The sequence below is a fragment of the Vibrio sp. B7 genome (genome assembly GCF_963888765.1).
GTDB classification, from domain to species: domain Bacteria; phylum Pseudomonadota; class Gammaproteobacteria; order Enterobacterales; family Vibrionaceae; genus Vibrio; species Vibrio anguillarum.
Genome location: NZ_CAWPKR010000005.1, coordinates 1 through 57,671, shown reverse-complemented (window position 1 = coordinate 57,671; position 57,671 = coordinate 1). Strand labels below are relative to the sequence as shown.

The 57,671-nt window shown below is 42.6% G+C and carries 26 protein-coding genes and 8 pseudogenes (1 of these 34 running past the window's edge); 12 read left to right on the top strand and 22 right to left on the bottom strand.

From position 1 onward, the window contains the following. The 6 genes from AACV32_RS03200 to AACV32_RS03175 form a co-directional block, all read left to right on the top strand. Positions 1–6,038, top strand: the 3' portion of a protein-coding gene (locus AACV32_RS03200; protein WP_017048947.1) for a non-ribosomal peptide synthetase. The gene continues 151 nt to the left of window position 1, outside the view; 6,038 of the gene's 6,189 nt are visible here — the last part of the coding sequence; the start codon falls outside the window, past its left edge; it ends in the stop codon at positions 6,036–6,038. A gap of 74 nt (positions 6,039–6,112) precedes the next feature. Beyond that, complete coding sequence (locus AACV32_RS03195; protein ID WP_170895650.1) at positions 6,113–18,007, top strand: non-ribosomal peptide synthetase/type I polyketide synthase; 11,895 nt, start codon at positions 6,113–6,115, stop codon at positions 18,005–18,007. Next, entirely contained in the window at positions 17,994–19,094 is a 1,101-nt protein-coding gene (locus AACV32_RS03190) for a thiazolinyl imide reductase (protein ID WP_000842273.1), read from the top strand. The genes AACV32_RS03195 and AACV32_RS03190 overlap by 14 nt, the downstream gene beginning before the upstream one ends. Then, positions 19,091–19,963, top strand: a complete 873-nt coding sequence (locus tag AACV32_RS03185) for a thioesterase II family protein (protein ID WP_017050345.1) — start codon at positions 19,091–19,093, stop codon at positions 19,961–19,963. The genes AACV32_RS03190 and AACV32_RS03185 overlap by 4 nt, the downstream gene beginning before the upstream one ends. Further along, the gene (locus AACV32_RS03180) at positions 19,956–21,350 is read left to right on the top strand and encodes a salicylate synthase (RefSeq protein ID WP_017050344.1); all 1,395 of its coding nucleotides are present in this window, start codon (positions 19,956–19,958) and stop codon (positions 21,348–21,350) included. The genes AACV32_RS03185 and AACV32_RS03180 overlap by 8 nt, the downstream gene beginning before the upstream one ends. Then, positions 21,347–23,005 (top strand): (2,3-dihydroxybenzoyl)adenylate synthase, encoded by a 1,659-nt coding sequence (locus tag AACV32_RS03175; RefSeq protein WP_017050343.1) that lies wholly within the window; start codon positions 21,347–21,349, stop codon positions 23,003–23,005. The genes AACV32_RS03180 and AACV32_RS03175 overlap by 4 nt, the downstream gene beginning before the upstream one ends. Positions 23,006–23,353: 348 nt before the next feature. Here the strand turns inward: AACV32_RS03175 and AACV32_RS03170 are convergent, their stop codons facing one another. From AACV32_RS03170 to AACV32_RS03155, 4 genes and pseudogenes are all read right to left on the bottom strand, one after another. Then, a complete protein-coding gene (locus AACV32_RS03170) occupies positions 23,354–25,051 on the bottom strand; it encodes an ABC transporter ATP-binding protein (protein ID WP_017050342.1) in 1,698 nt (565 codons plus the stop codon). After that, positions 25,044–26,699 carry an ABC transporter ATP-binding protein gene (locus tag AACV32_RS03165; protein ID WP_017050341.1) on the bottom strand — a complete coding sequence of 552 codons (1,656 nt, stop codon included), beginning with the start codon at positions 26,697–26,699 and terminating at the stop codon, positions 25,044–25,046. Before AACV32_RS03165 ends, AACV32_RS03170 begins: the two co-directional genes overlap by 8 nt. Before the next feature lie 865 nt (positions 26,700–27,564). Next, a complete protein-coding gene (locus tag AACV32_RS03160) occupies positions 27,565–28,926 on the bottom strand; it encodes an L-serine ammonia-lyase (protein ID WP_170895649.1) in 1,362 nt (453 codons plus the stop codon). An 11-nt stretch (positions 28,927–28,937) separates the two neighbouring features. Beyond that, a pseudogene (locus tag AACV32_RS03155) lies at positions 28,938–29,342 on the bottom strand (sodium:solute symporter); the annotation flags it as partial. A gap of 3 nt (positions 29,343–29,345) precedes the next feature. On the opposite strand from AACV32_RS03155, the pseudogene AACV32_RS03150 reads away from it, so the two are divergent. Then, positions 29,346–29,732, top strand: a pseudogene (locus AACV32_RS03150) (transposase); the annotation flags it as partial. Between the two features lie 163 nt (positions 29,733–29,895). Here the strand turns inward: AACV32_RS03150 and AACV32_RS03145 are convergent. From AACV32_RS03145 to AACV32_RS03135, 3 genes are all read right to left on the bottom strand, one after another. Beyond that, on the bottom strand, positions 29,896–33,429 hold the full coding sequence (locus tag AACV32_RS03145; RefSeq protein ID WP_170895648.1) for an ATP-binding protein: 3,534 nt from the start codon (positions 33,427–33,429) through the stop codon (positions 29,896–29,898). After that, a complete protein-coding gene (locus tag AACV32_RS03140) occupies positions 33,426–34,049 on the bottom strand; it encodes a response regulator transcription factor (protein ID WP_170895647.1) in 624 nt (207 codons plus the stop codon). The genes AACV32_RS03145 and AACV32_RS03140 overlap by 4 nt, the downstream gene beginning before the upstream one ends. 673 nt (positions 34,050–34,722) lie before the next feature. After that, a complete protein-coding gene (locus AACV32_RS03135) occupies positions 34,723–35,046 on the bottom strand; it encodes a hypothetical protein (RefSeq protein WP_170895646.1) in 324 nt (107 codons plus the stop codon). A gap of 314 nt (positions 35,047–35,360) precedes the next feature. On the opposite strand from AACV32_RS03135, the gene AACV32_RS03130 reads away from it, so the two are divergent. Next, complete coding sequence (locus tag AACV32_RS03130; RefSeq protein ID WP_170895645.1) at positions 35,361–36,116, top strand: GMC family oxidoreductase; 756 nt, start codon at positions 35,361–35,363, stop codon at positions 36,114–36,116. Between the two features lie 10 nt (positions 36,117–36,126). Further along, a pseudogene (locus AACV32_RS03125) lies at positions 36,127–36,481 on the top strand (ISAs1 family transposase); the annotation flags it as partial. Positions 36,482–36,492: 11 nt separating this feature from the next. Here AACV32_RS03125 and AACV32_RS03120 read toward each other — a convergent pair. From AACV32_RS03120 to AACV32_RS03050, 15 genes and pseudogenes are all read right to left on the bottom strand, one after another. Further along, positions 36,493–36,666, bottom strand: a pseudogene (locus AACV32_RS03120) (transposase); the annotation flags it as partial. Positions 36,667–36,834: 168 nt separating this feature from the next. Beyond that, a complete protein-coding gene (locus AACV32_RS03115) occupies positions 36,835–37,791 on the bottom strand; it encodes an OmpA family protein (protein WP_170895644.1) in 957 nt (318 codons plus the stop codon). Between the two features lie 32 nt (positions 37,792–37,823). Next, a complete protein-coding gene (locus AACV32_RS03110; protein ID WP_170895643.1) occupies positions 37,824–38,315 on the bottom strand; it encodes an outer membrane beta-barrel protein in 492 nt (163 codons plus the stop codon). Then, positions 38,312–39,328, bottom strand: coding sequence for a hypothetical protein (locus AACV32_RS03105; protein WP_170895642.1), 1,017 nt, complete (start codon positions 39,326–39,328; stop codon positions 38,312–38,314). Before AACV32_RS03105 ends, AACV32_RS03110 begins: the two co-directional genes overlap by 4 nt. A 22-nt stretch (positions 39,329–39,350) precedes the next feature. Beyond that, a complete protein-coding gene (locus AACV32_RS03100) occupies positions 39,351–40,061 on the bottom strand; it encodes a hypothetical protein (RefSeq protein WP_170895641.1) in 711 nt (236 codons plus the stop codon). Further along, complete coding sequence (locus AACV32_RS03095; protein ID WP_170895640.1) at positions 40,061–42,820, bottom strand: TcfC E-set like domain-containing protein; 2,760 nt, start codon at positions 42,818–42,820, stop codon at positions 40,061–40,063. Before AACV32_RS03095 ends, AACV32_RS03100 begins: the two co-directional genes overlap by 1 nt. Then, positions 42,817–43,371, bottom strand: coding sequence for a hypothetical protein (locus tag AACV32_RS03090; RefSeq protein WP_170895639.1), 555 nt, complete (start codon positions 43,369–43,371; stop codon positions 42,817–42,819). The genes AACV32_RS03095 and AACV32_RS03090 overlap by 4 nt, the downstream gene beginning before the upstream one ends. A 58-nt stretch (positions 43,372–43,429) precedes the next feature. Further along, the gene (locus AACV32_RS03085) at positions 43,430–43,894 is read right to left on the bottom strand and encodes a hypothetical protein (RefSeq protein WP_170895638.1); all 465 of its coding nucleotides are present in this window, start codon (positions 43,892–43,894) and stop codon (positions 43,430–43,432) included. 246 nt (positions 43,895–44,140) lie between these two features. After that, positions 44,141–44,260, bottom strand: a pseudogene (locus tag AACV32_RS03080) (IS630 family transposase); the annotation flags it as partial. Positions 44,261–44,314: 54 nt separating this feature from the next. Next, a pseudogene (locus AACV32_RS03075) lies at positions 44,315–45,171 on the bottom strand (IS5 family transposase). Between the two features lie 489 nt (positions 45,172–45,660). Beyond that, complete coding sequence (locus AACV32_RS03070) at positions 45,661–46,950, bottom strand: RHS repeat-associated core domain-containing protein (protein ID WP_170895637.1); 1,290 nt, start codon at positions 46,948–46,950, stop codon at positions 45,661–45,663. A 4-nt stretch (positions 46,951–46,954) separates the two neighbouring features. Then, positions 46,955–50,761, bottom strand: a complete 3,807-nt coding sequence (locus AACV32_RS03065; RefSeq protein ID WP_249339522.1) for an RHS repeat protein — start codon at positions 50,759–50,761, stop codon at positions 46,955–46,957. Between the two features lie 108 nt (positions 50,762–50,869). Further along, complete coding sequence (locus AACV32_RS03060; protein WP_170895636.1) at positions 50,870–52,021, bottom strand: hypothetical protein; 1,152 nt, start codon at positions 52,019–52,021, stop codon at positions 50,870–50,872. A 344-nt stretch (positions 52,022–52,365) separates the two neighbouring features. Further along, the gene (locus AACV32_RS03055) at positions 52,366–53,103 is read right to left on the bottom strand and encodes a scabin-related ADP-ribosyltransferase (RefSeq protein WP_170895635.1); all 738 of its coding nucleotides are present in this window, start codon (positions 53,101–53,103) and stop codon (positions 52,366–52,368) included. Between the two features lie 17 nt (positions 53,104–53,120). Next, a complete protein-coding gene (locus AACV32_RS03050; protein ID WP_017050325.1) occupies positions 53,121–53,480 on the bottom strand; it encodes a hypothetical protein in 360 nt (119 codons plus the stop codon). A gap of 441 nt (positions 53,481–53,921) precedes the next feature. On the opposite strand from AACV32_RS03050, the pseudogene AACV32_RS03045 reads away from it, so the two are divergent. The 3 genes and pseudogenes from AACV32_RS03045 to AACV32_RS03035 form a co-directional block, all read left to right on the top strand. Continuing rightward, a pseudogene (locus tag AACV32_RS03045) lies at positions 53,922–54,148 on the top strand (transposase); the annotation flags it as partial. 226 nt (positions 54,149–54,374) lie between these two features. Further along, positions 54,375–54,978, top strand: a pseudogene (locus tag AACV32_RS03040) (transposase); the annotation flags it as partial. 486 nt (positions 54,979–55,464) lie between these two features. Beyond that, positions 55,465–57,096: a methyl-accepting chemotaxis protein gene (locus AACV32_RS03035; RefSeq protein ID WP_170895634.1), complete on the top strand. Its 1,632-nt coding sequence runs from the start codon at positions 55,465–55,467 to the stop codon at positions 57,094–57,096. Positions 57,097–57,671: the final 575 nt, after the last annotated feature.

Genomic DNA, 57,671 nt, shown 5'->3' with positions numbered 1-57,671 from the left:
GAGCCGGATGTAAGCTCACTCTAAAAGAGATATACCAGAATCCAACATTGGCACAAATTGGTGAGCTTATTCAAAGCAAGCTCGCGGGTAATCTCACAGGTAATACTGACGCGGTCAGTGAACAACGCCAACCTGACTTGCTACCCACCATGAAAGAGGGCATACCCTTTGCCATGACCCCGGTACAACTGGCTTATTATGTCGGCCGTGATCCGCAGCAAGCCTTAGGTGGCAATGGTTGTCATCTGTATCAGGAGTTTAATGGTCTCGGTCTTGAAATCTCCGCGCTTGAACAGGCACTGAATCAATTACGTCTGCGCCATCCCATGCTCTGTGTGCATTTCCAAAATGATGGTACTCAATGCTGGAAAGCGCCTAGCGCCCCATACCATATTACGGTGCTCGACTTACGTCATTTAACCGATGATGACGCTGAACAAGCCATGATGACGCTTCGTGAACAATTGAGTCATCAAGTGTTGGATGTAGAACATGGGCAAACCTTCGATTTTCAGATTGCCTTACTCTCTCATGAGCGGCGGCGTCTGTATGTCAGCATTGATCTGCTGGTGATGGATGCTTCCAGCTTTAGCTTGTTTTTCAATGAGCTCTCGCTACTCTTACAAAACAAAACCTTGCCTACTCATACTTCCGATTATGATTTTTGCAGTTATTTGCAGCAGGAACAGCAAGAGTTTGCGGCGCAAAAGAAGGCGGCTAATGATTTTTGGCAAACGCAATCCCCCCTGCTGCCCCCTGCGCCCAACTTACCCTTAGTGCAGGACCCATCCTTAGTTAAAAAACCGACTTTCCATCGGCGTAAACATTGGTTAAATCCAACTCAGTGGCAACAACTGCAAACGCTCTGCGCCGCCAATCAGGTCACACCGACCATGACTCTTGCCACTTTGTTTGCAGCAGTATTGTCACGTTGGAGTGGGCAAAGCCAGTTGTTGCTTAACCTAACCTTATTTGACTGTCACCCATTTAACCAGCATGTCCAGCAGATGCTCGCGGACTTTACTAACATTCTGCTCTTACCGACCGAGATTAACCAAGCCAGTCTGGCTGAGCTTTGCCAAACCCAGCAACAACGTTTTGCTGAGATTTATGAACACCGTTTTGTGTCTGGCGTTGAGGTGTTGCGTGAGTTAAAACGCCATGGTAGCCATCCTTACGGAGCCCCTATCGTATTCACTAGTAATCTTAACCATTCACTATTTGGTGATGATACCCATAGCCCACTGGGTGAACTCGGTTGGGGAATTTCACAAACTCCACAAGTGTGGCTCGATTTTGTTGCATCTAAGCAAGGTGATGGTATTGCACTGCAATGGGATGGTGTGGATGAACTGTTTGCGCAAGACCTACTGGATACGCTGTTTAGCGCCTTTATTCAGTTGGTTGAGCATACGCTACAAGGACAAGCAGCATGGCAGTCACCGTTACCAGACTTGCTTCCGACCAGCCAACGCCAAATCCGGGCTGAACGTAATCAGACCTCTAGTGAGCCGCCTCAGGGTTTACTGCATCAGCGAATTTTTGAGCAAGCGCAAGCCAACCCAAGCGACACCGCCCTTATCACTGCGGAACAAATCCTAAGTTATAACGATCTGGTAAGCCAAGCCAAACGGCTAGCCCAGACACTGCTCAACGCTGGAATGCAAAGTGGTGAGCATGTCGCCATCAGTATGGAAAAAGGGGTTGGACAAATCGTTGCCGTTTTGGCTATTTTGCACGCCGGTGGTGTTTATGTCCCTATTGCCCCTAATCAGCCTCTTAGCCGTCGTCAAGCGATTGAAGAGAGTGCTAATGTACGCATTGTGCTGCGCTGTGAGACCTGCGCGCAAAAGTTTGCATGGAGCTCTGCCACTCACATTGATTGGCAAACCCATGGCGATATTGCTCTTGAGACATCGCCATACTCACGTCAACCCGAGCAAGCGGCTTATATTATCTACACTTCCGGCTCAACCGGGACACCAAAAGGGGTGGTAGTCTCCCACCAATCTGCGCTCAATACTTGTCTTGATATCAACCAACGTCATCGTGTTTGCCATACCGATCGAATATTCGCCGTTGCTGCACTGCATTTTGACCTCTCGGTTTATGACATTTTCGGCGTGTTATCGGCCGGCGGAGCCTTAGTGCTACCTAAAGAGCAGCAAACTCGTGATCCTATGGCTTGGAATTCACTGGTCACGCAGCATAGTGTCACGCTTTGGAATAGTGTGCCTGCGCTGTTCGACATGTTCCTCACTTTTTGCGAGGGGATGAAATTCAACACACCGCAACAACTGAGAACAGTGATGCTCTCTGGTGATTGGATTGATCTCTCGCTACCCGGCCGCTACCGCTCTTTCCGTCCGCTCGGTACCTTCAGTGCCATGGGCGGCGCAACGGAGGCGGCGATTTGGTCAAACGAATATCTGGTTAATCACGTTGAACCGCACTGGCGATCCATCCCTTATGGCTACCCATTGACCAATCAAGCTTATCGAGTGGTGGATGAGGCTGGCCGAGACTGCCCTGATTGGGTGCAAGGTGAACTTTGGATTGGGGGTCTTGGGGTTGCTCAAGGTTACTGGAATGATGAACCGCGAACAGCAACACAATTTGTTCATGCTGTTTGTCCAGATAGCCATCAAATCCAACGTTGGTATCGTACAGGAGATATGGGCTGTTATTGGCCTGACGGCACTCTTGAGTTCCTTGGCCGCAAGGATAACCAAGTCAAAGTGGGCGGCCATCGCATTGAGCTAGGAGAGATTGATGCAGCCTTGAATCGTATTCAAGGTGTGCGTCATGGCGTCACTCTGGCCACTGAGCTCGCCGGCAGCCGAGATAAACAACTGGAATGTGTGGTGGTGCTCGAAGGAACCACGCTCTGCTCGCAATTAAAATCCGACCCACGGCTGCCACAAGATTATGCAACGCTTTTCGAAATAGAGCCTAATGCCGACATTGAGGACACCGGATCTCAGGTTGCGGATTTCTTATCTTGGCATTTACTACAGACGCTGCCTAATAGCCTGCAAGCTCAACCTTTAGCCAAACTCGCCCAATCTTATGGTGTCTGTGCACCCTATTTAGAACTCTTTAAGCAGTGGTGGCAACTGCTGTGCTCTAGAGGTTACGCCACCACCGAGCAACAAGGCGCTGAACACTACTATCAACTCGTTTCTCAATCTAGTGCACAACCAAAGACCAGCGCACTTTGCACAAATTTTTCTCAAGTCAGCCCACTGCTGCAACAAATCATCACCGGCCAAGCAGACCCTTCTGTGATACTGGAGACAGATCTTGCGCCTGAGGTGATGCTCTTCAAAACACCAGCGTTTCAAGCCTTGCTGTCAAACACAATCAAGGCGATATCGAGCTTGGCAGAGCAACTGTGCAGACCAATCGTCTTGATTGAAACCGAAGCGCGCAGTGGCTTGTTGGCACAGCATATCTGCTCTGCGCTCGGTCCTGAAAAGGTGTATTACTATGCCTTAGACTCTTCATTAAGCTTCACCCAACGTGCCGCACAACGTTTACAACGTTTTAGCCATGTCACAATCCAGCATGGCTCACTGACTCATCTGGATACACTGGCTGGTCAAGCTGACGTAGTGCTACTCAATAATGTGTTGCACCGCCAAACCAACCCTATTGACTATTTGCAACACATCACCGGATTACTTAAGCCGGAAGCCATGCTGTTGGTCAATGAGATGGCAAGCTTACCTGAGGCCAGTTTGATCAGTGCTCAGGTTTTACAGCAGGCCCCGACTCTTTTATCGGCCCAACAGCTCGCTACCCACTTTGCGCTCGCCAAACTGCATGTACAACACAGTCTGTTGGCGGCAGAGCAACGCCTTTATGTGCTCAGAAATCAGCATGTCTTGCTCAGCCCGGATAGCAGCCAATTATCTGCCAAACTCAGTTCACTCATACCAGCTTATATGGTGCCTAAACGCTTCACCTTTGTTGAATCTCTGCCACTCACTACAAATGGCAAAGTCGATAGAAAAGCGTTAATGGAATCCACTCGTGATACCCACCGTCAGGAAGAACAATCTCAACCCATTCGGACCACCAAAGAGCAAATCGTCGCCCAAGTCTGGCAGGCGTTATTTCATCGATCGGACTTACAAGCCGACAGTGATTTCTTCCTGATCGGAGGGGATAGTTTACTGGCAACGCGTTGTATGGGGGAATTACGCAAACAGGGTTATCAAGCGGATTTAACCGCTCTGTTTAGCCATTCCACTTTGTCACAATTCGCCGCCAGCCTAATTGAAATGACGGCTGATGAATCAAGTCCACTTGCTCCTTTAATCGCACAGCCCAGCCGGCGCTTTCTTCCTTTCCCAATGACGGAAGTGCAGCAAGCCTATTGGGTTGGCCGTCAGTCTGGTTTTGCTCTTGGAGAAATAAGCTCTCAATTCTTTATTGAGTTTCGAGTTGAACAACTGGATGTTGAGCGCTTTAACCAAGCGATGAATCGCTTAATCCAGCGCCACGATATGCTCCGTGCCGTAGTACGTGATCATCAACAGCAAGTTTTGATTCAGGTTCCTGCTTTTACGCTGACTTGTCATTTATTGGATGATATTGATGGTTTTCAAGCCAATGCCCTGCGTGATGCATTAGCCCATCAGGTAAAAAATAGTGCGCTATGGCCGCTGTTTACGGTTGAGGCGGTTAGCGCTTCCCACGGCGAGGCGCGGATTTTTGTCAATCTCGATAATATGATGCTCGATGGCTTGAGCATGCAGATCTTCTTTTCTGAGCTGCAAGCGCTCTACCACAATCCCGACCTTGCTTTACCAGAGCTTGCGATCACCTTTAGAGATTATGTTGAATGGCAGCAACAAGCGGTCACCGAGCAAACACGTTCAACGGCGAAAAAATATTGGCTGCAGCGCTTGGCCGATCTGCCTGCGCACCCGGCTTTGCCTCTTCAAAGTGATCCAAACCAGATTCACAAGCCTAAGTTTATTCGTGCCGCAGGCTCACTGTCTCCACAAGAGTGGCAAGCTTTGAAAAAGCTGGCCGCCAGACACCAAGTCACACCATCGGCTCTCTTGATCAATGCATACGCCAGTGTCCTCTCCGCTTGGAGCGATCAGCAAGCACTCACTCTCAACCTCACTTTATTTGATAGACCTGATGTCCATCCAAATATTGGGCAGATCATGGGCGATTTCACCACCCTACTGCTGCTCGCATGGCATCCTGATCAGCATTGGCTCGCGAGCCTGCAGCGCCTACAACACCAACTGGTCAACGATCTCAAACACAGCCAAGTTTCTGCGGTGTGGGTGATGCGTGAATTGGCTCGTCAACAGCAGCGTACCAGCGCCACTATGCCTGTGGTGTTTACCAGCGCCTTGGGCACTTCTGAGCGCGATTTCCTCTCTGATTCGGGTTGGCTTAAACCGGTAGGAGGTCTATCACAAACCCCTCAGGTATGGTTGGATCACCAAGTCTATGAGTCTTCAGGACAACTCTGCCTCAACTGGGATGCCGTCGGGGAATTATTGCCTCAGCCCTTACTGGAAAAGATGTTCAGCCAGTACCTCACTCTGTTGCAAACGCTGGCGACTCAACCAGAGTCTTGGTCACAGCCATTAAACCTGCTGCTTCCCGCACCGCAAGGGGTAAGTCGATTGATTCCCAGCCCAAGCAAGCTTGACAACTACGAAGCGATCTTGCCCCCAGTCGGCGGCGACCCGGTAACCATTTTGACCATTCGCGAACAGTTTCAGCAGATTGTGAATGTACCGATCAGCGAAAGAGAAAACTTCTTTGATGCGGGGGCTAACTCTTTGCAACTGGTTCAACTACACGCCGCCTTACATTCACTGGCGATGCCGCTATCGGTTACCGACCTTTTTGCCTACCCCTCTCCAGCTTTACTCGCTGCTTGGTTATCGAAGGCGGAAAAGGTCGATAGCTCAAACGAAGCATTGAAAAGTAGGCAACAAAGAGTGAGCGACCGAAAAGCCAACCGTCGTCAACGAGCCACGTCATCCCCCCATATCGCTTGACGTGAACAGAATCTATCAAATGCACAACAGGGTGGCGAAACTGACCACCCTGCAACTGAATTACGAGGATAACCATGAACACTCTCGACCCTTGCTTTGGCAACAGTGACCCAATCGCCGTCATCGGACTGGCTTGCCGCTTTCCGAAAGCACCGAATGCGGAGCAATTTTGGCACAACTTAGTGAATGGTATTTCTGGGCAAAGCTATTTTTCGGAACAAGAGCTACAAGCGGCTGGAATAACCACTTCGCTCTCCGCGCAAGAGAACTTCGTGCCAAGCGGTGCCATTATTGATAATCCAGACTACTTTGATGCAAGCTTGTTTGGTTATTCGCCCACTGAAGCCCTCTCTATTGATCCCCAACAGCGGCTATTTTTACAGATAGTTTGGCATGCGCTTGAAGATGCAGGGTATGCCCCAAACGCCATTCAATCGAAAACTGGAGTTTTCGGCTCGATTCGTACCAGTACCTACCCTTCTTTTGCCGATTTTGATGTCGCTCAAGTTGGCCAAGTCAAGGGGCTGCAAGCCTTATTGGGTAACGATAAAGATTATCTTGCCACGCGAGTCGCCCATAAATTTAACTTAACGGGTCCTGCGTTTACTGTTCAAACGGCTTGTTCTAGCTCTTTGGTCGCCTGCCACCTCGCCTGTGAAAGTCTGCGTTCGGGGGAATGCGATATGGCGATTGCGGGCGGTGTCGCTGTGTCATTTCCTCAAAGCTCAGGCTACTTGTACCAACCCGGTATGATCTTTTCTCCAGATGGGCTGTGTCGCCCCTTTGATATCGGTGCCAATGGTACTTTTGGTGGCCACGGGCTAGGCTGTGTGGTGCTCAAACGCTGGGAGGATGCGCGACGCGATGGTGATACTATTCTGGCGTTGTTACGCGGTAGTGCTATCAACAACGATGGTCAGGATAAAGTGGGGTTTACCGCGCCCTCGGTAAAAGGCCAAGCACAAGTGCTATCCGATGCCCTGCATTTGGCTGATGTATTACCCGATGAAGTGGAGATGATCGAGGCTCATGGTACAGGCACTAAACTCGGTGACCCCATCGAAGTTCGAGCCATCAAACAAGCTTATCAACGCAGCATTGAAGCTAAACCCTGCTTTTTGGGTTCAGTAAAAAGCGGATTCGGGCATCTGGACACAGCGGCAGGTATCGCCTCTTTAATCAAGACGGTGTTATCGGTATCGCGCCGCAAAATCCCGGCCTCACTCAATGTTTCTCAAGCTAACCCGGCTCTAGAGCTTACAGGTTCTGGTTTCCAGCTTGCGACTACTACCATTGATTGGCCGAGCGAAACTCGCACTGCGGCGGTCTCTTCCTTTGGTATCGGTGGTACCAACTGCCATATGATTGTGCAATCGACCCCTGAGCTGACGGATCCTACGCCCCTCAATCCTCGATCCGAAAATGCAAAACTACTGATCTCCGCCAATAGTGAAACCTCGCTACGTAAACTGGCCGGTGAATATGCCACACGCTTAGAACAGCCAACACACCACAGTGATATTGCTTACTCCGCCATGTTAAAGCGAGTATTAGATCTCCCCTATCGACTGGCAATTGATTGCAATTCTGCGGCAATTCAGGCCCTACGTGATTTCGCGCTAACAGGGCAAGCTGGCCGTGATTTACATGTTGGCCAGCCTTCAGCAACAGGCAAGGTGGTGTGGTGCTTTACTGGCCAAGGCAGCCAATGGGCCAATATGGGACAAGAGTTATATCACCGCAGCGCCGCATTTCGTGACAGCATCGAACTGAGCCAACAATATGCGCTCGGCAGCTTAGAAATACGGCTTACTGATGCGTTATTCGGTCACCGCACAGAATTACTCCAACGTACCGACTACGCACAATTAGCGATTGTCGCTTTTGAAATCGCGATGGCAGCTCACTGGCAAAGTAAAGGGTTTAGGCCAGATATGGTGATGGGCCATTCGGTAGGTGAATTTGCTGCTTGTGTGGTGTCAGGATACCTCACTCACCAACAAGCGATTGCGCTTGTCAGCGAACGAGGACGGCTGATGCACTTATGTGCGCAACGCCAAGCGGGCTCTATGTTAGCGATTTTCGCTAAGCCAAACAGATTAGAGACGATACCGGCTTTGCGCGAACTCGATCTGGCCGCGCATAATGGCGCGCAGCATTGGGTATATTCCGGCCATCAACGGGCTGTCGACAACGCGATACTGGAACTTGATAAGCATGCCATTCGTTATAAAAAGTTAGACGTATCCTGCGCCGCACATTCACGCCTATTGGATGAAATGCTAGCGTCGTTTCATGAGTTTGCGGCTCCCATAACCGCAAAGCAAGGTACTATACTTCTCATTTCTAGTGTCACAGGACAGGTCGCCGATGATGCGGCATCGTTCAACGCTGAGTATTGGACCCGTCATGTCCGTGATACTGTACAATTCCAGCGTGCAATAGAGTCAGCCTTAGCCAAGCAGGCTAAGCTGTTGGTCGAAATGGGGCCAAGTGCACACCTCACAGCCATGGGGCAACGTGAAACATGGTCAACAGATTGTGTATGGCTAGGTACCTCTCACCCTAGCATCCCTACACAGCGTTTAGAAACTGAACTCTTAGCCGCTCTTTTTGTCGCGGGCTGCAATAATAAGTGGTCCGCGCTATTCGCGCTGCAGGGTCGACCTTGTCGATTGCCTCTGTATGTGTTCGATGAACAGAGATATTGGTATCCAACCTCCGATGTCAAAACAATCGAAACTGCACTGCCTAAGCAAACCTTGAGCGTACCGCCACCCACCACAATCGCGGCTCTCTATCCGATGCTGCGCTGTTGTGTGATCCGCGATTTGATTCACTCTTGTACGGCTCAGCCTCGTTTTACTCTACGCGATCTGATCCGTGGGGGGCGTTTGCTACCAAAACACCGAGATCTGATCACAACACTTTTAGACTCTTTACTTGAACACGGCTACTTGCAACAAGAGCATCAGTGTTATCAATTCACCGCCGTGCCTTTGCCAGCCACAGACGTGGTTGCGCAATGGCTGCGTGATGCTTTGGCCACCAATCAAGAGCCAGCGACAGTGCCATTGAGCGATATCCGAGCCTTGTGCGAGGCTCCGGCGCGTATTAAGCAAGTATTACGTTGTTATCACACTTCACCACTGCAACTTAAAAAACAAGTGGCAGAAATAAAACAGCGTTTGCTCAGTCCACTGACTCCTTCTATTCAGCCAAACCTAGCAATACCATTCAGCAATCAAACGCAGTTGCTCTATGTAGATTGGGTAATGACACCAACAGAATCAGACTGGCATCAACTCATCACCCTGCATATGCCGAGTTTCGTACAAGAAGAGCGTAGTGACTGGTTGATTGTTGCAGCGCCATCTCTTGACCCTAAAACAATAACGCAACTGGTTGTACACAGAACGACTCAACTCTGGGGACAAATCCAATATCAATTAAGAGGATGCTTAACTTCAGGAGAATGGGCTTGGATAGGTCAGGTTCAAACCCCAAACTTTGATGATTCTCAACCACACGCGCTGTTACCAAGCCCCCATCAGCGCTATGAGTGGCAGTGGCTGCCAGTCGCCGTGAGCCAAGCTAGGCTCAACGTTAGTGAGTCTGATCTCCAACAAGCCCTACAGCGTCAAGGGGAGATTTACCGTGTCAATGAGACGGTCAGCCTGTTCGTATTGCCTGATGGTGAGCTTGTCGAGTGCGCTGAAAAAGTCATCCAATCACTAAGCGCTGATTTTACAACGCTGTATGTTTTGACCTCACAAGCCATGGCGACAGATGCAACGCAAAGTGTTACTGCCGAGAAAGTGGCACTGATGTCTCTGCTGCGAGTTGCTCGTGCTGAACACAAACATCAAGGTATCTATCTACTTGATACTGAACCGTCCTTTGGGAATCATCACCATCAAGCCCTGATTCTGAGTCAGGCTTTAAACTCTGCTCCTTTCCATCTAGCGACTGAGATAGCTTATCGCAACAACAGCTACTGGATACCTCAATTGGTGCACGCCAAAACCGTGCCTGACCTCATCCCTTCCTCTTGGTTTACGACTTCAGGTTGGCATCTTGTCACTGGAGGTATGGGGGGCATAGGCCGACACATCATTAAATGGCTAGCACAATCCGGTGCCCGCCATATTGCGGTGATTGGGCGACAAGAACCCAGCGATTGGCCTGAGTTTTGCCAAACCATAGCCAGATTCGGCTGTCAGGTGATGACCTTGCTTTGCGATGTGAGCCAAGAAGGGGAGCTGCAACGAATGCTTAATGATTGGCCGCGGACTTTGCCTATCATAGGTGCGTTTCATGCTGCGGGGACATCGCTAACAGGCCTCATCAATCAATGGGATCCTCAGCAATCTGGCCTACTTATTCAAACCAAATGCCGCGCTTTTGTCGCACTACACCAATGGCTTGAAGCACAAGAAGCCCAATATTTACTGGGTTTATCCTCCGCAGCTTCACTGGGTGCGGTTGGACAAAGTGCTTATGCGTTAGCCAATGCCTTCTTAGATGGCTATGCTCTCGCCCAACAGGACAGCAGCCGTTGCCGCGTGATGAGTATTGGATGGGGAGCTTGGGATAGCATCGGAATGACCGCCGATTCAGCGCTTCTCGATACACTGGCCAAAGAAGGTATGCATACCTTAAACGTACAAGAAGGTTTGTGGCAGATCAGTCAAAGTCTGCTCAGTGGCGCTCCTTTCGTGCTGGCAATGAATATCGAACCTCAGCATGCTAATTTCCAGCCTTATCTTAACCCAATAAACACGGCGATAGATGCAGTGGATTGCTTGGCATCAACCGAGCCGCTAACGCACCCCACAGTGAGCGATGTAGGTCAATGGTTAACGGAACGACTTCGTTACCAATTGGGTATGAGTGATGATACACCAATTCGAGTCGATCAAGATTTACTGCAATTAGGCTTAGACTCTCTGCAATTTCTTGAGCTTAGTGCGGTTATTCAAAAACAGTTCGCAGTCAAGATCGGTGCAGAACAAGCCTATCAAAACTTAACCATTTCAGGCTTGGTGGAAGCGATCGCCCGAATCCCTGCTGCACCGGAATCGGATTCAATGCTCAAACACTTTGTGAGCGATCCTCACAACCGCTATACCCCCTTCCCACTGACGCCTATTCAACACGCGTATTGGATTGGTCGTGAACCCTGGGTTCAATATGGCGGTATTGCCTGTCACGTCGTCTTTGAGTGGGATAAGGATCTTGCCGAGTTTAACACACAACAATTTGCAGCCGCTTGGAATGCCTTAATCAAGCGTCACGACATGCTGCGCATGACAGTCAATCATGCAGGAGAACAAGTTGTTCACGCCGAGGTTGATTATTTTCCGATTGTAGAGAGAGACTTACGTTCACTCTCAGAAAAAGCACAACACATTGAGCTTGAACAAATACGCCAACAAATGCGTCATCAGGTGCGGGCTGCGGATGTCTGGCCACTCTTTGATGTCAAACTCAGCCGCTTATCTGAGCAAAAGGTGCGTTTGCACCTAAACCTCGACTTACTGCAGTTTGATGTACAAAGCTTCAAAATCATGATGGATGATTTAGCCACCGCCTATCAAGGCCAAGACTTAGAGCCTCTGCCGATCACTTTCCGTGACTACGTGATGCATGAGCAAACGTTACGCCATACTGCCGAGTGGCAAAACTCATGGCACTACTGGCAACAAACGATCCCAACTCTGCCTAAAGCGCCTCAGTTGCCACTGAACTCGGATTATCAACACCATGCTCCGGAATTTATTACCTTAGAAGGCCGCCTTAGCGACTCTGAATGGCAAACGCTAAAATCGGTTTGGCAACAATGGGGGGTAACCCCTTCAGCTGGCCTACTGACCCTATTTGCGCATACCTTGGCCAATTGGACTGCAAGCCCTGATTTTACGTTGAACATGACGTTCTTTAATCGTCAGCCTTTTCATGAGGCCGTCCAAGATCTGATTGGTGACTTCACCTCAGTCCTTCTAATGGATTTCCAACACGACTCAAGCACCGATTTGAAACAGCGTATCTTACAAACCCAAAGCAAACTTTGGCAACGCTTAAGTCATAGTCAAGTCAATGGGGTTGAGGTGATCCGCGAACTAGCCAAACACTGGAAATCCTCCGGTCAGCTCAGTGAGCAAGAAGCGGCACTGCCGTTAACTCCGGTGGTATTTACTAGCATGCTGGGAATGTCGATGGATGGCATGGATATCGAACAAGCCATGACCCATTTACTAGGAGATCCGGTTTATGTTCTGAGTCAAACCCCACAAGTCTGGCTTGATCATCAAATCATGGAAATTGAAGGTGATTTGGCGTTCAACTGGTATTGCATGGCCGGAGTACTGGCGCCAGATCTGTTGGAAAACTTATTCAACCAATATCTAGGCTTGCTGCAGCAGTGTGCGGCAGACCCGCAGTTTTTCGAGCGTTCATTGACTCAACCAGAGCCTCAGCACCCCCTTCTGCCGCCTGATCACGTCATCGCCGAATCCACCCTTGATTGGCACAACATGTCTCTCCCCGAAATTTCACCACAGATTGTACAAGAGGTGACACAAGCGTGGGCGCAGCTTGAGTATCGAGCACTGTGTGGGATCTGGACAACCTTACGCAATCACCAGTTATTTACCTCGCCGGAGCAAGCTTATCGCGCACCACAAATTATTCAACAACTTAAAGTGACTGATAAACATCATAAGCTTATCCAACTTTGGTTAGATCAGTTATGTCGAGAGGGCGTGCTGACAGAGAAGGAAGGAGAGTATCGCTTCCAAAACGATTTCCCCAAAGCACCGGGGTTACCTTTGCCTCAACAAGCTTGGTGTCAGCGTTTGGATACCTATCTTGAGGATTGCCTCAAGCAACACCCGGCTTTGTTGAATGGTCGCCACTCTGCACTCGAGTTGCTATTTTCTGATCCGGCGATCACCGATAGCCTCTACCGCTGCAATCCATCACTGCAAATATTGAATTTAAGTGCCGCGCGTGCCATTTATGCCCTTGGCCAACAGCAGGCGCAAGGTTTGAATATACTTGAAGTCGGGGCTGGCACTGCAGCCACCACTCGAGAGGTATTAAGCCTCGCCTCTTCAACGATTCGCCACTATCAGTTTACCGATGTGTCTCGTCTGTTCCTTCATGAAGCGCGCGAACTATTGTCTGAGTACCCACAGGTAAGCTATGGGCTATTTGATATTAATCAACCCATTGATGAAGCACTAAAAATGGATGGTGGATATCAGGTTATTTTGGCCGTCAATGTTCTGCACGATGCCATCGATCTTGCAAAATGTTTGCAAGGTCTACGCGCTCTTCTGGCCGATGATGGCTATTTGATTTTGATTGAGGCGACCGATCAACACAGCCCAATGCAGTTGGCGACGGTTGGGTTTATTGAAGGAATCAACGCATTCAACGATTTTCGCCAATCCACTGGAAGTGGCATGCTCACACAACCTGCTTGGCTTACCCTGCTGGCGGAACAAGGTTTAGATCCACAGTTGAGCTATCCCAACAGTGATGCATCGGCATTACGTCAGCATCTGATAGTAACCCAAAAACGTCCGCAACATAGTCCGCAGACCTTAGGTCAGTCTGAGTCCTATCAGCAACAAATAGAACAGATAAAAAGTATATGGCAAACGTTTTTACATGGTGAGATTAACCACGACACCGATTTTTTCCTTGCCGGTGGTGACAGTTTAATGGCAACAAAGATGATCGTGGCACTACAACATGCAGGAATCAAACAAGCGAGCTTACAGTCCTTGTTTGAGCATCCGAAATTCCAAGACTTCTGTTGCCAATTTGAGAGTGCCCTGCCTACTACAACGACAACCGTTGAAACGGACATTATTGAGCCAAACACCACTCTTGAATCCCAAGATAATACAACACAACAGAAAAATGGCGTTTGCGTTCGACATTACCCACTCACGCCGCTACAAAATGCCTACTGGCTTGGTGAAAATACCCTGTTTTCCTTGGGAAATGGTGTGGCCCATTTCTATGCAGAGCTTGAAATTAAGCATCTTGATCGTCTGAGACTCACCCAAGCATGGAATCGACTGGTGCAATTACACGACCAATTACGCGGTGAAATCAATGCTGGTCAATATCATATTCATCGCCAAGTGCCAGAGTATCAACCACAGTTTATCGACTTAAGCTCATGGGATGAACCACAAAAAACACGCTGGATTGATGAAGCAAGGACGCAGATCGCCGCCCAAGGTGTAGCGACACATCAATGGCCTCTGTTTGATATCAGCATCCTGCAGGTAGACGGCGAAACCTCTTTGGTACATTTGGTACTCGATTTGGTCGTGGCTGATGGCAAAAGCCTCAATACTCTATTTCAACAATGGTTTGCACTGTATGACGATCTGAGTATCGAATTAGCATTGCCAACGATGAGTATCGACAACTATCTCCTTGAGCTTGAACAGCTCAAACAGTCTGAGCCTTACCAACAAGCTCAAGCTTACTGGCTTGACCGAGTACCGACACTACCAGAAGCTCCAACACTGCCGTTAGCGGATAAACGCTCAGAGCATTTAGCACAAAGTGTACTTACTCACCACCTCAGTGCTGAACAATGGAGTCAGATCCAAGCCGTCTCATTTGCCCATAATTTATTGCCGTCAATGAGTATGCTGTCCACATTTTGCCTTGTGATCAGCCATTGGAGTGCCCAGAAGCATTTTGCGATCAATATACTGCACAGTAACCGTCCGGCTATGCTGCCTCAATCCGTCGACGTCATTGGTAATCTTTCAACCACATCCATGCTTGAAGTAAGAACCCAACCCGGTTCATTGCTCGCGTTTGTTGAGCAAATTCAACAGCAGATGGCCGATGATATGGCACATTCCTTATTTGATGGTCAATCGGTGTTAACTGAAAAAAACCGCCATAATCATAATCTCAATGCGGGCATGCCAGTGGTGTTTAACGACACCTTATCGGTTGGGCAACATAGACCATTACCTTATTGCAAGCTCAATGCCTTTGGTGCACAAACCCCCCATGTTTACCTTGACAGTATGTTGATTCCGTCACCATGCGGCGGCGTTATCATCAAATGGACGATTCAAGAAAACTACTTAAAAAGCGGTGTTTTTGAAGCCATGTTTGCCACTTATACCCACACGTTAGAAACGCTTACAAGCCGAGACTGGCAACAGCCTCTCGCCCTAGCACTCCCCCCAACACAACAGCAGAAGCGTGATCAAGTCAATGCGACACAAGGTGAACTCAAATTGGTTTTAGACAACCAAACTACGGCTTGCGTGGCCACATTGTGCGATTTAGTAAGGCTCGGTGTGGAACAGCACCCACAGCGAATTGCGATTGAGCAAGGCGAACTAGAACTGACTTATCAAACACTTTGGTTTTCTGCTCAGCACTTAGCTGCGCAGCTTATCGAACAACAAGATGATGCACCATTAGTGGCGGTTGTGATGAACAAAGGATGGCAACAGGTAGTCGCTGTTCTCGCCATTCTGTTGGCAGGGAAAGCTTATATGCCCATTGATGGCGCTTATCCTGAACCTCGTATCCAAGCTCTGCTTAAACAAGGAGCAGTCTCAACCATTATCAGCGATAGCTCTGAGCCTTGCCGCACCGATGACTATCGAGTTCTAATCCCTGCGTTAATGACAGAAGCCAAAGTACATTTTATCCCCGTGGCAAACCAACCAACCGATCTGGCTTACGTCATTTTCACCTCCGGCTCCACTGGCCAACCTAAAGGGGTAATGATGGAGCATGGTGCCGTAATCAATACCCTGCTCGATATTAACCAGCGTATTGCACTCGATCATCGTGACCGAGTATTGGCGATTTCCTCTCTCAATTTTGATCTCTCTGTGTTTGATATTTTCTCCACCCTAAGCTGTGGGGCAAGATTGGTAATACCACAGACATCGCCAAGTCAAGATCCTGAAGCACTGCTGCATTTAGCTCAGCAGTCAGCGATTACGGTGTGGAATAGTGTGCCAGCCTTCGCACAGTTATTGGTAGATTTACTAGAAAATCGCTCAAATCCGCTGCCCCATTTACGTCAAATCATGATGAGTGGCGACTGGATACCCGTCAACTTACCAGACCGACTGAATACCCTTATGCCTCAGGCTAAATTGCTCAGCTTAGGTGGTGCTACCGAGGCCGCCATTTGGTCTATCTGCTATCCGATTGAGAAAAGCTATGCCACACACACCAGTATTCCCTATGGAAAACCGCTCACTCATCAACAATTTTATGTGCTCGATGAACAGCTCAATCCTTGTGCAGATTGGGTTACAGGAGAGCTGTACATTGGTGGATTTGGTCTCGCTCGCGGCTATTGGCATGATCAAGAAAAAACCGACCTCGCTTTTATCGAACATCCAACTCTTGGCCAGCGTTTGTATAAAACGGGGGATTTAGGCCGCTATTTACCGGATGGTAACATTGAGTTTCTGGGCAGAAACGATCAACAAGTCAAAATTAACGGTTATCGTATTGAGCTTGGTGAAGTGGAAAATGCTCTACGTCAGTGTGCACTCAACGCGAGCGGAATAGACATCCTAGATGCCATCGTTCAGCCAGACAGAACGGCGCAAAATGGTGCACGTTTAGTGGCTTATATTCAGTACGCCCCCCACAGTCGACGTGATAATCAGGCTTTACTGGATCATGCTCGCCGACTGTTGCCCCAGTACTTATGTCCAAGCCAGATCATAACCTTAGAGCACCTTCCATTGACGGCTAACGGTAAGGTGGATCGTTCTGCACTACCGCGCCCAGATGCCCATCTTGCCGCAGAACAATTACGCATGCCGCACTCACAGCAGGAACAACTTCTGGCTCAGATCTGGTCTGAATGCCTTAATTTCGCCCCTATTCCGGCCAATCAGAGCTTTTTCGACCTAGGCGGAAATTCATTGATCGCCGTGCGCTTACTTAACCAAATCAATCACCGTTTAAACCTTGCTCTCACCGCAGGGCAGTTACAAACCCATGATACGGTTGAGCGCCTCGCCACCTTGCTGACAGAGCAAACTCAACCGCTCCATCATGCACCAGTAAAACTCTCATCAAATGGCAGGAACCGAAACCGTACACTCTTTATTGTGCATCCGATTGGCGGACACTTATTGAGCTATCAGGCATTAGCTAAAGAGCTCAACCAGATCACTTTGTATGGACTTGCCTACCCAGATCGACACGATAAATCTGCGCCAAAAACCGACATTGTGGCTTTAGCCGCACACTATCTATCTATGATTCGCCACGTACAGCCAACTGGCCCTTACCAGCTGGCAGGTTGGTCATTTGGGGGAGTAGTGGCTTTTGAAATGGCTCGACAACTCATGGAACAGGGCGAAGAGGTCAGCCACTGCATCTTGATTGATAGTTATAAACCAAGCCAAAACCCAAATCAGCGATTAACCGAGGCGTCGATCCGCCAATACTTCTACGCGGATTGTATTGGCCGATTCCCGGCGCTGAAAGAGCATGTGATTTCGAACTTCGAATCAGAGACGCAATTTTGCGCAGAGCTTGCCAAGGCATTTTTAGAGACGGGATCAGGCTTATTAGACAGTGCAAGTTTTGCTGATTTGCTAGCAATCTATCAGCAAAACTTGCGTGCCATGCTCGACTATCAGCCACCTTATTTGGAGACGCTCCCCGTCACACTTTATAGCGCACAAAACCATTCACAGCTTGATTTTATGCGCTACCAACATCCTGAGATGGTAGAACGCCGCTGCCATGGTTGGAGTGATTGCTGTCATCCCATCATTCATCGCATGCAGGGAGATCACTACACCCTACTACAACAACCTCATGTGAAAACACTGGCGCACGAGATCTCTACTCTGCTCGGCCACCCTTCACATTCAATAAATTCGTTCCACCAACAAAACGTAAAAGAGCTAGAAAATGAAGAGTCGTAAGAAAGTCATTATCGTTGGGGCTAAATTTGGCGAACTGTACCTAAATGCCTTTATCGAATCTCATCCAGATCTCGAACTGGCAGGGATTCTGTCCCAAGGTAGCCTGCGTTCAAAGAATCTGGCCACTGCCTTTGGTATACCACTGTATGAAAAGGTGTCACAGTTGCCTCAGGATATTGCTATTGCCTGCGTGGTTGTTCGCGCCTCCGTTATCGGTGGGGGCGGTAACGTATTGGTCGAAGAGCTGCTCAAACGTCATATTCATGTTTTGCAAGAGCATCCCGTGTCAGCGAAAGAATTACAACGGCATCATGCGCTTGCAGAGCAATGTGGAGTCCAATACCGAGTCAACAGTTTCTATAGTTCGTCTCAAGCAGGGCAAACCATGATTTCAAGCGCACAGCAAGTCTCATTGCAAATGCGCCAGCCCGCCAGCTACGGCAATATTACGACAAGTCGGCAGTTGCTTTACTCAACATTGGATTTACTGCTGTTGGCATTAGGCCACGATGGCAAAATTCAACCTATAAAATTAGGCAAACAACACCGTTTTGATCTGATTAGTCTTCAATCTCCTCACGGTGATTATCTGTTGCAGTTACAAAACTATCTGGATCCACAAGATCCAGATATGCACAGCCTCGCCATGCATCGTCTTATGTTAGGGTGGGAATCTGGCTATCTTTCGATGGTTGATAGCTATGGCCCGATACATTGGACACCAGCGCTTCATGCCGAAAAGCACCAGAATAACCAGCAAAGCCTGTATCAGGTAGTCAGCCTCGCTGAAGGAGACTATCTCAATCAACCGACTACGCAAACACTTTACGACCACCCCTGCCTCGTTAAAGATCTGTTTGAAGAATTCGGACCGGAAGGGGTATGCAACACTTTAGAGCAGTTTTGCCGTTTAATTGATGGGCAAGACACCGCGCCATTGTTGCTTATCTGTCACCAACTCAAGGTTGCTAAACTGTGGGAAGACATTCTCACATTATGTGGACAACCCCAAGAAAGGACCATGACTCCACCACCACGAATTTCATTTCGATTCAATCGCGCAGTGACCAAAGAGGTGGAGATATGAATCAGGTGTTCAAAACACTTTATCAGAATGGTGCCCAACCTCGTGAAATATGGATTATTTGTCCTTTTGCTGGAGGCAGTTTAAGTGCATTTAAAACATGGATGTCACTTGACTGCAATGCACTAGCAAAAGAAACGCTGGTACTGCTGGCCACTTACCCCGGCAGAGATCATCGAATGCGAGAGCGCCCCCTTACGAGTATTGAAGCAATAGCAGAGGATGTTGCTGAGGGATTGAAGACTTGGATAGCGGATCAAACCTTCACTAAAGAGACTCGAATAATACTCTGTGGACATAGCATGGGGGCACAAGTGGCCTATGAAGTATGTCATCGATTTGAGAGCAGTTTTGGAGCCCTATCACCGATCAAAAATCTGATCCTTTCTGCCTGCCATGCCCCGCATTTAAGCAGTCGAAGACGATTGAGCCAACTCAATGATGATGACTTTATTGACCAACTGATCGCGATTGGCAGCGGCAGTCCGATACTCAAGCAGCACCCTGAACTACTCCCGCTGTTTCTACCCATGTTGAGAGCGGATTTTTTAGCCACAGAGTGCTACCACCAACAAGTTAACTACCACCAAAAAGTTACAGCATCGAAATGTCTACAGTACACCCCATGCACACTCGTGTTTGGCGAACATGACCCTGAAGCTTGGGAGTCCGAAGTCGCTGCATGGCAACCATGGTTGATGCCAATCGATGACAAACCAACACTGATAGCCATATCAGGTGACCACTTTTACATCACAGCAACCCCTGAACACTTTCTCAGCAAGATTAGCGAACCAACAGTAACAAGGTCGGAGCATCGACCAACAACATTAATGAATTACTCTAACGTTTCTGGAGAACAACATGGCTAACATTCATACGGCATATTTACATTCTTTGGTATTGCAACATCAATGTCATCCACTCCAACTCGTTGCTGAACTGACCTCGGCCTCTTTCTGTCATGAATATCTGGTCTATGAGCATGAGAATGAATGGGCGATCGGCATCAATAAACGACTGCAATTAACCGTCAACCATAGAAGCGAAGTTTGTGACTTTGAAGGAAAGGTCGCACAGGTAAACCCTCATCATCTGTGTCAATATATTCATCGTGCAACCCAAACTCTGAGTGGAGAGGACTGGCGACTCTTCGGCCGCGCTGATTTTGAATTCAGTCGCTTCGCTCACGATTTACCACAACAAGAGTGTGAACATCCACTTCTGGAATTGTTTGTAGCCGAAACCGAATTACGCGTTACGACCACTCACGTTATCGTTCGTACCTTTGAAAGCTCACTACTTGCGCAAATTCAAGCCATCATTACTCGAGTATCACACTTACCGTCGCCATTGCCTCTGCAAAGTAAATCCTGCTCTCAACAGGATATTGTTGGTGGCATTGAAGTGAAACATCACTATCAGCAGGCAGTCGATTTAGCCATCAATGAAATCAAAGCCAACCAATACAAGAAAGTGATTTTATCTCGGCCAGCCATACTGCCGTTCAATATCGACATAACCAAAAGCTTTATTAACGGTAGAATGAACAACACGCCAGCTCGCTCTTTCATGCTCAAGCTAAATAACATGCAAGCATTTGGTTTCTCACCAGAAACAGTCTTAGAAGTCGATGAGCGGGGGACCTTGAGCACCCAACCTTTGGCCGGAACACGCTTACTACCCCAAGATAAAACCGACGCAGCAAGGCTAAAGAACGAACTGCTTAACGATCCTAAAGAAATTGCCGAACATGCCGCTTCCGTCAAGCTGGCTATCGAAGAGCTCGAACAGGTTTGTGATCCCTCAAGCGTTCATGTGTCTGAATTTATGACCGTATCAGAAAGAGGTAGCGTGCAACATTTAGCATCGCGAGTAAAAGGTCAGCTCGCCACAGACAAATCCGCATGGGATGCATTCCGAGTCCTCTTTCCTTCCATCACTGCCTCTGGCATTCCTAAACGTGAGGCGGTTGCCGCGATTGCTCGTTTTGAGAAACAACCCAGAAAACTGTACAGCGGTAGCGTATTCATTACAGACCGCAATGGATTTTTCGATGCGGCTTTGGTGTTAAGGGCGGGATACAAAACGGGTTCTGTTTCTCTGCTTCAAGCCGGAGCTGGCATTATCAGTTTGTCTAATCCTCAACGAGAATGGGAAGAAACTTGTGAAAAAATGGCCTGTGTACTCAATCATTTAGTCCTTGAAACCAGCGATGCACAGAACTCATCTTCCTTAATCAGTGAGGCAGTCGCATGAAAAACCGGCCAATGACAGCAGATTTACTCCGAGGCTTTATCGGCTACCAAACCGCACAAGCGATGCGTTATCAGCAAGCAGGACTTTGGGAAGACGCACCGCTTTGGTGCCTATTAACTCAAGGTGTTGAACAATACGGTGAGCAGATTGCCGTGCTAGATGAGCATCATCAGCTAACTTATCAAGCACTGCTAAACGCTGCGGATGGTATCGCGCATCGTTTGATAACCGATGGAATGCAAGTGGGTGAGCGCGTGGTGATCCAACTCTCAAATACTTGCCGTTTGCCAATCGCTCTTTTTGCCACTCTACGAGCTGGTTTAGTACCTATTTTGGCGCTGCCTGCTCATGGGCTTTCTGAAATCAAACACTTGGCTCAGCTCGGCGATGCCAAAGCGTATATTAGTGAAGAAATTCAAGGTGCGGCGTTGGCAAATAACTTAATAGCCAACTGCCAAGGCTTACAGCAGGTTTATCTGTTTGGTGAGCACGGTAACCACCATTCTCTTAATAATATTCAGCTTCACTCACCACTGATAGCTCCTACCATAAATCCAGGCCACCCTGCCCTATTTCTGGTATCTGGTGGCACGACAGGACTACCCAAGCTTATCCCTCGCACCCACAACGATTACCTGTTCAATATTCGTTGTTGCTGTCAGGCAAGTGAGATAAATGAGCGGGATGTTTATCTTGCCGTGCTGCCAGCTGCACACAATTTCACACTCGGCTGCCCGGGCTTTTTAGGGGTGCTCGCCAAAGGTGGAAAGGTCGTGTTTACCCAACACGCGGGGCCAGACCACTGTTTTGAGTTAATTGAACAGCACCAAATCAGCGCCACCGCTTTGGTGCCATCCTTAGCTCAATTATGGACAGAAGCCACACAATGGGAAGAAAGCGATCTTTCAAGCCTACGCTTGATACAAGTTGGAGGCTCGAAACTGGCCTACACTGATGCTTTAGCCATTCAAAAAGCCTTCCCTAATGCTCTACAACAAGTATTTGGTATGGCGGAAGGCCTTATCTGTTGCACTCGCTTGGGCGATCATCCTGAAATTATTGCGTCTCGACAAGGTCGTCCAGTCTGTGCACTCGATGAAATTCGAGTAGTCGACCCTCAAGGTTATCCCGTTGGCGAGGGAAAAGAAGGCGAATTGCTGACGCGAGGCCCCTATACCTTGCGTGGTTACTACCGAGCGAATGAACACAATCAAAAGGCTTTCACTCCAGATGGTTTTTATTGCAGTGGTGATAAAGTGCGCATGGATAGCGACCAATATCTCACCGTGACCGGGCGGATTAAAGATGTGGTCAATCGAGCTGGGGAATGTATTGCTACGGATGAAATTGAAGAGCATTTATTAGCTCATCCTCAAGTAGCGCAGGTCGCAGTGGTTGCAGTACCCGACTCTTATTTAGGCGAGCGGATCGGTGTCGCACTCATCTCCAAAGACTCTAGATTGACATTACAAGCACTCCGTCAGTTTTTAAAAGAGCGTAATCTCGCCTCATTTAAGCTTCCTGATGAACTGCACATCGTCAGCCATCTACCCAAAACCGCCGTCGGAAAAATAGATAAAAAAGCGATTTTAGGCCCCAGTGGGAAACCGTGGATGCTGGATATTCAGACTGGCTATAATACCATTCCGACCTGAAGCTGAAGCAGTGTTGGCTACGTTCGTTCACCCCAATCATCGAGTCGGTCGAGACTCATGGGGATGCATTCATTCGCCAACACGCAGAAACAGCCTTTCATCCTTCTTGCTCTTGTTAAATAGGCGAGGATGACATGGTAGTCGTCGATGGAGAAGACAGTAAAGCAGCTAATTGTTGATATAGCCAAACAACTTGAAATCGCAGGCTAGCGGTAAATGAGTGAGTCCCCAATCACAGCAATAGACCATGTGATTGGGGCGAAAAAACTCAGCCAAGATGGCGGTAGCTTCACATCGTTAAGGATAAACCGAGCACATATCTTGGCTCGATTTAAGAACCATTTTCCATTAAGCCATTTCGCTCTTTTTACAGAGTTGTGGTTTATAGAGTTGTGAGTTGGCTGTTGTAACCTCCTGTTGATACTGCTCAACCTTGCGCAATTGCCCTGCCTCCATCAAATAAACAGTATCAGCTTGCTGAATAGTCTCCAGGCGATGCGCTACGGAAATCACCGTTTTCCCTTGGCAAAGAATCTCAAGCGCTTGCAACACTTGGGCCTGAGTTTGGCTATCCAGTGCGGAGGTAAATTCATCAAGCAGTAAGATAGGCGCATCATGCAATAGCGCTCGCGCAATCGACAAACGCTGCCGCTCCCCGCCAGAGATTTGGTTACCATTTTCACCAATCCGCGAATCTAGTCCGTGCGGCAACTTAGCCACTAACTCACTCAAACCCGCCGCCTCTACTGCCTCGCACAACACTTGTTCACTCGCTTCGGGTTTGGCCAATAGCAAGTTATCTCGTAAGCTGCCGCCGAGGAGCTGAACCTCTTGCGTGACATAGGCGATATGCCGATACCAGTGCTCAGTACCTATTTCATCCAAGGTTTTTCCTCCCATAGTTAAGCAACCTTGTGTGGGGATATGAAACACAGCCAACACATCGAGTAAACTACTTTTACCTGAACCACTTTTGCCCACCAGCACAATATGCTCACCCTCCGCCACCTCAAGGTTAACCCCATTGAGTACTGGCTGGTCGTCTAAGCAAAGATGAATATTCTTGAGTGATAAATCAAAAGTACTAGGTTCTACGCCCTGTGAGGTTTGTTGCGGCAACTGGGAAAGCTGATGTAAACGTGATGCTGCTTTTAACATATAGCGGAGTAAGGCTGCATACACCGTCATCCGCGCTAGTGGACGAATAGAGACCACGGTGGCAACCACAGCAACCAAAAATTGTGAGTGATTCAACCAATCGAGATCCACCAACCACGCAGCCAAAACTAAATTGATCACGAGGCCAAGCTCTAAGATCAGCGTTGCTAACAATACACCACTTCCGCCAAGCCACTCTAATCCTAGTCCCTGATCTTTTTGCTTTTCAATCTGCTGGCAGAGTGGGTCCGCCAATCGCCCACTCTGTCCAAAGCTGCGCAGCATCGGCAAACAGTCTAGGTATTCGAGCAACAAGTTACTACTTTGCACATTGGTATGATGTGTGTGGTCTGCCTGATAGCTAAATCTCCGTTCTACGAGCACTAATACGCTAAACGCTAACCCAAAAATCAGCACTAGAGTCACGGCTAACCAAGGCTGAATCAGTGCAAGTACAATCATCATGACGATCGGTGTTGCCCAAGTTGCGACAAACTCGGTCAACAGGTGACTGAAAATATCTTCAAACTGTTTGAGATCAGAAGTGAGTAACTTTACTTTTTCACCTAAGCGTTTACCACGTAAAGCAGCCAAGGGTTGAAGACGGATATCGGTCAATAACTGATGACGTAATTGATGGGTAATTTGATAAGCACCAAGAAAACTGAGCTTGGTACTCTGGCCTACTATCCACTGCGCTAAGATCAACGACAGCGCTATCAATAACATGACAGTGAACGGCAATGACTCGGAAGAGAGCAGAAAGGTAAATAACATAATCCAGACCAGTAGCCCAATCAGCTCAGTAGCGACTTTGCCCAGTAAACCAAACCAAAAGTGCTGTGTCTTTGCACCACTATGTTCAATTAAACGCCTCAGACTATTCATCAGCTTTCTCCTCTAGTTGACCGTTCAGCAGTACCAAGCGGCGATCAACCTGCTGAATCTGACTGGCACGGTGGCTAATGATCAGTTGAATCTGAGCTGGTTCATAATGGCGTAACGCCTCAAAAACGCTCTGCTCTGAAAGCGCATCCAAATGGGCCGTTGCCTCATCCAAAATTAGGATCGGTGCTTTAGTGAGAGCGGCGCGGATAATCGCCAAACGCTGCATTTCACCACCACTGAACAATCGACACGCTTCTCCAATTGGGCAATCGAGCTGCTGAGGTAGGCTTTGCACTAACGGTTTAAGCCCAAACCAAGTCAGTAATTGCCAGATTTCATGCTCTTCAACGTGACGTTTCGTTAAAATTAAATTATCGCGTAAGGATCCAGAAAAAAAGACCACTCGCTGATCAACCGAGGCGAGATAATGACTACGGCTCTCATCGTCAATATCGGTTATTGACTGACCATTGATGTACCAAGCACCCGAAGTAGGCTCCAACTCACCGAGTAACGACGCAAGTAACGTGCTTTTCCCAACCCCAGACGCTCCCTCAATCGTTATGCGTTGTCCGGGATACGCTTTCAAATTCACCTGTTGCAATACGGCAACCTTTGGGTCGCGAGCCACAACAAGGTCACGGCACTCAAGAAGCATCAAAGACGAGGGGTAATGGAAAGGATGAGACTCAGGCTCACCGCATAAGGGAAGGATTCTGTCTATGGCGATGAACGATTGCTGAATTTGCGCAAACACTTGCGTTAAGTCTAACCACGGTTTAAGCAATCCCACACTCACGCATGCCACCATCACCAAATCAATGAGGGTTAATTGGCCCGTATTGGCGAGCATGATGGCAACAGGTAACACCAAGATCAGCGAAATTTGTGCCAGCGTGACAAATGTCACCCAAGCGCTAACCATCGTTTGAGTGTATCCCGTCACAATCTTATGATGAGATTGTAAGGTTCTGCTGAGTTCAAGGTAGGAATCCGCATCAACTGCAAGCAGTTTCATTACACCTATGGTGCGCAGAAATTCCATTTGTGATTGATGCAGATGAGCGACGATTTGATTATATTTCTGCTGTCTTTCAGCAAATCCACGCATCATCCAAATTTGTGCAGTCATTGCTAACGGCAGTGGCATTAAAGCAATCAGAGCGAGTCGCCAATCAATATAGAATAACAATCCCACCATAAACAGGGGCATCAAAAGGCCGTTGATGATATCCGTACCATGGTGAGCAATCAGCGGCTCAAGACTCTGGCATTCATCGGTGATGCGTTTTTCAATATCGCCCCGACTCAAGCTGCGCAGTTTATCCATTCTCATCTTGGCTAACGCACGCACTAAGTGTTGCCTTACTTTCTGAATAATGTGATAGGCCGCTAAATGTGCTTGCCATACTGCTAATGCATAAAAGGCGTAGCGACCCATTACCGTCAAACACATCATCAGAAAATAAGCTGTCGCCGATTCGTTATGGTAAATCGCAGTGACGGCTAAATAGAGAAAAATCCAAGAGATAAGCTCAAAGACACTGCATAGAATGGCACTGGTTATCGATAAGGTGACGCGATTTCGCTCACTGAACAACAAGCTTTTCAGCGCTGCCATCCGGCTCATGTGATGCGAGAGCAACATAATAAAGCTCCATAAATGGAGGCTATGTTGGTTGAATATACATGCCATCGCTAACGCAATTAGGTATAAAATCGTCGCGTTTAGTCGTAACTAGATCACCACTCAGCAATCGGTATTAGTATATTAGTGGCCACATTCATTAATCCTCAATTGCTCAATATCGTATCAGCACCGCGGTGGGTGGCCGTACATCTGTAACCAACCAATTTAAGCGCACCTTATCGTCAAGTGGTATAGATTACGTTTGGTTGTATAAATCAAAACCAACCGAATCAAATAGAATATATAGGTAATCTTATTGATTGAAACAAACTCATTTGTATAAAAAAGAGCCGCAAAAGCGGCTCAGATTAATTATTGATGTTGAAACATGTCGATACTGTTGATACAACCAATTTATGGTTGTATTTACATTGTTTGTTGAAACAACCATAAATTGATATCAACGATTTCTTTTACTTCAATAACTTACTCAAAAAGCAACCATATGTTGATATCAACCAAAACAACCATAAGTTGATATTTTTGTGATTCGCAGTATCGAGACCAAATTTTTATGTAGGAAACTTTCTTACAGAGAAATACCCCTACATCCCCTCTCCTCACCGACAAATTCAGCCGCTAGTTAACATATGACAAAGTTGCTTGGTAATTAAGGTACGACAGAATCGCTCGGTGATCACAAAGTCTTGACCATCCGCTGAAACACGTTTCTGGACAAAAGTTACTTAGACTGTTCACTTAAATTAGGAAAGCGCGGGTAACTTTAGGTATGGGAAAGTCGCTTAGCCGTTAGTTAAGTGTCCTGTTTTTCCGGTACAGATCACACCACTATAATTTTTAGATGTCAGACAAGCATTACACCTTAATTACAAGGGGGAGACAGATGAATTAGTGCTAACCCCCCTAATGATGTTTCCCGATACTTCCTATTCATGTCTTTGCCAGTTTGGTACATGGTTTCAATGACTTTATCTAAAGATATTAGACATTTGCTATTGCGTTTTAGTGCCATATGAGAGGCGTTGATCGCTCCCATCGCATTGCGCTCGATACAAGGCACTTGTACCAAGCCACCAATTGGGTCACATGTCATACCTAATGAGTGCTCCATTGCAATCTCAGCAGCAATACAAATCTGTTCATTACTACCACCGCGAAGTGCTGTCAGACCTGCTGCCGCCATTGATGATGAAACTCCGACTTCACCTTGACATCCAACTTCGGCACCTGAAATCGATGCGTTGGTTTTATACAGGATTCCAATAGCGCCTGACACGGCGAGGAAATCTTTCAATCGCTTGGTATCAAGTGACTTAATAAAGCGATGGTAGTACATCAGTACTGCAGGAATGACGCCTGCCGCACCATTAGTTGGCGATGTAACGACCTGGCCACCCGCAGCATTCTCCTCACTTACCGCAAAGGCAAACAGGTTAATCCAATCCATGATTTCCATCGGATCGTTTTCTACCGCTGTATTGGCTTCTAGCTTTTTCAGTAGATTTGGGGCGCGACGAGTCACGTTCAAGCCACCTTCCAAAATCCCTTCAGTTTCGAAACCACGCTCCATACAACTGATCATCACTCTCCAGATTTGGTCGGCACGCTTATCGATGTCCGGCATATCTTGGAACGCTTGCTCATTGCTAAGAATCATACCGCCAAGGCTAATGCCATGTTTCTCCGCCTGAGCCAACATTTCATCAGCACTTGCAAACGGATACTCTACTTCAACCGGAGTTGTAGGATTGCCATTTTGCAGTTCATCAGCAGTCGCAATAAAACCACCACCAATGGAGTAGTATGTTTCGAACCCAAGCTGCTTACCTTGAGCATCAAATGCAGTGATCGTCATACCGTTCTCATGCAATGGTAAGTTATCGCCATGAAAAAGCATATCTGTCTGGTAGTTAAACTTGATCTCATGACGATCATCAACAGATAACAAGCCTTCATCAATTGCTTTACGCATTGCTCGGTTCGCAGAAGCGATTTTAAGAGTGTCTGGCTTATTACCTAACAACCCCAGGATCGTCGCACGGTCAGTATGGTGACCAATGCCTGTCAGTGACAGAGAACCGTAGAGATCCACCTGAATACGAACAACTTTTTCCAGATTAGATTTAATCAAGCGAGTGAAATGGTAACCCGCAATCATAGGACCATTGGTATGGGAACTCGAAGGCCCGACACCAATCTTATAAATATCAAAGATAGACAGCATAAATTTACCCGTTACGACAATGCAGCATAAAGCCAATCAGGCAAAACCGTACAAGCAGCAATGGTCGCAGCAGCGAACCCCAACAACCCATAATGGCTAGCCGTTGGCTTAGCGAATAGATGTTTTTGATTACTAATAAAGGTTTGCTGTTCCTCAGTAACGAAACCCCACCGATAACTGACGAGCACTCCAAAGACTAAGAATACGAAGGTTCCTATCGGCGCAAACCAAGGCCAAGCTACATCCATATATCTCGCGATGAAAACAGCGACTACACTTGTGATGCTTCCTACAATCACGCCTGTCTCGTTCGCTTTTGACCAAAACAAGCCAAGAACAAACGAACCTAATCTAATCCCGACGAATATTGAGGTTAGGCTAGCAATAGTCTTAAGCACAGATTCATTTGATACCGCGAACTGCTAAAGCAGACACGTCGTAAAATCATTGAGATATCAGGTGATGGTGCTTATGACACAAAGGTTTGCTATGATGCTATACGAATCAAACGAGCGGTTCCACTCATCCCGCCACGAGAAGGGGCGGCCTTCTGGGAACATGGGCATTCTCGCAATTTAGCGGTAGGTTGTCAGAAGATTTACGGCTCGAACAATATGTGGAAAAAGCGGTATGGCTATCATAAACGCTCGCTATCAGAGACAGCAATGTATCGAGTGAAACAGTTGTTGGGTGGAAAACTCAGCCTCCGAAATTACAACGCTCAGGTTGGTGAGACTTACGCAATGATTAAAGCGCTGAACAAGCTTACAGGACTTGGTATGCCTGAAACTCAGTATGTTGTATAAAAGTTGCTCAACTTTAGGCGTTTTGGTTTCTAGTCTGAATTACGCAACAAATCCCTGATTAGGTTTAAAAGTAAAAAATAGATACAGATTAGGTATAATTAATTAACATAGAAAAAGGACTGAGAATAACATTCTAGTCCTTTTTAATTTACTATAATTATGACTAAGATAGAAAATCACCCATCGCTACAATAACGTCATTGAATTCAGATTGAAGATGTTCGATGTCTTTATCTTCTAACTTATATTTGCTTTCTATCGATAAACAAATTTTTATAATACCTTGAAAGCCGAGCATATTCGAAGCACTTTTTATACGATGTATAAGCTCCATTTGATCTTCTAATATATTTGACTGAGATAATTTTGACAAATCTACACTTGTCGTTTTCACAAACTCGTCGAATACTACTGTTAAATCAACGCCTGCATTCATCAAATAAATCAGAACATCCTTATTGATTACCAGATTAGGTTTAGATACTTTAACTTTTTTGGCATTGGCATTATCATTATATTTAACATGAATTCGACTTTCTAACTCTTTAATATCTAAAGGTTTAAACAAACAATCATCCATACCAGCAAGAAGACATTTTTCCTTAATATCAGCTTGTGCATTGGCTGTTAAGCCTAAAATAATTAGATTATTACGAGAAAAAAATCGACCTCTAATATTTCGAGTCAATTCATATCCATCCATTTCAGGCATATGACAATCAGTAATAACAACGTTAATATCTACATTTTTGTCAAGCACGGATAAAGCATCATAACCATCACAAGCAGTTAATACTTCATGCCCTAACTGCTCGATTTGTTTAGATAAAATGATACGATTACTTGGGTGATCATCAACAAGTAAGATTTTCTTTTTTTCAAACGGCTCTTCTTTATCCTTGTCTTCGACTGAATTTTTATAAAGTAAGGTTATATTTTCAACAATCGGAAATTTAAATATCATTGATACCGTAGTACCAATGTCAACTTGACTACTTAAATCCATCTTACCTGACATTAACTCACATAGATTTTTAGTAATCATTAAACCAAGGCCAGTTCCACCTCTATTATAAGAACTTGATGTTTGAGAAAAAGTTTTGAATAATTTATCAACTTCCTCTTGTTTAATACCTATCCCTGTATCTTTAATAACTATTTTTATTTCTTGGTGGTTATCAAAAACACCAAGATTAACAAATTTTATTTGTATTGAGCCTTCATCAGTAAACTTAACTGCATTACTAAGGACATTAAGTAAAATTTGTTTTAACCTTAAATCATCAAACATTAAAAACGGTTCAATAGTATCATCATAGCTTTTTATTAGACGGACATTTTTCTGTTTAGCTAAGCCATAGAACATATTAAAAATAGAGCTTATCGTATCTTTAAAATTTGCATCTTTAGGAATAATATTGAGCTCATTAGCCTCAATCTTACTAAGATCAAGTATGTCGCCAATTAATGATAATAAATCTTTAGCTGAATCATATGCTATGTTTAAATGTTTATTTTTTTCATCTGAACTATAGTCATAATTAATAACTAAATCTAGTGCACCTATAATCACATTCATAGGTGTTCTTATTTCATGGCTCATCGTTGCTAAGAATAAACTCTTCGCTGAGTTTGCTGATTCAGCTTCAACTTTAGCATCCTCAATCTCATCTAATAATTTAGCCCTTTCTGAGATATCTAGCCAACCGCCAATCACACCAGATGTATGACCATTAATGTCCGAGTATGCTCTCAACCAGTGATAAATGACATATTTTTGATTATCTATATAAAGTGTATAATCCTCTACACTACTTTCATTTAATTGAATAACTTCCTTATGCCTTCTTATTAACTTTAAGTACTGGGGATAACCTAACCTTTTCAAAAAATAAAAGGAGTGGCTATTCTGATAGTTAAATATTGATTTAAATGCTTCATTAGATACTTTTATTTTAAAATTTTCAGACATAAAATAGATTGGATGTGGTATAGAATCAACAATATCCTGAAGGAAATTCAACTGTTCTGAGTTTTGATTTTTTAAGTTACGCTCAATCTTTAAAGCTTTCCGAGCTAGAACAATATATATAATAACTAAAAACAGTATAATAATCATACTTATTGATAATGTATATACAGTATACTTATAATCTTTCCATGTATTATTGGCAACTACTGCATTCTTTCTCCACATATTTGCAATAACTTCGATTTGCCCTTTAGGTATCTCTCTTAATAGTCCATTAACAAAATCCATTAACTCTTTATTGTCGTTTAACGCAGCAAAAGCCACTTTTGCATTTGGTAGTTCATAATTAATCCCGTTAACCTCTAAATCTTCAAAAAAGTATTGATAAATATAAAAATTAGCAATAGAAATCGGCATGATCGCTGTAGATTTTTTATCTGAGACCACTTTAGTCAAAGCACTTAAATAACCATCTGTTTGAATGTTTTTGTAATTAGATAAATCCATCATCTCTTTTATTATACTATTTTTTGTTGTAACTACACTTTCAATATCATGTAACATAACATTCTTATGGGTAACATAAACAAAAGGATTACGCAATATAACATCTGATATCAAAAAATGCTCTCGACGAGATTTTGATTCATTGATAGCAACCAAATCAACTTGACCATTTTTTAATAGAGAAAATGCACTATCCAACTCTTTTTCAACAATTAAATTTATTTTAACACCTGTATATATGTTAAACAGGTTTAACAACTCCACGAGAATACCCTGCGGATTGTCAAATTCATCCAAATAACTAAAAGGTGCCTGATGTGGCATCACAACAACTGATATCTCATCTTGACCAAACTTATTTACTACATTTTCTTTGATATAAGCTAACTCATTCAAAGTTGGAGGAGTAATTCCTCCGCCATTCCATCGATGCACAATCAGTTGTAAAGTGTTAGTATCAATACTTGCGATAACTTTATTAAATATATTTCTTAACATTGTATTATTTGCATCAAAAGAAAAGGCAAAACCTTTGCTATCAACCTCTTGGATCACTTCTTGATATTTTAAGTCACCAATATAATGGTTGTTATATGAATGATTTAATGAGAGAAGATCATTGATAACTGCATCTACCTCTCCAAAAACTGCAGCAGCTATCGCTTCTTCTCTTGATGGATAGAAAAAAAATTCTATATGAGGAAATACACTTCTAAGACGTTCAGAATCAAGATACTCATAAGCAACGGATACGGTTTTTATCTCATTAATTTTTGATGACCGAAATAAAATCGGTCTATCAGGGAAATAAATCTCTGATAAAATCAACCCAAACTGTAATTCGTACCCATTCGATGATGTAATTAAATCTATCTCATTTTTCAAGATAGCAGCTATTGCTTCATTCCTTGTCTTAAAAAAATAAAAATCAAGCTCAATATCTAGAATATCAGAGATAATAGCAATAACCTCTGAACTTATACCAGAATACAAAATATTATCTTGCCCCTCCTCAACGATATCAAAGGGTATAAATGAAGGAAGGTTGACTCCAACTCTTAACGTTTTTTTATTTGATAAATAATATTTTTCATTTTGAGTAAGAAACACATTCGTGTTTCTTACCTCTACTTTATTAGGTTGAATTACTTTCCCATTACTTTCTAATGAGAAAGAAGCTAATAAAAATAATAAGCCAGCTAACAAGCCTTCTTTCATGATACGTCATTTCTCTTCGCAAAATCTGCCAGTTCAAGAACGTGATTGACACCCAGTTTATCGAATATTCTCTTTTTATAAGTACTAATGGTTTTTTCACTCAATGATAACTCTCTTGCTATCTCATTATTATTACTGCCATTGATTAAAAATTTCATAACTAAAAACTCCCTTTTAGATAACATACTCAAAGGATCATCACCCATTTTTTTATTCGATAATGTACTTAATGCTCCATCTGGGAAAAAATTATACCCTCTTAACACTGTATTTAAAGCCAATCCAATTTCTTTAACATCTTGACTTTTCGAGACAAAACCATTTGCTCCGGCTTCCATACAGCGACGTGCAAAATAGATTGAATTTTGTGATGTAAATATTAATATTTTTGCCTCAGGGAGATAGTTCTTTATTTTTTGGGTTAATTCTAACCCATCCATACCTGGCAAGCTGATATCTAAAATAATAGCATCAACTTTATAATCTATATTTCTTAACTTCTTGAGTACAGCTTGGCCATCACTGAATTGATCAACAATTTTGTAACCTTCTTTCTCAACAATACCTTTAACCGTCGCTAAAACAACCGGATGATCATCAACTAGAATAATATTTTTCATAGCATCTCTCTGTAAGAAAATTCTCTCATTGCATCGCAACCTCAACCTACAGGATGTGAGGAAACATCTCGTTTTTATAAAAACCAAGCAAGATTATACTTCAAGGATATTTAAATCAATAAACTTATCTATCAATGTGATTGCTGCGTAAAGTAAATGTATAGTAATTAGCAGACCTTGTGTAGATATACATATGTATTAAGTTGTTACATATAAGATAGGTAAACATGCAGTATCTATTCAGCTCTATTATTATTATCGCATCTTGTTTTTTAATGGATTGCTATGAGCACACTAACAATAAACACTTTGATACATATAGAAAACCTATAAAAATCGACAAAAGCTCGATAAGCTTATCAAATGTTAATAAAGATAACTTTCTATCTATTGCAAATTTTTCAATGAACGATTATCTCATTAACATAGAGTACCATTGTGATAATAAATATAAACAAAAGTACCAAAGCCTACTCATATCTAAACCCGCACTAAGATTAAACCCAAACTCTGTCACCTCTGTAAGTATATCTTTAATCGATATACTTACAGATGACATCGTTATTCATAACAATACTAAGTTGATCATCAAAGCCATCAAGTTAGGTAAATATTCTCATCAAAACAGAGAGTATGAAAAAATCGAAATACCTATCGTTTGGATATAAATGCCTTACATCAAACAATTTCTTTTTTTATAAACGCTAAGCTCTATCGGGCTTATGTATCCGCTTGCATCAAAATCAACGGACGAAAACTCATGATTTTTAATCACCGTTAACTCACTTGCCGTCAATCGACCGTCATTGTTTGTATCCAATACCGTAAATGTTGGTAATAATTTTTTTATACCATCGCACTTTATATCTGGAACCACGCCAGTGAAACTAACGGTAGCAGAAGTGTGACTACGACTATGCCCAAAAGGCATATAAGCGATAATCAGACCACAAGTAGCGATTAAAACCATCCATTTGCTATTAAGCTTAATACCCATCACTAATCCCTCTTCATTTTTCCTACCCACTTTGAGAATGGTATGACATCCATTTTCTGTCAATAATTCACAAAAAAAATAAGAAAAAACCTACAAGCCCACACAGCCTCCCCCACAAAAAATCTGAATTTTCTATAACTCACTATTTTATATAAGAAATATCTGAAATCTTATTTTTAAACCCTTTATCACTGATTGAATTGTCGCTTTACCCTAACTTGCCTTCGCCAATTTCAGTTTTCGCTGTTTTTTCATTTACTTAACGACAAAGGAAACTCTGGCTAAAATCATTCACAATAAAAAGGTCGATATTTATGAAAAAAATTTCTCGTCGTCATATTTTTTTGCTCGGTAGCGGAACTATCGCAACCAGCAGCTTGCTATCAAACCCTGCACACACTTTTATTTTTAAAAATACAAAGTACAAATTAATGGTGCCGGAACTATTTTATACTCGACCAATCCCACCTCAACACTCGAAGAACGTGGTTATTGGCTCTGGTTTTGGCGGTGCAATATCAGCACTAAGACTTAGCCAAGCGGGTGAAGAGGTCACGCTTTTGGAACGCAGGTTTCAATGGCCAAATTCCGATACTAGAGGAATATTTTCGGATGATATGACCCCCGATGGGCGGGCTTTTTGGTTTAAAAATAAAGTGAAAATGATACCAGGCCACACTGCTTATATGGATTCATTTGGCGGCGTACTTGATGCAACTGAGTATAAAAACATCACTATATGGCGTGGAGCCTGTGTAGGCGGTGGCTCGGTAATTTTTACTGGAGTCATGATCCAACCAGAGAGGCTGTATTTTGATGATATTTTTAAAGGTAGTGTCGATTATGACGAAATGAATAGCATTTACTATCCGAGAGTTAAGAAAATGCTTAATCTAAGTAGCATGCCAAACGATATCTATACTAGTGGCCCATTTGGACACAGCCGAGTATGGGATGATCAAGCCAAAAAAGCTGGTTATACCCCCAGGGGACATCGCGAACGTTTTTTAATCAAATTAATGATCGATTTAACGATCACATTTAGCTGTGATCTTATACTCTCTTTTTAGGGAAAGCATTATGCACATCGACCACTTCAAAGAACATTTTCAAACGATCAACGCCAAAGCCCAAAGGTCACTTATTGCCTGCTCGAAGTCCTTTTGGGCTCGCTATGTGCGGTGATTGCTGGTGCGAAAGGCTGGTTTGATATCCGTGAATACATTCTCGGTCATCATGATTGGTTTCAGCGCAATGACCTGTTTTGCATGGTGTACCTGCTGATGACACGATTGCTCGAATAATATCTACGATTGAACCCGAGCAGTTTCATGAGTGCTTCATTAACTGGATATCATCAATACACACCCTTACTGAAGGTCAAGTTATTGCAATTGATGGCAAAACACTTCGAGGCTCTTACAATCGTGATGAGCATGATCCATGTTGAACATTTAGTTCCAAAACATCACAATCTTTCATATTGCATAAAATATAGATTAAGCGATAAAGCTCCTTACCTACATTACCTTGCAAGATCTTGAATCTGTATTTCGGCGTCCAAACTATGTGGTATTTACAACGCCAATGGACATGTGATGAACTTCTGTAGTCGCCCATGTTTTTTGTTTCCTCTTACTTGTGGTGAATAAGAGGTTTACTTCTAACATGGGCACTTCTTCGGGCAATAGCCCCAAAGTTCAATCACCACCGCCCAAGGCGGTGGTTTAGGGATAACAATGAAAGCCTATGAAAATCAATTCCATAGGCTTTATCTAGATAAGACGTTTATTTAAGTTGAATTTCTACCGAGCGTTCTACTGCATTATTGCCTTCAGTAATCGGATTATGATAAGAAACCGCTGACCAAAATAATCTTTCAGGATCAATGTCTTGACTTACTAAATAGTGGTAGATATTTTTCGCACGTTCAGCGGAGATACGTTCATTAATGGCATATCCACCGGTTTTATCGGCGCGGCCCGTCAACTCTGCTTTAAGTTCAGGCATCGTCTTCATTAACTCAGCTACTTCTTGTAGGTGGAACTCTGCTGCACTGTTATGAACAACCCTAGATTGACCTAGGGGGAAGGTAATCACATAATTTGTTCTTACTAATTGTACGACCTCTTCGGTTTTAATTTTCTCAATATATTCTATTTGCGGCACAATCACTTCTTGAACGGCTATCTGATCTTGTTGACCAAACTTGTAAGCGATACCTAAATAGACTTGATGTAAGTGTGTATCATTACCTGAAGCAAGTTTAATATTGTCATAATAGTTATAACCCACTTTGGTCGCGAAGCGTTTCGATATGGTGTATTCAAGGCCAGCACCAACCACGCCACCATAACTATAAGATTCATGCAATTCATTATGATCATCGGCAAGATAATGACTCATACCGACATTGGCGAAAGCGGATAGATTATCCGTTAAAAAATAGTTCGCTTTTAGTCCTAATACGCCGATGTGTATTTTGTTTTCACTTACTACATCCATATAATCATAGCTAGAATATAATGATGCATTATCATGGAACTGGTAACCAAATTCTATTTTACCTGTTGGGCCATAATGATTTTCATTGGCTAGCTCTGGGCTGTTTTCTCGAATCACAACACCACTACCAATACCTAACCAAAAACCTTTTGCATAACCAGAAGGTTGAGGTGCTTCACTAGCAAAAACATTTGGTGACATTGTTCCTAAAAGAATAGGAAGCCAAAATTTTTTTAACATAATTTTCCTTAAAATCGTCAATATTATTGATATTAAAAATAAAAATTCATGCCCACTGATAATGAGTAGATATCATCATCACCATGGCCTTTATACAGGTATTCGTAACTAAACTGAGCACTAAGTTTTTTGTCTAATTGTTTTTTAACACCAATCACGGCGCTAGGATTGATTTTAGAATCATAGACATAACCGCCAATACCTGTATATAAGGTAAAATCGGAATCAAGCTGATGTAGATAAAGCCCTTTAAGTTGATAAGCATACACATTGTCACCATCTACATTTCGACCATAGCTACTATAGCTACTTTCTATGCTCCAATTCGGGGTAAATAAGTAACCCGCTCTTATACTTGCCCCAAGTTTCTCAGTCAAATCATGGTCTTTATCATTCACATTATAATGAATCGACGATCCAGCGTAAAAATGATTGCTTTGGCTTTCGGCTCTTAAATGAAAGGCAGCTAAAGTCAATACAATGAGGGAGATTATATTAATCATCAACAAATGCTTAAATTTCATAGATTCTCCTCAAACACAATGCTAATAGTGTCATTGTAACTGCCCGCTTCCACTTGATCTTTATGGATATTTTCGTAACCAACGTCTAGAAGAAAATTAATATTAGTCATATTGCGTTGCCCTTCTGAAACAATAATCAGCTCGTGGAGTAAAACACCCTCTTTAACAATATCACTCGCCGAGCAAGCACCTTGACACTGTATCGAATAGGGTATTTTATTTGGCCCATTTAGAGTATAATCGCGATTTATAAAATATAATTTTATACCGTTATTGAAATAACCACTAGCATTGATATTAAAGCTTGTTGAGCCAGAGATCGTATTCTTTTGAGTATTATATACTGGTTCAATTATCCCATTACCTAAAACAGTAACAGCGGTTAAATAACTGGGGTGATAGTCTAACTCTACTTCAAAGGTATAAGGAACGTTACTGTAAGTTAATGCACCGGAGCTGGTATAGTACTCATAACGAGCAACCAAAGATACGCTGCCGATATATTTTCCCATTTCCATTCCTTCAAATCCGCTCAGTAGCTCAGCTTCATTAACCTCAACGATTGGACGAGTGAAATAGAAGGGATTTACTCTCGATGGATAAGTAAAATCGAGGTTTGAACGGCAGTTTTCACCCAATAATGCCACCGTTGAGTTACTCATACTCAAAACTTCACAACTGCCTACATTACCACTTTGATTAGGCTTTAAATCACCCATATTATATTCAAGACCGACTACTTTTATGGCTGCAGATACAGAACCGCTGGGGCCGGACAGGTTCAACTGTCCGGGTGTAGCCGCAGCATGAGTAGCAGGTGTCCAGCGTTGGGTACCTTCAAGGTTATGAATAATATCCCAATCGGTTGGAGTATAAAAGTTGCCACCGGATATTTTCATAGCACCAATCCAATCCAGTTTATTGTCAGTTATTGTGCCTCTCATCGATGCCGCCTGAGTAAAGAAAGGCAAACAAATAAACGACAATAAAATGATGTTCCGATAAATTTTCATAATATTTCCTAAACTAACTTATTTATTTAGTTAAGCTCAATGATTGCTTATTTTTATAAGATTCATCATGGTTATAAATATTAACATCAACAACATTGCGTTTAAAATGATCAGGCAATTTAATTTGTCGTTCTCTTCCAGCCACTAGACGCTCTGTTATACGACAATTATTTTTTACCGTAGAAGTGCACTGATCAATCACTAGATTTAATATCGTATTCCCAGTATTTTTAGCGAGTAAGTAATCACCTTGATTAGTTAATGTGTAACTGATCTTAGGTTGAGTCGTAGGGATAACAAATAACGAAGCATAACCATAGTTAATAGTGACGAACGATTGCTGTGATTCCCCCTCCTCAAAATAAGGTGATGGTTCAAAAGCAATAGAGAACATAAGGTCTTTATCACGGGCACACCTTTCAGGGTCACACAACGCTCGGATACCGATATCCTTACTAACCCCAGGCTCAATGATCAGTTTTGGTGCCGTGGTGATGAGTTTCCAATCATCAATATTCTCTTCAGCATACTGAGTTCTAACAATATTACCTTGTTCATCCGTCATTAACTCATAGACATAAGTATTAACAAAGTTAGTTTGTTCAAGGTCGTTAGTTAATGAAATCACACCATTTCCACGGCTATCAGAAACTAAATACATTGTATCAATCGTTAAAGCATTAGCCAATGAGCTAAACAGTAAAACACTGGCTAAGATTATTTTTTTCATCATTAGTTACTACTCCTAATTGCAGATAGACTAAGTTCTCTAATTGATAGTGCTTGGATATCTTTAACGTTTACAATATCTAACACGTCATTATCAAGACCAAGTTTAGCGTAGTCTAGTCCAGACTCTCCCGCAAGGACGTAAACAGCTTTGTATTTACCAATATTTTTAACAATCGAAGTCATACTATTTTTCTTCATTGCGCTAGAGATTTCATCGATACTAAATTTAGTATCGAATAAACCAATAAAGTATAATGCTTTTTCATTATCATCAATATTAACTAATATATATTCCATAGATTTTATATTTGGTACACAATGATTTCGACCAAAGTTAAGTACATCATGTGAGACTTTACTTTCTGGAATAATACAGGTGTTATCTCCTGAATATAATTCAAAATCTAAACCGTCCATCAAAGACACTTGAAATACACCATCGGTGATTTTTTGTATTTGATGACAGCCAGAGCCTTTGCAAACGAGATCTTTAACTTTGTTACCCATAACATCTTCAAATGAGCTAACAAAAGAAAATATGTTTCTTAAGTTAGGTTTTAATTTTACAACACTGCCTGGTTTGACAAATTCATTTATTCTTTTATCACCAAGGTTGATAAGTGAGACACTTTCTGTATCAATATTAATGTCATATTCGTTATAACTATTGAGTGGATACAAGGTTTTATCATCATAAATAAACGATTTATTTTGTAACTTACCATTTTTACGTACAGTAACGTAACCATAAGTATCTTGCTCGGCTAAGGAACTATTAAGTTCAATAGCACCATACGCATCCGCTTTATTCGAGGTAAATGCTATTGAGTTACCATCGAAAACTTGGTTACTGGATAAACGTCCTGATACCCCTCTTCTTTGTCCTGTCGAATCTGCGTAAGCGTGAACACTACCTTGCCAATGATCTTGTTTAGTGTTTGCAGATAATGCGGCATCAATTGTATTTTTATCTTTTTCTCTCGCGTAATAGTTTTGTGAAACAGAAAGGTCAGAATTGATTTCTTTACTCTTAAAAACATCGGTTTTATTCAAGCTATTTCTAACCTGATTCAGATTATCATTATTGAGTGCCAACATACTGTTTGATGAATAACCAGATCCAAGAGGTACAGATAAGTTCATGGAGGTGTTAAAGTTGTTATTACTGTCTTGATAATTCACTGACAAACTTAAGTTTAGACCATGTTTCAGTGGGATACTCACTCCTGATGTTGCTGACCAGTAGGAGTAGCTATCTTGGCTCATACCAATGCTATCCAACATCGTCTGCTTACCTTTTGAGAGGATCGAGTACGCATAAATGCCGTTACTAAAACGGTAGTTGCCACTTAAGCTAGTACGACTGTATTCACCATCTGCATAAATAAACTGAGCAAGTTTGCCTTCATCACTGCCAATAGAAAAATCTTCATGTCTTAGTGACAGAAAACCATTACCAATGCTGCTGTCAAAATGATGGCTTCCATGGTTAAAATAATTTAGTTTCATATCTAAAGTAAACTGATACGGTAGATAAAATTGTGTACCGACTGTGGCCGCCCATTCACTATCAGAGTATAAACCACCTACACCGATCACCAATGGATTGAGTAAGCGAGCAGCAACTAAACCTTTAGTAAAACCTTTATTTTCAAAATGGTCAGCATAACTAGATTGGCCATAACTGTTACCATCAAATACGCCCGCACTAATTAGGTAATCAATATCACCCACCGCTAATGTGTCTCGAGAGCTATTGTATATTTGCACTACTTCTGATGAAATCACCTGCCCAGCAACAACAACATCGACACGAACTTGATAACGCCCTGATGGTAAATCACTATAGCTGATAGAGCCTTGCCCTTCGCTAATATTAAGCTGCTTAATAATACGATCATCACGATAGATGACTAACTCACCACTTGCTGGCGCATAATAAAACAACTGTTCATAAGCACCACGGTCACCAATCAAGAGGTTTTTTGAACTACCAAAGTTAGCCGATGTCTGCTGATAACGAGTATTCGTCGACAAAAAGTCAGTCGCATTAAACCTAACACCATTTTTAAATTTACCCAAGTATAAGCGTACATCTTCTATGCTCGCATCATATGACAGCTCTTTGATTTCCATGCCTTTAGATGACTGACTATTCGAATAGGAAAGATCAGCCGTTACATGACCTAAAGGCAAACCTAATAAAGATCTGTTATTGATCGTGTAGTTAGTATCTTGATCATTATAGTGACTAAAATAGATATCATTGCTGTTAATCAGTGCATTAGATTCATTTTTTGCAGTCGCATAATCCTTTTCAACATTATTCTTATTGTTATTAAAAAGTTTAGCATTAACAAATAGTCGCAGGTAGTTCTCATCATAGTCATACACGAAAGAGTAAACTTCCGGCACCACAACACACTCAGAGAGTTTTCCGCGGCAAGATTTATCAGAACTAACACCTTGCTCAAGATCTTTGATGAGCATGGTAATTACTTCTGGTTTGATATTACTTTCCTCTAAGTAGAACTTTAATTGATGTTTAGCATCATCTTTACTTTGATCAGGTAATCTTACTGAATCATAGTTAGTCGCAAGTAGAATATAACTATCTTCTCTATCATTAAGCGTACTAAATCGGACTTTTTTGTCTTTAAAAGAATATAAGCTTTTGAAAGATTCAGGAATATTCGCTTGCACTGGTAGTGAAGATACAACAAGCGCTGAAATAATAAGTGCTAATGGTTTCTTTTTCATATTGTAAATTCCAGTCTAACTGAAATGCTCCCACTACAACGTAATAAATAATCATCGAACTGCGTTACTTCCGGCAAAGGTGCGAAAAGTAATTTAAAATCATGAATAGAGTGTTTAAAATCATTCTTGCTGGATTTAAAATCACCAACTTGAATACCTTCATTAATAGCTAGATTTTTACCATCAATCTCTACATCAACAAACTTATCGGATAACTCTAAAACACTCTCAGCCGCAGTATGACATTGTGACTGATTATCAGTAAGAATGATCTGATAACTAGTATTGACTTGGTTATCAGGGATATCCGTTTCTATATATAGTGACGTCTGTAACGGATGGAAAGTATCTATTCCTTTATTATAAAAAGCAGTTAAATTATTCGGAAAAAACTCCAATTTGGTAAAATTTTGTGAATGGAATTTTTTTTTGTCTATTACAGTAGATACGTGCAGTTGCTTAGTTATCACTGCTGCATTAACAGTAGAAAAAAAAGTTATACATAGGACAAATAAAGGTAATGTTCTAGCTAAAAAAATCATACGAAACATAATGCTTCCAACAATAAAAGCAGCTCAAACGAGCTGCTTATAGAAAAACCATCGTTTATTATAGAACAGCAGAAGCCACAAGAGTTACTTGAGCATTAACGGCTTCACCAGGCACAACATCAAGTGCCTTAGTTTGAACTAAAGTGAGATCAAACGATGCAGCATTCACAGGGCCATCAATCCAGCTTGTACCATCTAAATAAATATCCAGATTTGCTCCAGTCGCACCTGAGGTAGAATATGCAACAGTAGTGTTAGTAACTGTCCACTGTGCGGCATGCAACTCGTTAGTGTCAATCTTACGAGCCTCAAGTCTAACTTGGCTAGAAGCAAAAGTACCGTCTGCATTGACATATAACTCACCTTGCTCGACAGCACTACCATTTAGACCAGTAATTTTGATTACATCGCCTGTAGAACTGCCAGGAACTACACCAGCCCAAATTGCTGTTACTGATGGATTTGCCATAGCGTTAGATGAGATCGCAAACGCTGCGATGATAGCTGCTTTTTTAAAGTTCATTTTTGTTACCTTAATAATTAGTGTTTTGGTTCCTCTCTTTGAGGACGTGATTATTAAAACAAAACTAACCAAGGATAAAAATGAGAACTCTTCGGCAATAATCGTAATCTATTTCTGACATAGACTTCGATTGAATGACGTACTAGTAATGCTATTCATCTGAATTAAAAGAAGAAAAACTCTGCAGATAAGTACTCCCCTCTCCATATGTTTTACTGTTAAGTAAAAAGACCTAAATAACTGATCCTAATTATGCTTCACTTTTTGTAGTCCATGACCACCGCCGGGAAACGGTGAAACGTTATCCATAAAATTTCGAACCCGTTTTAATAGTTGCCACATTTCTTTGCATTGATGATTCCGAGTGGCGTTGTTGATCAAATCAGCTTGAAGAACAATAACACTATATATGACTAGCCGTTAGCTTCTGACGGGCATACCTAGTCCTATGACTTTGTTTATAGCTTTAACATTCGCCATGATTTCGCCCACTTGAGCGTTGTAACATCTCAAGCTCAGTCTACCGCTTGTTAGTCCTTTATATCGGGACATTGCAGTCTCAGATATTCAGCGATAGTGATAACCAGATTGGGCTTTCCACTCCGCTATTGTTCCATTTTTCAGAGCGGTTACTGCTCCGTTTCTGGGATGCCCATCTTCCCAAAGTGCTGCATTCTTTCGAGGCGCTATCGACGGGGTACAACCTTTCTTTTTCAAAGTCTCGTGGCAATTTTTGGTGTCATATGCTCCATCGGCAGATGCAGCAGTGACCTTTCTGCGTAGTGGGTTGAGCAACGTAGGTAGCACTTCACTATCGCCAACATTGACGAGGCTGACTTCCGCACTAATCACCTCGTGAGTATCTAATCAACAGCTAAGTGTAGTTTGCGCCATGTTCTGCGTTTATCTGCACCATGCTTTTTCACTTTCCATTCACCCTTACCAAAGACTTTGAGGCCAGTTGAGTCAATGGCAATATGGCGAATAGCCCCTCTTTACTGATACAGGTGTAGTCAGGGGACGTCAGCGGTACATCCAATAGTTCAAAGATCGAATCGATAAAGCCTTGAAGTGCAAGTAATGGCAGAGAGAAGATGCCCTTAATCATCAAAGCAGTTTCAATCGCTGTATCTGAGTACTGGAAGCCTCTACCACGCTTACCATGGTGGGTTTTGCATTGCCATGCAGTCGTCTATCCAGGACGTAACCGAACCACGCTTGCACAGAGCCTTATTGTACTCCACCCAGTTAGTTATCTTCTTTTTCGTTTTCCCCATGTCACCACCGCTCTTACCATCACAAAGGATCAGATCGCAGGACTTGGAAAAGGTTCAACTGATTTAGGCAACAACGCCCCTAGCAACTACTTTACCAGATACATAGCCGTTTCTGAGAGAAAACGCTAGTGATAACCATATCGCTGTTTCCACTGTTGATTTGAGCCATACAACTTCTGACATGCCACACCAATATTTCGCGACAGACTGTAGTGGGATAGTGAATTTGGTCACTTAGTTAGGGGTGATATCATCACCTCATAAGTAACAAAGCCGATAATGTCTCACCCTTTCCTAGCTGTGGACACGGAGTACAGAAAGTGAAGTATAATTAGGATCAACTATTTAGATCTTGATCTATCAAGAAAGCCTTTTGTTATATCTTTATCACTTTAATAATACAACCTAAAAGACACCGACTTTAGGCCGATGTCAGGTGATAACAGGATTTGTGTATTCAACCGGTCGAAGTCACCATAGATTCACTCCCTACGAGCGCATAAAACTCGTAACAGGTTCTAAATTAAAATACTCAAGCAGACAACTATCGTTACGACCGAAGCAATAAGCTTGAACATGATGCCCTTGACGAGATAAGTGAGCAGTAAACTCATGTTTATTGATGCCAGCCATATCATGTAGATACACTCGTCTACGCGGCATGTATGATGAAGAACGCGACTTGAAGACTGTATCCTCTATATAGAAATGTAACTCATCTAAATCTGGCCACCTTAACTGCCACATCCAATTTTCACCATCATCCACACCATGTGCCCCAGTGTAAATATGTACATCTGATCTAGAATTACGGCGTGCAATTTGCTGTATGGGATTCCGAGTAACATCGCCATGACTAGTCACCGTATCCGCCCCCCATAAAATCCTACGGTTATCTATATTTACCTGATGCCAGTGTTCACCGTACAACCTTCTTCTCTGATATTCTCGACTATGCAGTTTTTTGGTGTTTACTTTATCACGGCCGTAGAGACTTCTACTTCTATATGTGGCTGCTTTACTTGTATAACTCAGACTTATACCAAATGTAACTAAACCTATCACTGCCCCAATTCCTGCATTGATGCCCGCGTCTTTGGTACTGCTTCCCGCAGCCATATTTAGACCAAAGTCAACCGCACCCGACACTATTGAGTCTGCCACGGCCAAACCAGCCTGAATTCCCGTCTTCATTCCCTGAGCAGCTGCGCCAAATCCACCACTAATCGCCCCCAGAGCAGCCCCAATACCCACCTGTTTCCAATCAAACCCGGTATTGGTCACCCCTGCTCGGATGCCCTCTGCTGTTGCCGAAATTGCGGCCCCTACAGCAGCTCCGACAATCGCTCCCATTAACAGTGACATAAGAGCAAAGTGTCCGCTAGGGTCCTTAAGATTGATTGGATCACCTAAGCAATAGGCGTAGCTATTGATACCGCCTTTGCCAAAAGGACTCATGTTGTCGCAGGCATGAAACCTCATCAGTACTGGATTATAGGCTCGATAGCCTTTGCCCAGATGGTACAATCCGGTAAGTGGGTCTTTTCGCTCACCGTTAAAACCAAGGGAGTTGGCTAATAAAGGGTTGGTGGCTCCATGTGATGCTCTCCCCTCCTGCGCCGCTTGCAGCAGAGGCGAGAACAGGGGCAGAGACATACCTACACTAACAGCTAAGGCTGAGGAACCCAGTACGAATTGTCGTCTGGAAAGATTGGGTTGCTGGCCCAGTATGGTAGGGCGATAGAGTTTTGTGGGTAATTTAAATACGACTGGTTTCATCGAATTATCCTTGTCCATAAGCGGTATATTGGCGCGTGGCATAGTCGCTGGTACTTTCAGCATTTGCTGTCACGCTGGCAAGCACACTGCCTTGGGCATTGTGTATTAGCATTTGCTTCGTCTGGATATCTTCATATTGATTGTGCACAGTGCGAGAGGTTGCCGCCCCAGCAACACTGTGATAGTGGCTGCTCATACCATTGCACAATTCATTAACTAAGGCATCACCTTGGTAATAGAGATGAATGAGTGCCGTTTCATTGCGTTGACAAACTACCTCATCAATGGAGTTATAGTAGTACTCAGATATAATCTCGCCGTCTTTTGCAACTTGGGCTATTTGTCCTAGTTCATTGTAGCGATATTCGCGTCCTTGATCGTCTAGCAATAGGTTACCAGCGGTATCATAGTTAAATACCAGCTTTGGGGGATAATTAGGGTGAGTATTGGTGATAGTAAGTAATCTAACTGGACTATTTTTATCGTATATATGTTGTGCTCGATTAATACCCGGATTTCCTTCCTTATCGACTAACTCGCTGTTAACTTCAGTAATATTACCAAACAGATCATAGCTAAAGTGCTGGGCCAATATGCTATGTCCCAGTTCATCATTAGGATGATTGGGCCCATCACAGCGGTATTCTACCAAGCGATGCAGATCATCGTAAGTCATAGTCTCTATAGTAGTTTGTCCTTGCTCTTGGTGTATTTTTTCGACTATTTTTAGGTCTTGATTAAACACTTGCTCTAGGGTAAAAGCCTCGGTATCGTTGAGCAGTACACGTCTAAATCCTTCCAAGCCCAGAGCATTGAGCGTAAGCATAATTTCAACCTTATTGCTTCCGTCTCCAGTCTCAAACTTAATTGGACGACTAAAGGCGTCATAACTCAAAACTGTTTCGCTCCTCCCAGTCACCACATGTTGTATCCGCCCAAACTCATCATAATGATAAGTTGTTTCTACACCGAAAAAGTCTGTTTTACTTAAGAGCTGACCCTGTAATGAATAGCTGTAATTCGCTTTCTGCTTTGTACCATCGATATATTGCACGCTCTCGAGAATCAATTGCCCCAGACAATTATATTGGCAAGCCCGTTGAGTGTACTGATTAGCATCCTCTAATAGTTGGCCCGTGAGCTTATCATAGGTGTAATGGCTACCAGTGGTCTCTTCCTGCCCTGCGCGTTGTGTCATCACCTGTAGATAGGCATTATTCACCATGGTTATGTTATTACCCAAGGCGGTTGTTGTTTGAGTCGGCATGAGGGAATGCTGGGGATAACTGAAACGCTGCGTCCCTGCAGCACTAGATTGTTCGTGAGTGAGGCGGGCTAGGCCATCATACTCACGTCTGCCAAGCTCGATACCATTTACCTGCATCTTGGTGACTAAGGTATCTGTAGTAAAGTTGGCATAGTACATCTGTTGGGATACTAATTCACCAGCGATGGTTTTATCTATCCTTAACAGACGGTCACTCTTGTCATAGCTCATGCGAGTGATACGTCCTTGGGTATCTTCGGTGCTTAGCAGATTACCGAAGCCATCATATACGTATTTTGTCTTCGCCAGTGTATAGTCGTCAGCATCCAGCGTCTCCTTGTATACCTCTTGCCCTGAAAGGTTATAACGGGTATGCGTGCTCATCAGTTCCGGTATGCGGTAGTGAGTGACGAGCCTAGCTAGATCCTGCTCTATTAACTCCACCCGTCCATCGGGGTGAACAATCTTGCTGACCTCACCGTGCATATCGTATTCAAACTTTGTGGTCAAAGTTAAAGGGACACTATCGTGTAAATAATCCGTTTCATGTTGAGTAACTAGTAGACCAAAGGAATCATACTCACAGCGCTTGACTATCCTGAGAGCACTTTGCACATCACTCATTTCGAGGCGGATCAATTTACCGGCATTGTTAAAATGTTGGGTCTGCTTATTTCCTTTAGGGTCAATAGTTGTGATGCTATTATTACCTGAATTAACACTATACTTATATCGGGTAATAGCTTCATACTCAGTATTAGGCGCAAAAATATCTTGAATGACTCGTCCTAACTCATCGTAATTAGCTCTGGATACAACGCCCTCGGCATTTATTTTTTCGATTACTTGGCCATCCTGATAACGAATCGTCTCGCTGGCGCTGAGTGTCAAACCATCATGGGTGGTTAAGGTACTCGAGGTCATCAGTGTTGTGTCACCAAATTCATAGCTCAGCTCAGTAGAGCGTTGGTAGCCATTAACTTCCTGCAGTTCCTGTTTGATGCGGCCATAGTGTAGTGGTTTTTTAACGTCATTATGGTAGCTAAAATGTACTTTTTTATCTGGAAGTTGCTGTTCACTAAGCAGCACAAAATAATCGGCTTCAGCATAAGCGCTGGAACGATTCAATTTTGATAGTTTAATATAACGCTGCAGGGTTTGACGAGGCTGCTCGCTATGGGTTGTGTTGCTGGGATAATGAGTCTCACTTTTGAGTAAAGACACCATACCATTAGGCTCGGGTGGACACGCATCATTTTCACCTTTAGCTGGATAGTACTGCCACACTGTTCGCGAACCATCAGGCTCTATCTGGGATAAGGGATTCGTATACTCATCATAACTATAGGTGGTACTCTGACGACGGCTATCACTATTATGGTAATAGGTAATATGTTGGGCCTTGAGCAGACTGTATTGAGCTGGCTGCTGATCTATGCCCTTATCCAGTTCTGCGTAATAGTTATTTTCTTCCAGTTTATAGGTGGTGCCATTCTGGATATACTCGGCCTTCTCCAATAAATGATATTTGTTATAGGTTCGAACAATTTTCTGCTGTCCATTGATGATCTCAGCACTGACGAACTTGTAATCATTTTGTACCTTGAATAAGGTATCCTGTCCCTCAACCCAAGACTGGTCACTACCATAACCAAGGTAGTTTTTAGTAGAAAATGAATACTGAATAGTTAAAAAATCTTGGTTATCACCTGGTATCATTCGATATTCGACCACATAGGGGCAAGTCCCTACTGGAGCGCCTAGTGGAAGTTGATGACCATAATTATTATATGTTATCTCTTCTATCATACCAGAGGCATGAGTTACTCTAGCGATCACATCATAGTGCTCACCAACAGCAACATTATACTCTATTGAAGTTTCTTGATTATCGTCAAGGAAGATAATGCGTGACAACCTTTCAATTCCGCCAAGACCATATTTTTCAAAAACTATATTCTGATAAGTGTTGCCATTAAATTGATGTGTTATTTTTGTTTTCAATTTATCGTTTCTATCTATCAGAAGCTCTCGCCCTGTATTGTCGAAAATTCGTTTCAAAACGGGATAATTCTGAGGGAAGTCGTACTGAAAATTTATATCTAGACCATGATTAGACACTACTCGTGTCAGGGTTCCCTTCTGGTAATCAATGAACTCTAGTGTACCATCCTTATGTACGACTTTTATTTCTTGCGTTGAGTTGAGATAAAAAACACGTAAATCTTTTAGTTTGCGATAGGGGATGTCGTATTCACCTTTATCTGTATTGAATTTTATTTCAAAACTTTGCCCGCTTGAAAGATATAAGTAATTTCGATCCTTATCGAAACTGCTCAACGCTATATTCCATCCTTGGCCAAAACCTATATCGAATTTATTGTGGATGCTATACCTCAAGCTCAGAGACAATGTTGATCCTGAGGTTTTGTGAGATAAAAAATTTCCTATATTTACCGATAAACTGTAATCCCCTGTACGAGGGTCAACTCCTGAAAATATATTTTCTATAAAATTAGATGCATTACTAACAATTGAATACATAAATATCTACCAGATTAAATGAAAAATTTCAGTATTGGTGTTGCGGCCTAATAGACTATTTTTAGGCCGCTGAGATAAAAGGCACGTCAGTTATAACATTGCCAAATGTTAATATACTTCATATCCTCTATTATTAGGAGATCCATCCCAAGCGCTAACACGTCTAACTTTAATCTCTCCATTATTTCCATAGATGTCGTAAAATTTGACACTCTTTGGCTCTATTCTAGTTTGTCCCGGTAGTTTGGCGTATCCACCCCTACTTCCCCAGCTTGAACCATATAAAGTTAACAAAGTAATCAAGTTATCATCGTTACCATAGTTAGAATAAACGCTTGTGGTGCCTACTGGCTCATTTATAGAATACTTATAGTGAAAACCATGTTCTCTCTTACTCCCTTGTTTAATCGGAATTAAGTCTAACTTTGAATCTATGTATTGTGATTGGGTTTGTCCTGACATTTTGTAATATTGTGGAGTCTGAGTCGCGATTGTTGTGGAGAACCCGTATTCATTAGGAATTTTGTCGTCTACTGTTATTTTTCGCAATTGTAAACCTTGATATTTAGGTATGATATAAGTGTAGGTCATTGCATAGTTATAGCTACCCTTTCCAGCTGATATTGATTGCCAGCCAAATTTTGACTCATGAACATTAAAATCATTAATGGTGTATTTCTTTTCTTGTTGAGCAATAACATGGACATACATTCCACTAGCTGTGGTATTGTCTACACAAGTTGACTTTATACTGAGTTCATTATTTGCATTTTTTGCAGTCAATTCGACACATATTCTTGCTTCATGCATCATTGATGCAGTGACATATCTGAATACACGCTGTCGATTGTTTTCAAGTGATGGCCATAGTTTAACCTCATCGGCTATTTGTTGCACCTCCTCATCGATAAGACTAAGAACGCTATCATTATTTGAATAATTAAAGTCAGCAATATCACGACTCAAAATGTTATGCTCAAATTCATTTTCACTTTCCGTTACTTTCCAGTATTTACCTAACTCATCATCCCGCGTTCTTAACTTCACACTTTGAAAATTATAACCCTCAGCAAGTTCGAAAGTTATCTTGAGTGCGGCCTGCATCTGACCATTAGCGTAAATACCTGATTGAGCTCCGTCATTTGCTGTCCTAACCTCTAAATAATTAATACCTGCTCCTGGGGGAGCAGCAGCGAATATCATCGAAGAGAAACTGGTTGAGATTAATGTTAAAAAAAATGATTTTGGTATGAATGACATAATTGTTATCCTATATTAGGTTAAATAATTATAAGTATCTAACTTAAACTCTATTACGCTATCAACATTTCATTAAATAAAAATGACATGCATATTATTAAGTCTGGAGTTAGAACTTGTTACGAGTAATTGATGTGTATGTTTAGTTTCCTCCTTACTATTATTGGAAATAGTTCATCTCATTTATGCTCTGCTAAAATCAACGGAAATTAAAGATATTATTTACAACATCACACTAAACATTATTGGTATAAAAATAACAATGTTCTTTGGTTCATAAAAATCTTCCTCATGAGTTCTTATTACCGTCATTAATTAGCATGCATTTTATATTTAATCGTCACTTACAACTCATTATGTAGAAATAGACTAATCCCCAGCACTCCTCCCGCATTAAAAGACGGTGATGGTAATGCAGCCGCACCTTCAGGTTGTTCATTATTAATGTTAGTCATTGATGGACCCATATATAACATTGGCCTACTATCTATTCTCTCAGGCCTCCAATAAGTAAATGGCTCTTCGCTCGAATGAGTATCACCAGCGATATAGTTATGATTTGGTATTATAGTTGTAATAATTTCTCCATTTATTCTTTCTTGTACAGTTACGGACTCTATTAGCTCCGGAGGAATATTTATGTAAGCTGAATACTCCTGTTCTTCTGCTAACAGAGCTCTGTGAGTATCAGGGACTCTCACATGAGCAGCATCATAAACGTAATATATGCTATCTAATGCGGAATAGAAATTATGTGTTGCTCTAATTTGATATATATAAGATATATTATCAGGTGAAACATTAAGTAAATCTGTTGCAAAGTTCATCGCAGCATCTAATCTTGATGTTGTAGGTATAAAAGCAGAGTCTCTGCTCCCCCTCCTTCCTGAAGTGCCATCAATATGAGCATTAAAGTTTATATTCGTTCCCCACGCAACAAATCCTTTTTCAAATATCATATGAGGAGGACGAGAATCTGCTCTATAAACTATCTTTACAGGCATTGCGTGTACAGATGAAACCATAAAAATTAAAAAAATATAAAAATTACTAATGATAGTTCCATATTTTATTTTCTTCATAATAAATCAACCGATATTTATTCAACGAAAAGCTCAATACCTAGCAACTCATCAACATCTTGACCAGTTGGTTTAATACATACTTTTACTTTTGCACCTGTCAAATATGCAGTTTTAGCTAGATCATAGACAAAAGGATTTCTATCATGAATAGAATAATGGTATTTTTCCGAGATAGCATTAGGAAATTTAAGTAAAACTGTTTTGCTGTAATTTGACACTGGAGAAGTGTCGACACTATTAATCCTAACTACAGTTAATGGTTCAGCTACGTTGCCACTAATATTACCACAGGCCACATAGAAACTTACGCCTGCAAATGAAGGTAATGATAACAATGAGGCACTAATCAATATAGTGTTAATTATTTTTTTCATAGTAAATTCTCTACTCTCTATAGTATGCATCTTCTTTAAAATGGTAGCTGCAACATCATTACGGATATTTTAACATTATGAATGTTGTATAATGATAAGATACAACTCTGTATAATTTTAATACCAAAAAACCATTTAAACTTAAAAGTTCAATAAAAACCTACCACACTAAAGTTTTATTTTATATATCATTTATTTTTTTCGATAAATCAAAAACAATTTAATTCGTTAATTTAATTCAAAAAAATAACACTCATAAAAATATAAATATCAATTAAAATCAAAGAGAAAACGCCGATTTTCGATCAATTATCAATAGACTCAGTCACTTATACTTAAATGCTGTTTTTCTTAAAAAAAAGAATAAACAATTAATTCATTAAGATAAAACAAGAATTTTCCTACAAACCCATAAGAAAAAACAGACAAACCTAAGCTACTTTGTTGCTTAATTCAGAGATATACTGGAAACAGTACAATAAAGCCTTAATCAACCGCGGCCCTCTCTCCTTCTGGGTTGATGAAGCAATAAAAGACTGGGGACAAAGCAAACAAAATCAGCGTGACAGACCGCGTTGATGATGAAACGTATATTCGCAATGCCGTTAAGAACTCTGCAAGGATTCATTAACTCGATATTTATCCTTGCCCGTGCAGTGTTGCAGTGTTGCAGTGTTGCAGTGTTGCAGTGTTGCAGTGTTGCAGTGTTGCAGTGTTCACATTACACCTGGGCTTTGTTGCGTAAAAGAATTATCCACTTTCATTGTCGGTTAGTTAGCATTGTAAATGCTCACTGAAGCCTTATGGCTTCGTCGATGAACAAAATGGAGTCAGAACTTTATTCTAAAATTAGGTGCCGATTCTTAGTGAAATCACTATTACGTAACAAGGTCTTACACCTGTATCAGTCGCCGTGCTAAACAGGTTGAAATCTCACACTTTTGGTGTAATAAGACACATAACCATTGATGCAACGGGACTCAAGGTTTACGGCGAAGGCGAATGGAAAGTCAAAAAACATGGTACGTATGGTAAACGTAAAGTCGGGCGAAAACTCCATATTACCGCTAATACAGACATCCACGAAATCATCGCGGCAGAGCGTTACTGATGCTAAAGTACTACCAACCTTGCTCAAGAAAACCCTCAGAAGGGTCGTTGAGATATAAGCGAGGGGCTTACGATATCAAAAATTGTTACGATGCTATCCGTATTCCTCCAAAAGACGGAGCGGCATTCTGGAGAGAGGTCATCCCTGAAATATTGGGTTGGGTTGGCATGCAAGAAGTTGTTCGGCTCAAATAAAGATTGGAAACAACGGTATAGCTATCACAAGCGCTACCTCTCTCAGAAACGTATGCATCGGGTGCAGCAGTGACTAGATGGGAAACTTAATCTGAGGGACTACAACGCTCAAGTTGGCGAGGCTTACGCCATGATCAAGGTGTTAAACAAGCTTACTGGGTTAGGTATGGCTGAAACTTGTCGCATTGACTAAGAAATATACAAGACGGCGCACTCTATCTTTAAACTGAATTACGCAATGAAAGTCTGTCCATTCTGGCTAGAACAGATCACGTGAGTTTGTTATAAAATATTGGTAATAACTTAACCTCTTAATTGTGAAAGGGGTATCGTATTATCGAAGCGTTTAATTGGGTGTTATCAATAGATTTCATGAATTTATCATACAAAGCCATTTTTCTCCTACATAAAAATGTAGAATCGAGATTCGAAACAACAAGTAATATTTCATAATTTCTTCATGCGTTCATTTAAAACCAATGGTAGGTAATCGCTATTAATTTTATTGTGAAAACTTTAAATCATAAACATAAAATCCTTGTTATATAAATGATTTTATATTTCATAAGATTTTATGATTTTTTACCTGAAGGATTTGTATAGTAAGATTTACATTAATTCACCTTTTAAACCCCTTTAGTTTACTTGAAAACCATCTCCATTTTATAGGGCAACATGTATGCAATTTTCATTAAAAAATTTTTCTATTCGGGTGCAGATTATGCTTCCAGTTTTAGTAGCCACATTAGCTTTAACAGTCAGTTTGTGGATCATAAAAAATGATCTGGAAAGTGTACGAGAAAACGCTTCAGTCATGAGGATTTTATATCAAAATCAATCAGATGCGCTATCCGTTAATATTGTCGATGACATTAACGATATGCGTCTTCATGTTGCTGATTCTATAATCTCTCCAGCCATTCGAAAAGATCTCATGGCTAAATTAATGCAAAGGCAAAAAGACATCAGTACTCATTTAAACATATTACAGCAAGATGATTATTACCAAAGCGATGTACCTCATATTCTTAATCTTGTTGATGAGTTTTTAAATCGTTCAAAACAAATGCTCACATTTTTAGGACAGTATGAGGAAGGAACCGTTTCTGAGAGTGAATTTGTTGCGAAGAATACTTCGTTTCGAGCTCAGGCAATAGATTTACTCGCGACAGTTGTCAATGTCAGTAATAGAGCAAAGGAGCGTGAAGCAAGAGCCTATGCTGAGATTAAGGCGTACGAACGCTACGAAATGAATGTCGCTATGACTATTGTCTTATCTGTGCTTGGAATATCGTTGATGATTGCTTGGGTGCTTTCAAAAATGATTGTTGCCCCCATTCAGCATATTCAAGGGGTGATGCGTGAGTTGGCACAGGGGAATTTAACAGTCCGGGCAATGGTTGAGGGGAAAAACGAAATTTCAATTCTCAGTCAGGATGTTAATACAACGGCTTCCCAGCTACATACCATGGTTGATCATTTGAATCGAATCAGTGAAGAAGTTGCATCAGCGTCAACGGAATTGGCAGCGGTGATGGCTCAAGCGGAATCAAATGCGCAGCAAGAACTGTCTGAAGTTGAACAAGTGGCTTCTGCAGTGAATGAGTTGTCGAGTGCGGCAGATAATGTTAGTGCTAATGCCTCCGTTGCTGATTCGACGGCTCGTATGGCTGATGAACTAGCCAAATCTGGTTTGGCGATCTCTCAAGAGAGTGTTCAAGCGAGTGTAAAAATGTCGGAGGCATTAAATCATGCGGCAAATTTAGTACAGCGTTTGAAAGAGCAATCAGAGAAAATTAATGATGTTGTTGAAGTGATTCGTAATGTCTCTGAACAAACCAATTTATTAGCGTTGAATGCAGCGATTGAAGCCGCTCGCGCCGGTGAAACGGGTCGTGGCTTTGCCGTGGTAGCCGATGAAGTACGAATGCTCGCTGGACGCACAGAAAGTTCAACTAAGGAAATTGGTTTGATTATTGAGGATTTACAAAACCAATCCGTTCTAGCAAATGACAGTATGCAAACTACGATTGAGATATTGGCTCATAATAGTGAACTGTCCCAGCGTGTGAGTGATGCATTGGTTGGTATCTCAGAATCAGTTTCGGATATTAATGATTCTAATACTCAGGTTGCTACTGCTGCAGAGCAGCAGTCACAAGTGACACAAGATATTAATCGTAACGTAGTTAACATTTCTGAGCTTGTGCATCAGAATGTAACTGGTATTAGCCAGAGTGCCAGCGCGAGTGCTGAACTTTCGCAACTCGCTGAGAAGCAAAAAGCACAACTTGCTTTCTTTAAATTGTAAATTGCTAGTTTTGTATGCTTTGTTGCCTAATTAGTACTATTAAAGAATAGTGTCCTAAATAAAAAGGTTTTACTCAAATTGAAATTGTACTAATTCAGACCTGATCTGACAGTTACCCACTTTTCGACTCGGTGCCTGTCAGATTATATCTGGGCTAGATTCTTAGGAGGGCTGCACTTGGTAACAGGTGTCGCCTATCCGACATCGTTGTCATCAACAACCCTATCATTCGGCTCAAGTTTTTCTTGCTGAAATGCTGACTTCCGATGAAAACTCGAAAATGATTTATTAGGCATAACAACCCAATTCAAATTCAGACTCGAGTGACAGAGGCGTCTCTAAGCTTGTTTGGAGTAAGTTTCGTGAGAGCAAATCACACAGGAACGGTAATATTTTTCTTCCATTTAGGCCAAGATGGTGTCCTAAACTTTTTGCGGTTTGGGTACCATTGTAGTGGCATAGTGAATTTGGTCACTTAGTTAGAGGTGATATCATCACCTCATAAGTTAACAGGTGACACTATGACAAAACGTACAAGACGACTATTTAGCGCAGAATTTAAGTTAGAAGCAGCA

Excerpts from the sequence above, each read along its gene's own strand:
- AACV32_RS03195 (WP_170895650.1), top strand. The coding sequence starts at position 6,113 with ATGAACACTCTCGACCCTTGCTTTGGCAACAGTGACCCAATCGCCGTC.
- AACV32_RS03190 (WP_000842273.1), top strand. The coding sequence starts at position 17,994 with ATGAAGAGTCGTAAGAAAGTCATTATCGTTGGGGCTAAATTTGGCGAA.
- AACV32_RS03185 (WP_017050345.1), top strand. The coding sequence starts at position 19,091 with ATGAATCAGGTGTTCAAAACACTTTATCAGAATGGTGCCCAACCTCGT.
- AACV32_RS03180 (WP_017050344.1), top strand. The coding sequence starts at position 19,956 with ATGGCTAACATTCATACGGCATATTTACATTCTTTGGTATTGCAACAT.
- AACV32_RS03175 (WP_017050343.1), top strand. The coding sequence starts at position 21,347 with ATGAAAAACCGGCCAATGACAGCAGATTTACTCCGAGGCTTTATCGGC.
- AACV32_RS03170 (WP_017050342.1), bottom strand. The coding sequence starts at position 25,051 with ATGAATAGTCTGAGGCGTTTAATTGAACATAGTGGTGCAAAGACACAG.
- AACV32_RS03165 (WP_017050341.1), bottom strand. The coding sequence starts at position 26,699 with ATGTTGCTCTCGCATCACATGAGCCGGATGGCAGCGCTGAAAAGCTTG.
- AACV32_RS03160 (WP_170895649.1), bottom strand. The coding sequence starts at position 28,926 with ATGCTGTCTATCTTTGATATTTATAAGATTGGTGTCGGGCCTTCGAGT.
- AACV32_RS03145 (WP_170895648.1), bottom strand. The coding sequence starts at position 33,429 with ATGAAAGAAGGCTTGTTAGCTGGCTTATTATTTTTATTAGCTTCTTTC.
- AACV32_RS03140 (WP_170895647.1), bottom strand. The coding sequence starts at position 34,049 with ATGAAAAATATTATTCTAGTTGATGATCATCCGGTTGTTTTAGCGACG.
- AACV32_RS03135 (WP_170895646.1), bottom strand. The coding sequence starts at position 35,046 with ATGGGTATTAAGCTTAATAGCAAATGGATGGTTTTAATCGCTACTTGT.
- AACV32_RS03130 (WP_170895645.1), top strand. The coding sequence starts at position 35,361 with ATGAAAAAAATTTCTCGTCGTCATATTTTTTTGCTCGGTAGCGGAACT.
- AACV32_RS03115 (WP_170895644.1), bottom strand. The coding sequence starts at position 37,791 with ATGTTAAAAAAATTTTGGCTTCCTATTCTTTTAGGAACAATGTCACCA.
- AACV32_RS03110 (WP_170895643.1), bottom strand. The coding sequence starts at position 38,315 with ATGAAATTTAAGCATTTGTTGATGATTAATATAATCTCCCTCATTGTA.
- AACV32_RS03105 (WP_170895642.1), bottom strand. The coding sequence starts at position 39,328 with ATGAAAATTTATCGGAACATCATTTTATTGTCGTTTATTTGTTTGCCT.
- AACV32_RS03100 (WP_170895641.1), bottom strand. The coding sequence starts at position 40,061 with ATGATGAAAAAAATAATCTTAGCCAGTGTTTTACTGTTTAGCTCATTG.
- AACV32_RS03095 (WP_170895640.1), bottom strand. The coding sequence starts at position 42,820 with ATGAAAAAGAAACCATTAGCACTTATTATTTCAGCGCTTGTTGTATCT.
- AACV32_RS03090 (WP_170895639.1), bottom strand. The coding sequence starts at position 43,371 with ATGTTTCGTATGATTTTTTTAGCTAGAACATTACCTTTATTTGTCCTA.
- AACV32_RS03085 (WP_170895638.1), bottom strand. The coding sequence starts at position 43,894 with ATGAACTTTAAAAAAGCAGCTATCATCGCAGCGTTTGCGATCTCATCT.
- AACV32_RS03070 (WP_170895637.1), bottom strand. The coding sequence starts at position 46,950 with ATGAAACCAGTCGTATTTAAATTACCCACAAAACTCTATCGCCCTACC.
- AACV32_RS03065 (WP_249339522.1), bottom strand. The coding sequence starts at position 50,761 with ATGTATTCAATTGTTAGTAATGCATCTAATTTTATAGAAAATATATTT.
- AACV32_RS03060 (WP_170895636.1), bottom strand. The coding sequence starts at position 52,021 with ATGTCATTCATACCAAAATCATTTTTTTTAACATTAATCTCAACCAGT.
- AACV32_RS03055 (WP_170895635.1), bottom strand. The coding sequence starts at position 53,103 with ATGAAGAAAATAAAATATGGAACTATCATTAGTAATTTTTATATTTTT.
- AACV32_RS03050 (WP_017050325.1), bottom strand. The coding sequence starts at position 53,480 with ATGAAAAAAATAATTAACACTATATTGATTAGTGCCTCATTGTTATCA.
- AACV32_RS03035 (WP_170895634.1), top strand. The coding sequence starts at position 55,465 with ATGCAATTTTCATTAAAAAATTTTTCTATTCGGGTGCAGATTATGCTT.